This is a genomic window from Streptomyces laurentii (genome assembly GCF_040635425.1).
Classification (GTDB): domain Bacteria; phylum Actinomycetota; class Actinomycetes; order Streptomycetales; family Streptomycetaceae; genus Streptomyces; species Streptomyces laurentii.
Genome location: NZ_JBEYHT010000019.1, coordinates 57,672 through 114,459 on the forward strand (window position 1 = coordinate 57,672; position 56,788 = coordinate 114,459).

Sequence of the window (56,788 nt, forward strand, 5' to 3'; positions counted from 1 at the left end):
GAGTGATCGACCGGCTCGCGGTCGTACCGGCGTCAACCTGGTGTGAGTTATCCACAGATCGTCGTAAGTTATCCAGTGCTGTGCACAACGCTGTGGATAACTATGCGGCGGGGAGCGTCACTTCCACTGGGTGGAGACACCGAACCCGGCCGCGATGAAGCCGAAGCCCACCACGATATTCCAGTTCTTGAGCGACTCGACCGGCATGGAGCCGTCGGTGACGTAGAAGACCACGATCCACACCAGCCCGATGGCGAACATCGCCAGCATCACCGGGGCCACCCAGCTGCGGTTGGTCAGCTTGATGGACGCGGCCTGCTTCGCGGGCGGCGGCGTGTAGTCGGCCTTCTTGCGGATCCGTGACTTCGGCACGAGGGACTCTCCTGTCGATGCGCTGCGTGACCGCGCAGGGAACTGGGGCTGGCGCCGGCGGAACGTGCGGAAGCGGCGAAGCGGACCGCGGCGTCCCCCGGGCGTCCGTTAGCGTAGTGCTTCCGTGGCACCGAAGGGGATCAGGGTACGTTGAGCAATTCCGCCGACACTCCCGCCGGGCCGGGCCGAAGCCTCAGGTGGCGCCCCGTCCGGGTGCTGACGGCTGCCGTCTTCGCACTCGCCGGGCTGATCTTCGTGACCAGCTTCAACACCGCGAAGGGCACCAACCTCCGCACCGACCAGTCCCTGCTGCGGCTCTCCGACCTGATCGAGGAACGCAGCCACAAGAACGCCGGCCTCGACGAGACCGCCGCCGCCCTGCGCCGCCAGGTCGACAGCCTCGCCTCCCGCGACGACGGCTCCACCGACGCCCAGGACAAGCGGCTCGGCGCCCTGCAGGCCGCCGCCGGCACCACCGAGACCTCCGGCCCCGGCCTCACCGTCACCCTGAACGACGCCCCGCCGAACGCCCAGGCCGCCCCCGGCTATCCCGAGCCGCAGGCCAACGACCTGGTCATCCACCAGCAGGACCTCCAGGCCGTCGTGAACGCCCTCTGGCAGGGCGGCGCCCAGGGCATCAAGGTCATGGACCAGCGGCTCATCTCGACCAGCGCCGTGCGCTGCGTCGGCAACACCCTGATCCTCCAGGGCCGCGTCTACTCCCCGCCCTACAAGATCACCGCCGTCGGCGACCAGGACCGCCTGAACAAGGCCCTCGCCGATTCCCCCGCGATCCAGAACTACCGGCTGTACGTGAAGGCGTACGGGCTCGGCTGGAAAGTCGACGAGCACAAGGCGATGACTCTGCCCGGCTACTCGGGCACAGTGGACCTCCACTACGCGAAGCCCGTGAGCTGACCGGGCCGGCCGCCCGAGCGACCGGCCCGTCCGCCGCCGGGCCGACCGCCCGGGAGGTCCGGTGGCGCTGCGACGGGTGATCCGCACCCTCAGCGAGCTGTGCGTCACCGTCGGCGCCCTGATCGTGCTCTTCGTCGGCTACCTCCTGTACTGGACGGGCGTCCAGGCCGGCGACGCCGTCGCCGGGCAGCTCGACACCCTCCAGCAGGAGTGGGTGGACCGTCCCGCGGACGTCGCCCCGCCCGCCGCGCCGCAGGATCCCGCTCCCGGCCCGGCTCCCGCCCCCGCGCGGTACGCCGACGGCAAGGGCCTCGCCGTCATGTACGTCCCGCGCCTCGGCCGCGACTGGGAGTGGCCGGTCCTGGAGGGCACCCGCACCGGCACCCTGAAGAAGGGCCTCGGCCACTACGCCGGCACCGCCCGCCTCGGGCAGACCGGCAACTTCTCCGTCGCCGGCCACCGCCGCACCTACGGCGACCCCTTCAAGGACTTCCCCCGGCTGCGTCCCGGCGACGCCGTCGTCCTCACCGACGGGACGACCTGGTTCACGTACCGCGTCGACCGCGCGCCCCACCGGACCGTCCCCACCGACATCGGTGTCATCGACCCCGTCCCCCGGAAATCGGGCTTCACCGGCCCCGGCCGCTATCTCACCCTCACCACCTGCGACCCCGAGTGGGGCAGCAGCCACCGGCTGGTCGTCTGGGCGCACCTGGACGCCACCCAGCCGGTCACGGCAGGCCGTCCACGGGCTTTGGCGGGCTGACCCCCGAGCGCCCCCGCGACCCGTACTCTGGTCCCCGTAACGAACGGAAGGGGCGTCGGACGTCATGTACGGATGGATCTGGCGGCATCTGCCGGGCAACGCCTGGGTGAAGGCGCTGATCTCGGTCGTGCTGGTCCTCGCGGTCGTCTACGCGCTCTTCCAGTACGTGTTCCCCTGGGCGGAGCCGCTGCTTCCGTTCAACGACGTGACGGTGGACGGTCAGTGAGCGCGCGCATTCTCGTCGTCGACAACTACGACAGCTTCGTCTTCAACCTCGTCCAGTACCTCTACCAGCTCGGTGCCGAGTGCGAGGTGCTCCGCAACGACGAGGTGGAGCTGCGGCACGCGCAGGACGGCTTCGACGGCGTGCTCCTGTCGCCCGGCCCCGGAACGCCCGAACAGGCCGGAATCTGCGTCGACATGGTGCGCCACTGCGCCGCCACCGGCGTGCCCGTCTTCGGCGTCTGCCTCGGTATGCAGTCGATGGCCGTGGCCTACGGCGGCGTGGTCGACCGCGCGCCCGAGCTGCTGCACGGCAAGACCTCCCCGGTCACCCACGAGGGCAAGGGCGTCTTCGCCGGACTGCCCTCGCCCTTCACCGCCACCCGCTATCACTCGCTGGCCGCCGAGCCCGCCGCCCTGCCGGCCGAGCTGGAGGTCACCGCGCGCACCGAGGACGGCATCATCATGGGGCTGCGTCACCGCGAACTGCCCGTCGAGGGCGTGCAGTTCCATCCCGAGTCGGTGCTCACCGAGCACGGTCACCTGATGCTCGCCAACTGGCTGGAGCGGTGCGGCGACACGGGTGCGGTGGCGCGGTCGACGGGACTCGCGCCGGTGGTGGGCAAGGCCGTCGCGTGACGGCCGGGTCGCCGTGGTTCCGGGCGACGAACCCGCCGGAGGACACGGAGCCCGATCCCGCCCCGCCGGCGTACGGGGCCCAGGCGGCCCCCTACGGGGCGGCACAGGCCCCGGAAGCCCCCCTGGGGGACCCTGACGCCTACGGCACGCCCCAGGCGCCCCAGGAGGCGTACGAGGCCCCGTACGAGCCCGCGTACCAAGGCGGGTACGAGACCGCGTACGCGACCACGCGCGCGTACGAGCCGATACCGGCCCCCGATCCCGGCCCGGCCTATGACACGCCGAGCCCGGCACCGGACCCGGCCCAGGACTACGCGTCCACGCAAGTGCTCCCGCCCGTACCGGCATATGACGGAGCCGACATGGCGCCGGCGGCCGAGCCGCCGGACGACGAGACGATGGCGCTGCGCTCCCTCGGCGAGGCCGCGGCCCCCGCCCCCGTACGACGCACCGAGCCGCTGCCGCCCCCCGGACCCGGCCGGGCCGAACGCCGTCGCGCCGCCAAGCGCAAGGGCGGCCGTGCCGCCCCCGCACCAGCCGCCCCTCAGCCCTCTCCGACGCCCGAGCGGCCGCTCTCCCGGGTGGAGGCCCGCCGGGCCGCCCGCGCCGCCAAGGACTCCTTCGGCGTCGTCCTCAGCCGCGGCGTCGGCGAACTCTTCATCACCTTCGGCGTCGTGATGCTGCTCTTCGTCACCTACCAGCTGTGGTGGACGAACATCCGGGCCGGCCAGCAGACCGACAAGGCCAAGGCGGAGATCGAGAACTCCTGGGACCAGGGCGGCGACAGCGGCGCTCCGGGCGCCTTCGAACCCGGCAAGGGCTTCGCCATCATGTACATCCCCAAGCTGGACGTGGTCGTCCCCGTCGCCGAGGGCATCAGCAAGACCGCCGTCCTCGACAAGGGCATGGTCGGCCACTACGGCGAAGGCCGTCTCAAGACCGCCATGCCCGCCGACAAACAGGGCAACTTCTCCGTCGCCGGTCACCGCAACACCCATGGCGAGCCGTTCCGTTACATCAACCAGCTCAAGCCCGGCGACCCCATCGTGGTCGAGACCCGCGACGCGTACTACACGTACAAGATGACCAGCATCCTGCCGCAGACCGCGCCGTCGAACGTCTCGGTCATCGACCCCGTGCCCAAGCAGTCCGGCTTCACCAAACCGGGCCGCTACATCACGCTGACGACGTGCACCCCCGAATTCACGAGCACGTACCGCATGATCGTGTGGGGACAGCTCGCCGACGAGCGGCCGCGCAGCAAGGGGAAGCCCGCCGCGCTCGTAGGCTGATCCCCACACCGAGACCACCACTTCGGACGGGACGACCTCGTGGCACGTGCGCGCAACCGGATCGCCGGGATCATCAGCGTCTTCGGCGAACTCCTCATCACCGCGGGTCTGATCCTCGGCCTCTTCGTCGTCTACTCCCTGTGGTGGACGAACGTCATCGCCGACCGGGCCGCCCACAAGGAAGGCGCCAAGGTCCGCGACCAGTGGGCCGCCGGGGGCACCACCGCGGGCCCCGGGGCGCTCGACATAAAGGGCGGCATCGGCTTCCTGCACGTGCCCGCCATGGACAACGGCGAGGTGCTCGTCAAGAAGGGCACCGACACCGAGGTCCTCAACGGCGGCGCCGCCGGCTACTACACCGAGCCCCTCAAGTCCGCGCTGCCGCAGGACAAGCAGGGGAACTTCACGCTCGCCGCGCACCGCGACGGGCACGGCGCGAAGTTCCACAACATCCACAAGCTGAAGAACGGCGATCCGATCGTCTTCGAATCCCGGGACACCTGGTACATCTACAAGGTCTACGACACCCTCCCGGAGACCACGAAGTACAACGTGGACGTCCTCCAGCCGGTCCCCAAGGAATCCGGCAAGACCAAGCCGGGCCGCTACATCACCCTCACGACCTGCACGCCGATGTACACCTCGGACTTCCGCTACATCGTCTGGGGCGAACTGGTCCGCACCGAGAAGGTCGACGCCAAACGCACCCCGCCGGCCGAACTCCGCTCCTGACGCCGCGTACGCGTGAGCCCCGGTATCCGTGTCGGATACCGGGGCTCACGCGTACGCGGGGCGGGGCCTACTGGCCGAACCAGCCGCCGCCCTGGGGCTTGTCCGTCTTCACCGTGACCACCTGGTTGGGCTGGCCCGGCTGACCCGCCTTCGGCTCCTGGTCCTTGATCAGCGCGTTGCCGTCGCCCGGACCGTCGACGTTGAGCTGGAAGCCGGCGGCCGCCAGGATGGCGCGCGCCGCGTCCACGGTCATGCCCGTGACCGGCGGGACGGGCGTCCCGGCCGGCTGCTGCGGGCCCTTGGAGACCTTCAGCGTGATCTGGACGTCCTTCGCCTGCGGGGTGTTGCCCGACGGAGTCATCCCGACGACGGTGCCCGCGGGCTGCTCCGAGTCGACGTCCTGCCGGCCCACGTTCGCGAACCCGAGCGTGGCCAGGTCCGCGGTCGCCTGGTTGACCTCACGGCCGACGACGTCCGGGAGCGTGGTCTGCTTCTTCTTGGACACGGTGATCGTGACCTCGGAGTTCTTCTCCGCCTTCGAGCCGCCGTCCGGGCTCTGGCGCAGCACCTTGCCCGACTCCTGCTCGGACTCCTCCGACTTCACGACGACCTTGAAGCCCTGGCCGCGCAGCCGCTCCTCGGCACGCGACTGGGACTGCTCGACGACATCGGGGACCTCGACCTGCGGGGCGCCCTCGGAGACGATGACGGAGACCGTCTCGCCGACGGCCATCTTCGCGGTCGGCGAGTACGCCGGCTCCTGGCTGCAGATCATGCCCTTCGGCTGGTCGCAGCGCTCCGAACCGCTCTGCTGCACCTTGACCTGCGAGTTCGTGGCGAGTCCGTTCGCGGCGTCCAGCGACTTGCCGACGAGCTGCGGGACCGGCACCTGGTCCGGGGTGTCCTTGGTGTCGAAGAGCGAACGGCCGATGAGGATCGCGCCGACGAGGACGAGGACCCCCGCGACGGCCAGCAGTATCGTCGAGGTGTTCGACTTCTTCTGCTGTCGGCGCCGGTCCGGGCGGTCGTCGTATCCGCCGTATCCGCCGTCGTCCCCGGGCATCGGGGCCATCATCGTGGTCGGAGCGCCCTGGGCGTCCGGGGCCTGGCGCAGCGCCGCCGTCGGCTGGTCCTCCGGCGGGTAACCGCCGTAGCCCGCGCCGTACGCCCCCGCGCCAAGGCCCGCGGCCGCCGCGACCGGCCGGCCGTCGAGGCAGGCCTCGATGTCCGCGCGCATCTCGTCGGCGGACTGGTAGCGGTAGTCGGGGTCCTTGACCAGGGCCTTGAGGACGATGGCGTCCATCTCGGGCGTGATCTCGGCGTCGAAGTTGCTCGGCGGCTGCGGCTCCTCGCGTACGTGCTGGTACGCGACGGCCACCGGCGAGTCGCCGATGAACGGCGGCCGGACCGTCAGCAGTTCGTACAGCAGGCAGCCGGTGGAGTAGAGGTCGGAGCGGGCGTCGACCTGTTCGCCCTTGGCCTGCTCCGGGGAGAGGTACTGGGCGGTGCCGATCACCGCGGCCGTCTGCGTCATGGTCATGCCCGCGTCGCCCATGGCGCGCGCGATGCCGAAGTCCATGACCTTGACCTGGCCGGTGCGGGTCAGCATGACGTTCGCCGGCTTGATGTCACGGTGCACGATGCCGGCGCGGTGCGAGTACTCCAGCGCCTGGAGGATGCCGACGGTCATCTCGAGCGTGCGCTCGGGCAGCAGCTTGCGCCCGGAGTGCAGCAGCTCGCGGAGCGTCGACCCGTCGACGTACTCCATCACGATGTACGGGATGGAGACCCCGTCGACGTAGTCCTCGCCGGTGTCGTAGACGGCGACGATCGCCGGGTGGTTGAGGGAGGCGGCGGACTGGGCCTCGCGGCGGAACCGGGCTTGGAAGGACGGGTCACGGGCGAGGTCGACCCGCAACGTCTTCACGGCGACGGTGCGGCCGAGCCGGGTGTCGTGCGCGAGGTACACCTCGGCCATGCCACCACGGCCGAGCACCGAGCCCAGCTCGTACCGGCCGCCGAGGCGACGCGGCTCTTCCATAGGTAATCCAGCCCTCTCCGTCTGTCCCGACCGCACCCGTGTGTGGTCCGGCGGTGTGTGCTGTTCGCGCATACGCTACCGGCCGCGGGGTGGCGCTTCGCCCGTAGACGGGCACCTGATACCCGACCGGTACACGCCCCGGCCCGCTCCCCGGAGGATTCCGGAACGGAACCTTCCCAGGTCGCGGCCCGTGTCGTGGTCCGCGGTCCGGTCCGGCGGGCCGTACGCCGTAACGTCGGTCACGATCCGGGCCGGAAGGTCCGGACTTTCCGAAAGGTCCGGAAAGTCCGGAAGGCCGGAACGTCAGCTTCCGCTCTTCACGACCGCCTTCATCACGGCCTTGGCGATCGGCGCCGCCAGACCGCCACCGGTGATGTCCTCACGGTTCGTGCCTTCCGAGTCCTCGACGATCACGGCGACCGCGACCGGGGAACCCTGAGCGCTCTTGGCGTACGCGATGAACCACGCGTACGGCCGCTTGGAGTTCTGCTCGCCGTGCTGCGCCGTACCCGTCTTGCCGCCGACCTTCATCCCGGGCATCCCCAGATCGGCGTTGGTGCCGGTACCGGTGCTGACGACGTTCTCCATCATCTGCTGGATCAGCTGGGCGTTCTTCTGCGAGACCGGGCGGCTCATCTCCTCCGGCTCGGTCTTCTTGATCAGCTCGGTGCTCGGCGCGCGCAGCTCGTCCACCATGTACGGCTTCATCAGCTTGCCGTCGTTGGCGATCGCGGCCGTCACCATGGCCATCTGCAGCGGGGTGGTCGCCGTGTTGAACTGGCCGATCGACGAGAGCGCGTTACCGCCGCGGTCGGCCTTCTTGTCGTACACCGAGGCCTCGGCGCGGACCGGCATGAACTGCTGCTCGTTGAAGCCGAACTTCTCGGCCGTCTCCACCATCTTGTCCCGGCCGACATCGTCGCCGAGCTTCGCGAACACCGAGTTGCAGGAGACCCGCAGCGCCTCGTTGAGGCTGGCGTTGGCGCAGCCGTTCGCGTGGTTCACCATCGGCTTGGTGGACAGCGGGATCTTCCAGCCCTCGGGCGTGTCGGTCGCCGCGTTGATGTCGGTGATCTTGCCGCTCTCCAGCGCCGCCGCGGCCGTCACGACCTTGAAGACGGAACCGGGCGGGTAGATCTCGCGCAGCGCGCGGTTCAGCTTGGGCTTGTTCTTGTCCTGCTCCAGCGCCTGCCAGGCCTTGGCGTCCTTGTCGTGGTAGCCGGAGAAGGAACCCGGGTCGTACGACGGGGTGGAGGCGAGCGCGAGGACCTTGCCGGTCGACGGTTCGAGGGCGACGACCGCGCCCGTCTTGGAGCCGAGGCCCTTGAAGGCGGCCTTCTGCGCGGCCGCGTTCAGGGTGGTGACGACGTCGCCGCCGCGCTTCTTCTCCCCGGTGAACATCGACAGGGTGCGGTCGAAGAAGAGCCGGTCGTCGTTGCCGGTGAGGATGCCGTCCTCGATCTTCTCGATCTGGCTGGCGTCGAAGGCCTGCGAGGCGTAGCCCGTCACCGGCGCCCACATCGGGCCGTCCACGTACGTCCGCTTGAACTGGTAGTACGTGTCGCCCGAGTTGGCGGAGCCGGTGATCGGCTTGCCGTTGACGATGATGTTGCCCCGCTCGCTGGCGTACCGCTCGATCTGCACCCGCTTGTTCTTCGGGTGCGCGTTCAGCTCGTCGGCGCGGACGTACTGGAGCCAGTTGTCCCGTACGAGAAGGGCGAGGACCAGCAGGCCGCAGAAGATCGCGACCCGGCGCAGCGGCTTGTTCACGGACGGACCACCTGGGTCATCTCGGCGTCGGGGTTCGGGGCGGGGGACGGCGCGGGGCGGCGCGCGGTGTCGCTGATACGGATGAGGATGCCGATCAGCGCCCAGTTGGCGATCACGGACGAACCACCGTAGGCGAGGAACGGCATCGTCATACCGGTCAGCGGGATGAGGCCCATCACACCGCCGGCGACGACGAAGACCTGGAGGGCGAACGCGCCCGACAGACCCATCGCGAGGAGCTTGCCGAACGGGTCGCGGGCCGCGAGGGAGGTGCGGACGCCGCGCTCGATGATCAGGCCGTACAGCAGCAGGAAGACCATGACGCCGGCCAGACCGAGCTCCTCGCCGACGGTGGCGAAGATGAAGTCGGAGTTGGCGGCGAAGCCGATGAGGTCGGAATTGCCCTCGCCCAGGCCGGTGCCGAGGATGCCGCCGGAGCCGAAGGACATCAGAACCTGCGTCATCTGGTCGCAGGCATAGGCCATGTTGGACCCCTCGGGGGCCGTCTTCAGGCACTCGAACGGGTCGATCCAGGCCGCGACACGGGACTGCACGTGGCTCGCCGTCGAGCCGACGGCCACGGCGCCCGCCACGGCCATCAGCAGACCCATGACGATCCAGCTGGTCCGCTCGGTCGCCACGTACAGCATGATCACGAACATGCCGAAGAAGAGCAGCGACGTACCGAGGTCGTTCTCGAAGACCAGGATGAGAAGGCTGACCGCCCAGATCGTGAGGATCGGACCGAGGTCACGGCCACGCGGCAGGTAGAGCCCCATGAAGCGGCGGCTGGCGAGGGCGAGCGCGTCGCGCTTCACCATCAGGTAGCCGGAGAAGAAGACCGCGAGGACCAGCTTGGCGAACTCGCCGGGCTGGATGGAGAAACCGCCGACGCGGATCCAGATCTTGGCGCCGAAGACGTCCGCGCCGAGGCCCGGGACGAGTGGCAGCAGCAGCAGGACGAGCGCCGCGACCATGGAGATGTACGTGTAGCGCTGGAGGACGCGGTGGTCCTTCAGGAGCAGCAGCACGCCCACGAGCATGGCGATGCCGATGGCCGAGTACATCATCTGGTTGGGCGCGGACGGGTTGAAGGTGCCGTACGAGCGCTTCGCCAGGTCGATCAGCCGCGGCGACTGGTCGAGCCGCCAGATCAGCACCAGGCCCATGCCGTTGAGCAGCGTCGCGAGCGGCAGCAGCAGCGGGTCCGCGTACGGGGCCCACTTGCGCACCACGAGATGCGCCACGCCCGCGAGGAGAGTGAGGCCGGCTCCGTAGCCGAGCATGCCGGCCGGTACCTTGCCGTCGATCGCCAGACCGACGTTCAGGTACGCGAACACCGGGATGACGACGGCGAAGGCGAGCAGCACCAGCTCGGTGTTGCGCCGGCTCGGCGCCTCGATGGCGCCGATGGTGGTCGTGTTGGTGACAACGCTCATGGTGGTGAAAGGCCCCCTACGGGTCTGCGGGTCTGCTTACTGCTTGCCGCAGTTCGAGGCCAGCTTCTGCTCCTCCGCGGACAGGGTCGGTCCCGGGGACGGCGTGGCCGCCTTGGACTTGTCGTCGCCGGTCGGCGGCTTGGGGCTCGCGTTCTCCGCGGTGTCCGCCGCCGCCTTGCGGCGCTGCTCGGTCTTCTTGCAGGCCGACGCCTGGAGCGACAGCTCGGCGATCCGCGTCTGAGCCTTGCCGAGGGTCCCGCCCGCGATGGTCTTCTCGACCTGCTTGCGCTGGTACGCGGGCAGGTACTTGAGTTCGATCTCGGGGTGGTCGCTCTCGACCTCCGACAGCTTCACCCAGCCCAGCTCCTGGCTGATGCCCTGGTACAGCGCCACATGGTCGTCCTTCGACCCCACGTAGTACTGCGTCTGCGTCCAGCGGTATCCGCCGTACAGACCGCCGCCGACGACGGCGAGGGCGAGCACGAGGAAGAACGAGCGCGTGAACCAGGTGCGGGCGGCCGAGCGCGGCTTGACGAAGTCCTCGTCCGTGTACGAATCGAACGAGCCCTGCGGGGGCATCCCGCCGTAGCCGTGGTCGTCGCCGCTGCCGGGCGGGCCGAAGCCGCCGGCCGGGGGCTGCTGGTGCGCCGGCCGGCCGAGCCCGGAGGCGCGGCCCGCGGGCGTGTGCATGGCGCCGCCGTCGTGCAGCTGCTGCTGGTTCTCGGCGACGGCACCCACGATGACCGGGGTGTCGCTGCTGAAGTGTCCGGAGAGGGTGTCACCGGCGTCGACATCGAAGACGTCGGCGATGATCACCGTGATGTTGTCGGGGCCGCCGCCGCGCAGCGCGAGCTGGATCAGCTCCTGCACGGTCTCCTGCGGGCCGTGGTAGCCCGCGAGCGTCTCCTCGAGGGTCTGGTGCGACACGACGCCGGACAGGCCGTCGGAGCAGACCAGATACCGGTCGCCGGACCGCACCTCACGGATCGACAGATCCGGTTCGACGTGGTCGCCGGTGCCGACCGCGCGCATCAGCAGCGAACGCTGCGGGTGCGTGGTGGCCTCCTCCTCGGTGATCCGGCCCTCGTCGACGAGCCGCTGCACCCAGGTGTGGTCCTGCGTGATCTGGGTGAGCACGCCGTCGCGCAGCAGGTACGCGCGCGAGTCGCCGACGTGCACGAGACCGAGGCGCTGACCGGTCCACAGCAGGGCGGTGAGCGTGGTGCCCATGCCCTCCAGCTGGGGGTCCTCCTCGATCATCATCCGCAGCTGGTCGTGGGCGCGGACCACCGCGGTGCCGAGCGAGGTGAGGATGTCGGAGCCGGGGACGTCGTCGTCGAGCGTCACCAGCGTCGAGATCACCTCGGACGAGGCGACCTCGCCGGCGGCCTGGCCGCCCATGCCGTCGGCGATCGCGAGCAGCCGGGGACCGGCGTAACCGGAGTCCTCGTTGCCCTCGCGGATCATGCCCTTGTGCGAGCCCGCGGCGAAACGCAGTGAAAGACTCATGCCCACCTGCCCTGTCGGCGCCGCCTGGGGGTGCCGCCGGTCTCGAGCCACACTGCCCACCCTCCGGTCGGGAGTCCGTGCCCGCCCTGGCCCGCTGCCCGGGCTGCCGCGCGCACGGCGATCCGGCCCGTCGGCAGGACCCTCCGGGCGCGCTCGCTCCGCTCGCACTTATTCATGATGTCGCACTACTTCCGCAGCTCGATGACGGTCTTGCCGATGCGGATCGGCGCGCCCAGCGGAATCGGTGTGGCGGTGGTGAGACGGGTCCGGTCGAGATACGTGCCGTTCGTGGACCCGAGGTCCTCGACGATCCACTGACCGTCCCGGTCCGGATAGATCCGGGCGTGCCGGCTGGAGGCGTAGTCGTCGTCCAGCACGATCGTCGAGTCATGGGCCCGGCCCAGCGTGATGGTCTGCCCCTGGAGGGCGACCGTCGTGCCGGTGAGGGTGCCCTCGGAGACGACGAGTTTGGTCGGGGCGCCGCGGCGCTGCCGCCCGCCCCCCGCGTTCTGCTGGGCACCCCGTTGCTGCGGGGGCGCGGCCTGGCGGCCGGCCTGTTGCGGCCGTGCCTCCTGGCGGCGGGAACCGCGCTGGGTGACCCGCGTGCCGAACAGGTCGCTACGAATGACCTGGACGGCCACGATGACGAACAGCCACAGAACGGCCAGGAAACCCAGCCGCATGACCGTCAGGGTCAGCTCTGACATTGCCCCCGCTTCACCCTTCGGCTTGCCGGTAAACGATGGTGGTGCTGCCCACGACGATCCGCGAGCCGTCGCGGAGCGTAGCGTGGGTCGTGTGTTGCCCGTCCACCACGATGCCGTTGGTGGACCCGAGATCCGCGATCGTCGAGGGCGTTCCGGTCCGGATCTCGCAGTGCCGGCGGGAAACGCCGGGATCGTCGATCCTCACGTCCGCGTCGGTGCTGCGGCCGAGGACCAGGGTCGGGCGAGAAATCTGGTGCCTGGTGCCGTTGATCTCGATCCAGCGCCGCGGCTGGCCGCCGCCGCCCGTGGTGGGGGACGGCGGACGGTGCGCGGGCATGGCCGGGGCGCCGGGCGGCGGGGAAGCCGGCATCGGCGGCGCGGCGGGAGACCGGGGCGGGTAGCCGTAGCCGCCGGGCGGCTGCTGCTGGCCGGCGGGAGGCTGCTGCTGCGAGGTGCTCGACGCGAGGGTGCGGCTGCGCACCCGGTACAGCCCGGTGTCGAGGTCGCCGGCCTTCTCCAGGTGGACCTTGATCGGTCCCATGAAGGTGTAGCGCTGCTGCTTGGCGTAATCCCTGACCAGGCCGGCGAGCTCGTCGCCGAGCTGGCCCGAGTAGGGGCTGAGGCGCTCGTAGTCCGGCGCGCTCAGCTCCACGATGAAGTCGTTGGGGACGACGGTCCGCTCGCGGTTCCAGATCGTCGCGTTGTTGTCGCACTCGCGCTGGAGCGCGCCGGCGATCTCTACGGGCTGGACCTCGGACTTGAACACCTTCGCGAAGGTGCCGTTGACCAGACCTTCGAGTCGCTGCTCGAACCTCTTCATGACTCCCATGGGGCACCTCCTCCGGCGCTGTCGTCCTGGTACTGCTTACTGATCGTATCCACGCGTCGGGAAATCGGCTGGTTCCCCTTCTCTGCCCTGTGGACGAGTGTCACCTCTCTCACAGACCTTCCGCAGACTTCGCAGACTTCGGCGGGCCTTCCCCACGGATCGTAGAGGGGGCCTGCGGACAGTGTCCCGCACCGGGGCCCCGAGCAGGAGGGCTCCCCGCACGTCGGCTGTCTCACCTTTCCCCGTACGCCGTCCCCTTCCTCCCGGTCCGCCGGCGGGCCGCTGTCGCTTCTTCCCTGCTTCTCCCCGTTTCCTCCCCCGGGACGCTCGGCCTCTCTCTCCGGTTTCCCCTGATTTCCGCCAGGGGCGTCCCTGACCTCCCCCTGACTCGTCCTCGCCTCCGGCTCTGTATTGATCCGTTGCGATCGGTCGTGATCCGTGACGTGATCCGTGTCGTGTCCCGGGCCTGCGGAGGCTCCGGGAGGGGGTCCGGACAACGGATGTGAATCCACCGCCTCCGACGTGCTAATCTTCAGATGTCGCCAGGCAAACGAACCGAAAGGTGAGGGAGCCGGGAGACCACCCAATGCGCGGGTGGCGGAATAGGCAGACGCGCTGGATTCAGGTTCCAGTGCCCGAAAGGGCGTGGGGGTTCAACTCCCCCCTCGCGCACAGATGAAGCGGTCGGCATCGTGAGATGCTGACCGCTTCTCGTTTTCCCGGACGTTCTCTTCCCGGAGCCGGGATGTCGTTTTCCCGCGGCGGGGGTGGCCGGCGGAGGGAGCCGGGCAGGCTCCCTCCGGACGTGGTGTCACTCGGCGGCGGAGCCCAGGGCGAGGCCGATGCGTTCGCCGTCCCAGCCGCCGGTGGGGGTGCTCCAGATGACGTGGACGTGGAAGACGTCGCGCAGCGTGCCCACGGACCAGGTCTCGGCGGGCGGTTCGGGCAGGACCAGGAAGAGCCGGTCGGCCGGGGCGGGCAGGGTGTGGTTGATCTCGAGCAGCCGGGTCGCGCCGGCGCGCAGGTCGGCGTACGTGGCGTGGCCGGCGCCGAGCGCCTCGTACAGGAAGAGGCCGTGCGGAGTGACGCAACTGACGTCGACGATCGCGGAGTCGGAGGGCTGGAGGTCGGCCCAGAGCAGGGAGGCCTTCAGGGCGTGGCGGACCGCCTCGTGCTTCTTGAAGGTGCGGTCGGTGCCGGCCGCCGTCTCCAGCAGGCCGAGGAGGCCCGCTTCGATGGTCGGCGTGGCCGCGGTGGCGGGTGTGGCGGGTGTGGCCGTCGTGGCAGGTGCGGCCGGGGAGGTGCCCGCGGTGGTCATGTCTGCGTTGTCCTTCTGCTCGGGGGCCGCGTCGTCGGGTGTCGTCGGGTCCGCCGCGGCGGCGGTACGGGCCTGAAGGGCGCGGCGCGCGTCGGCGAGGGGCGCCGCCCAGCCGGAGGCCGCCAGGTCCGCCGCGAGGCGGCCCGCGTCGAACGTGCCGTCCTTGAGGGCGCGGTTGGCCGTCGCGGCGAGGTCGCGCAGGGCGTTCAGGTCGTCCCGGTCGGGGTCGCCGAGCAGGTGCAGGACGTCGACCCAGTCGGCCTGGTCGCGGCGCAGGACGCGGTTGGCCATGCCCTGGAGTTCGGAGAGACGGCCGCGGGCGTCGGTCACCTCGCCCGCCGGGCCGGCCCCGTCGCTGTGCGCGGTGGGTGCGGTGGGCGTGGTGGGTGCGGTGGGCGTGGTGGGCGTGGTGGGCGCGGCGAGTTCGTCGAGGACGCCGAGTGCCTCGGCGTAGCGGCCCGCCATCCGTTCCGAGACGGGTGACCGGCCGCGCTGGTCGGCGGTGAGCACGGTCTGGTTCGACTCGTTGGCGAAGACCCAGCAGTCCAGCCGCTCGCCCCGGCGTGGCGGTACGGAGCCGTGGCGGACGGTGAGGACCAGGGGCCGGTCGAGGACGGGGGACAGCGGCCTGACCTTGTAGCGGCCGCCGGGGGCCCGGTCGACGACCTCGACCCGGATGTCCGTGCCGATGCGCGGAAGCCGTCCGGTCGGGTCTTCGGCCGGGTTCTCGGCCTGGCCCTCGGGTGCGGTCGGTGTCGGGGGCTCCGGGGGCTCCGGGGGTTCCACGGGGCGGGTCAGGGCCTCGGGGAGCGGGGCGGTGTGCAGGACGGTCAGGCTCTGGGTGCTGCGGGTGAGGGCCACGTACAGCTGGCGCAGTCCGGCCGGGCCGCGGTCGGCGATGGTGGCGGGTTCGACGACCAGGACGTGGTCGTACTCCATGCCCTTGGCCTGGGCGGCGGCGAGTACGGACACGGCCTCGCGGTGCCGTTCGCCGATGCCCTCGTCCTCGTCGATCCTGCGGGTGATGGCGTCCAGCCAGTCCGAGTCGTCGGGGACGATGACGGCGACGGACCGCGGGGTGCTGCCGTCGCTGGTGCCGACCAGGCGGGACACCTGGGCGACGGTGTCGTCGAGGAGCTTCCACGGCCCGGTCTCCAGCGTCCGTACGGCGTCCTCGCCCGCTTCCCGTACGGCCTGCGGGTAGGGCAGGCCGGGCGCGACGGCGTGCGCGAGCGGGGCGACGAACTCCATGATCTCGGCGGGGACGCGGTAGCTGGTGTGGAGTTCGGCCACGCGCCAGTCGCCGTCGTCGGACAGGAGCGCTCCGGTGCGGTCCCAACTCGCCGGGAGGTGAGGCCCGGTGGCCTGCGCCAGGTCGCCGAGCACCGTCATGGAGCCGCCCACCGCGCAGCGCCGGCGCAGGGCGCGGGCCTGCATGGGGGTGAGGTCCTGGGCCTCGTCGATCACGATGTGCCCGTAACGGCGCGGGGTGTCGCCGCTGACGAGGACGCGGAGTTCTTCGAGGCAGACGCGGTCGTCGAGGGTCCACGGGTCGGCGTCGGCGCTGGCGGCACGGGGACGCAGCAGGGCGGCCTGCTCGGTGTCGTCGAGGAGGCCGTCGGCGCAGGCGCGCAGGAGGTCGGGCGAGTCGTAGAGGGTGCGCAGGGCCTCGCGGGGACCGGGGGACGGCCAGACGCGTTCGACGAGGCGCTCGACCCGGCGGTTGCGTTCCAGGTCGCGGCGGATGGTGCCGGTCTGCCCGCGCCGGGGCGCGATCTCGGCGAGTTCCTGGAGGAGGCGGTCGACGAGGAGGCCGCGGAAGCGGTCGCGGCGTTCCCGGTAGGGGCCGTCGCCGCCGTGGGCCTGGTCGAGGAGGGCGAGGACCGCGGAGCGGGGGACGCGCAGGGTGGTGCTGCCGGCGGTGACGACGACGGCGGGTTCGTCGCCCTCGAAGGCGGGCGCGACGGTGAGGTCGTCGAGGGCTTCGGGCCGGTAGTCGTGTTCGACGCGGCGGCGCAGGACGGCCGCCATGCGGTCGTCGGACTTCACGATCCGGGCCCGCGGGGAGTCCGTGCCGCGGATCTCGCCCTCCCACAGGCGGTCCAGCTGGACGGTGTTGACGTCCCGGGTGCCGAGGGTGGGCAGGACCTGGCCGACGTAGTCGAGGAACCGCTGGTGGGGCCCGATGACGAGGATGTCCTGCGCCTTGAAGTGCGCGTTGTCGACGAGCCAGGTCACGCGGTGCAGGCCGACCGCGGACTTTCCGGTGCCGGGGCCGCCCTGGACGACGAGGATGTCCGCGGGGGAGCCGGTGACCAGGTCCATCTGGTCGCGGCGGATGGTCTCGACGATGTCGCGCATCCGGCCGCTGCGGGAGCGCTGGAGTTCGCGCAGCAGGAAGTCGTCGGGCTGGAGCGGCCGTTGGCGAACGCGTACGCGCCGGGCCAGGTCGCCGGGGGTCGGTACGGGGGTGGGTTCGGGTGCGGGCGTGGGCGCCGAGGGGGCGGGCGTGCGCGGTTTCGCGTGGGCCGGGGCGGGGACGGGCGCCTCGCCGGGACTCTCCGTACGGTCGCGGGTGTCGTCGTCGGACCGGCGGGGCTCGGGTACGGACGGCATGGAGGGCATGTCCGGTACGGGCGGCAGGTCCGGCACGGAGGGGTTGGCGGGTACGGCTCGGGCTGACGCGATCTCGTCGAAGTAGCCCTCGACGAGGCGCTGGACGCAGCGCAGCCGGCGTCGCAGGACCACCTCGCCCGGGCTCTCGGGCCGGGCCTCCGTCCACTTCTTCGCGAGCGGGCTGGTCCACAGCAGGACCACCGGCTCGTGCGCGGCGTCGTGCACGCTGCGGCGGCCGACGTACCAGGGGCGGGGTTCGGCTCCGGGTTCCTCGGGCGCGTCCACGCGCGCGAAGACGAGGGATTCGTCGCCGAGTCCCCCGTAGGCGGCGGCGCGTGCCTCCTGCGCGGCCCGGTTGGCGATGCCGTCCTTGCCGCTCGCCGAGGCACCGGCCGCCGAACTCCCGCTCAGTTCGGCCAGTTTCGCGGTGTAGCAGTCGTACGCGTGGTCCACCGCCCGCTGCTCGACGGCGAGGACCTCGTCCCGTGTGGTGGCGCCCATGTACGTCGTCCTCCCTGCAGCGCCGGAGGGCGGCTGCCCCGGGCCCGTGCACGTACCCCGCTGAAACAACTATCAGAGAGCGGATGGTGACGAACAGTCAGCACAACAGTTCTCGGGAACGGAGGGGGAGGTGCGGCGGAGGGAGGTGGCGGGAGGCGGTGCGTCTACGCCTCGGGGAGGGTGGTGTCGTCCGCCGAGTTGTAGCGCAGCAGGTAGGCGGCGAACGCGGCGAGGTCCTCGGCCGGCCAGTCCTTGAGGCGCTCCTCGTAGGCGGCGAGCCGGCTGGCCTGGGTCGAGGCGAAGACCTGGCTGCCCGCCTCGGTGGGGTGGAGCACCTGGACGCGGTGGTCGTCCGGGTCGGGCCGGCGTTCGATCAGGCCGAGCTTCTCCAGGCTCGCGATCTGGCGGCTGACCGTGGACTTGTCGAGCAGGTAGTGGGTCGCGAGGTCGGTGGCGCGGCAGCCCTTCCGGTCGTCGATGTGGGCCAGGATCGTGTACGAGACCAGGGGGAGCCCCGGGTGCAGCCGGGCCGCCGTGGCCCGGGCGCGGCGGGCGAAGGCCGTGAGTTCCCGCTGGATGGTGTCGAGGGAGACGTCCCGCGCGCCGGTGCTCATGGTGGCTCCTTGGTGCCGGGGGGCGGGGTGAGCGGCCGCTCCACCCATTTGGTTGTATAGTACAACGGATATTAAGTTGTAAAAGCCAACTATAGGAGGTTCGGGTGTCCACAGGACCGACTCCCCAGGGAGCGGTGCGCCACGTCCTCGGCCATCTGCTCACCCCGTTGCTGATGTGTCTCGGCATGGGGCTCGCCTACCTCGGTGCCTTCCACGCCCCGGACCCCCACGACCTGCGCGTCGACATCGTCGGCTCCGGGCCGCAGGCCCAGGTCCTCGCCCAGACCCTCCAGGACAAGGGCGCCGGCGCGCTCGACGTACGCACCGTCCCCGACCGCGCCGCCGCCACCACCGCGCTGCGCGAGCAGTCGAGCTTCGGCGCCTACCTGCCCGCCGGGCACGGCGGCGCCCCGGAACTCCTCGTGGCCTCCGCCGGCTCCGGCACCAGCGCCACGGCCGTCGAGACGGTCTTCACGCAGGTCGCCGCCGAGCAGGGCGAACCGCTGAAGGTCACCGACGTCGCCCCGGTCTCCTCGGGCGACCCCACCGGCCAGGGCATCTTCTTCCTGCTCGTCACCCTGAGCATCGGCTCCTACGCCTCGGTCGCCGTCATCGGCGGTGCCGGAGGCGTCCTGCCCATGCGGATCAGGGCCCTGCTCGCCGCGGGCATGTCCCTCGTCGTCAGCGTCGTCGGCACCGTCCTCGCCGGGCCCGTCTTCCACCTCGTCGACCACGGGCTCGCCGGGGTGTGGGCCATGTCCTGGATGTACTGCGCGGGCATCCTGATGATCGGCATCGGACTGCACACCTACCTCAAGCGCTGGACCACGCTCGGCGTGATGGTGCTGTTCGTGATGCTGAACTTCACCAGCTCCGGCGGCATCTACCGGCCGGAGCTCCAGCCCGGCTTCTTCGGCTCCCTGCACGCCTGGTGGAACGGCGCCGGCTTCGTCGAAGGCGTCCGCGGCCACGTCTACCTCGACGGCCACGGGCTCGGCGGCAACCTCCTCGTCCTGGCCCTGTGGGCCGTCGCCGGACTCGGCCTCACCTGCGTCGCCGCCCGGACCGAGGCGCGCCGCCGGGCCGCCGCGGTCCCGGAGGCCGGGAGTGCCGTGGTGGCCTCGGGAACGGTCGCCGGAGCGACTGCCGGAGTGACCCCCGGAGTGACCTCCGAAGTGACCGCCGGGGTGACTGCCGCCTCGGCCGCCGAAGCCGCCGAGGCGGAGGAGGAGATGGAGGAGACGGTCGCCGTCTGAGGCGGCTCCGCTCGTTGTCCACAGGCGGTTATCCACAGGGGAAGACGGGGTGCGGGCACCGGCTGTACCGTCTGGACCAGTCGCCGAAGACGATCACGTCGGGGCGGCGGACGACGGGCGAACGACGGGGGAGGACGTCCCATGGGCGACACCATGACGGCGGTACCGACAACGGTGCCGGGGCCGCGCGCGCAGACCCGCACGACGGGTGACGGCGGGCCGGTCCGCGTCCCGCACGTCCCGGGGTTCGCCCGGCGCGTCGAGGGCGCGGCCGGCACCGCGGCCGGTGCCTCCGCCAAGCAGCGGGGCAAGGCGCTGCGGGAGCGGGTCCCCCGCTCCGCGCACGCCACCCTGCTCCCCGTCGCCGGGCGCCTCGGCGCCGTCGGCGCCGTCGAGGAGTCCAGCCGGGACCGGGTGCCCGAGCTGACCCCGCTCCGCGTCGGACGCATGGCGGCCGGACCCTTCGCGTTCCTGCGCGGATCCGCCGGCCTCATGGCCCACGACCTCACCGGCTCCCCCGTCACGGGCGTCCCCGCCCAGATCTGCGGCGACGCCCACGCCGCCAACTTCGGGATCTACGGAGACGCCAGCGGGCGTCTCGTCATCGATCTCAACGACTTCGACGAGACCGTCGTCGGCCCCTGGGAATGGGACCTCAAGCGGCTCGCCACCTCCCTCGTCCTCGCCGGCCGCGAAGCCGGCGCCGACGAGGACACCTGTCGGGCCGCCGCCTTCGACACCGTCGGCGCCTACCGGCGCACCATGCGCCTGCTCGCCCGGCTCCCCGTCCACGACGCGTGGAACGCCATCGCCGACGAGGAACTCGTCTCCCACACCGACGCCCGCGATCTCGTCGGCACTCTCGAACGCGTCCAGGCCAAGGCCCGCAAGAACACCAGCGCCCGCTTCGCGGCCCGGTCCACCGAGGCCGTCGCCGAGGCGGAGGGCGGCGGCAGGCGCTTCGCCGACGCACCGCCCGTGCTGCGGCGCGTCGGCGACGCGGAGGCGGCCGCCGTCGCCACGGCCCTGGGCCCGTACCTGGAGACGCTCTCCGAGGACCGGCTGCCGCTCCTCGCCCGCTACGCCATCCACGATGTCGCGTTCCGCGTCGTCGGCACCGGCAGCGTGGGCACCCGCTCGTATGTGGTGCTGCTGCTCGACCACCGGGGCGAGCCGCTCGTCCTCCAGGTCAAGGAGGCCCGGCCGTCCGCCCTGCTGCCCCACCTGCCGGCCGTCGGCTTCACGGTGCCGGACGCCGGGCATGAGGGGCGGCGCGTGGTCCTCGGACAGAAGCGGATGCAGGTCGTCAGCGATCTGCTGCTCGGCTGGACGACGGTCCAGGGCCGCGACTTCCAGGTACGGCAGTTCCGCAACCGCAAGGGCAGCGTGGACCCGAACGCCCTGACCGCCGACCAGTTCGACGACTACGGCCGCATGACCGGTGCCCTGCTGGCCCGTGCCCACGCCCACAGCGCGGACCCGCGCCTGATAGCCGGCTACTGCGGCAAGAACGAGGAACTCGACGACGCCGTCGCGTCCTTCGCCGTCACCTACGCGGACCGGACCACCGCGGACCACGCCGACATGCTGGCGGCCATACGGACCGGCCGCATAGCCGCCGAGACCGGAGTCTGACGACGGCCGACGGGCGCCCCGGGCGCCCCGGACGGGCCTGCCGACGATGGTCGCGCGACCGTTCCGGCGCGCGGTCGGGCGGTGGTCGCGCGACCGGTCGGGCGGGTGGTGTGCGGTGCCTGACGCCCACGGACGCTGCGCCGCGCCTGCCACCCGGCTGGCCTCTGCCGCAGACGGCTCGGCAGGGGTGTCCGGCGACGGCGCTCCGCGCGCGGTGGCACGGCGGGGACGTTCCGTGCCGCGGTCCCGTGCTGTCGTCCCGCGTGGCGGTCCGGCACCGGGCGAACGAGCTTCACGAAAAATCGGGGGGAGGGGGAGGGAGGGGAGGGGGGAGGGCCCCCGAAAAGGGCCGTAGGGTGGTCCGGACGAGCCGGATCGAGAACGTGGGCAGGCGTGGACGTGAGCGTGGACCAGGGCGTGAGTGGCGAGTCCGACGAGCGGCCCGAGGCACGGCTGGAGAAGGCCGTACGGGTGGCCGAGCAGGCCCTGATCGAGTTCGAGATCGCGGTCGAGACCTTCCGGGTCGAGGTGGAGAACTTCTCCCGGCTGCACCACCAGCGGCTCGGCCCCGTGTACGCGCGCCTCGACGAGCTGGACGCCCGGATCGCCGAGGCCACGGCGGCCCGCACCGGGGACCCGGAGGACCTGCGGCGGGCGCAGGAGGCGCGCGCCGCCGCGGCGCCGCTGCCCGGCGTCGAGGAACTCCTCCACGAGTGGATCGACTCCGAGGGCCTGTCCGAGGAAGCCGCCGCGATGCTCACCGACCGCCCGGTGCAGCCCCCGAAGCGGGTCCGGCCGTCCGACGAGGTCCGCAAGCTGTACCGCGACCTGGTGCGGCAGGCCCACCCGGACCTCGCGAGGGACGAGACCGAGCGCCGCCGGCGCGAGGAGTTCGTCACCCGCGTCAACGCGGCCTACGCGCGCGGCGACGAGAACCAGCTGCGCGCCCTGACCGAGGAGTGGGCGGCCGGCCCCGTGCCGGAGATGCGGCTCAGCGAGAGCGAGGAGCTGTACGCGCGCCTCGAGTGGCTGTCCGAGCGCAAGGAGATGCTGTCGCGGGTGGCGCGCGAGCTGGAGGAAAGCGGCATCGGCGCCATGCTGCGGATGGCGCCCGACGACCCGGACCGGCTCCTCGAAGAGATCGCCGAGCAGCTGCGGGCCCAGGTCGCCGAGCGCGAGGCGGAGCTCGCCGGGCTCGTGCAGTAGGTTCGTGACCAGTGCGCCCGTGAGCGGCGCGACGTTGCCGAGGGAAGGCCTGGACCATGAATTTCGCCCCGCTGCCGTCGGTCGACGCGGCCTCCGTTCCGGCCGACGCCCTCGTGCTGGACGTCCGTGAGGACGACGAGTGGGCGGCCGGTCACGTCGAGGGCGCGCTGCACGTGCCGATGAGCGACTTCGTGGCCCGCTTCGACGTGGTGAGCAAGGCGGTGGGCGACGGCCGCAGGGCGTACGTGGTGTGCCGGTCCGGCCGCCGGTCCGCGCAGGTCACGCAGTACCTGGTCGGCCAGGGCATCGACGCCGTGAACGTGGACGGCGGCATGCAGGCCTGGGACGGTGCCGGGCGCCCGATGGTGACGGACGGCGGCAGCCCCGCACAGGTGCTGTAGCGGCTTTCGGCCCTTCGTGGGCCGGTCAGGCGAAGGGGTGGGCGGCCAGGAGGTCGCCCAGTTCCTCCTCGTGCCGTGCGGCCGGGCCGAGGGACAGTTCGAGGTACTTGGCCCAGGCGTGGTAGCGGTGCAGCACGTAGTCGGTGTCGGCGCCGAAGCCGCCGTGCAGGTGCTGGGCGGTCTGGACGACGCGGCGCACCCCTTCCGCCGCCCAGATCTTGGCGACGGCGATGTCCGCGGCGGCGGGCAGCGCGGTGGTGGCGCCGGACGCCAGCCGCCAGGCGGCCTGCCAGAGGGTGACGTCCATGGCGCGCAGATCGATGTAGCGGTCGGCTGTCTGGACGGCGACGGCCTGGAACGTGGCCACGGGATGCCCGAACTGCTCGCGTCGGCCCGTGTATTCGCTGGTCATCGCGAGGACCTGTTCGCCGAGTCCGAGGGCGAGGGCGCAGGTTCCGGTGGCGAGGAGGCCGTGCAGCCAGGACCAGGCGCCGTCGGTGTCGATGACGTCGTCGGGGCCGAGCCGGACATCGGTGAGGCGGAGGTCGGCGAGCAGTTCGCCGTGGGTGCCGTACTGGTCGGCCAGGGTGAGTCCGGTGTGGTCGCCGGGCACCAGGGCGACGACGGTACGGCCGTCTGGGGTGTGCGCGGGGACGGCGATGCGGTCCGCCCGGTGGGCCCAGGGAACGGCGCTGGTGTGCCCGTCGAGCGTCCAGCCGGTGGTGTCGCGGCGGGCGGTGACGGCGAGTGGTGCCGGGTCGTGGCCGGTACGGCCGTGGGCGGCGGCGGTGAGGACGAGTTCGCCGCGCGCGACGCGGGGCAGCAGGTCGGCGGCGGTCGCGGCCGGGCCGTACCGCTGGAGGGTGAGGGCGACCGCGCCGGTCTCCAGCAGGGGGACGCGGGCGAGCGCCCGCGCGGATGCGCGCAGCACGATGCAGAGCGCGATGGGGTCGAGGCCCGAGCCGCCGTGGGCGGGGTCGACGACGAGGCCCAGCAGGTCGGTGGCGGCGAGGTGGGCCCACAGGGCACGGTCGAGGTCGTCGGCGACGGCGCCCGGTGTGAGAGCGGGGCTGGGTACGGCGTCGGGGGCGATGTCGGCGAAGACGGCCTGGGCCGTTTCGGCGGCGGCCTGTTGTTCTTCGGTGAAGGTGAAGTCCACTGTCCTGCCCTTCCCTTGGCTGCCCCGGCTCGGGATCCGGCTGATCCGACGGAATCGGATCTGACGGATCGTCAAGATAGGGCAGCCGCAGGCGGAAGGGAATGGGCGGGCAGGCGCGGCGGTGGTCGGCCGGCGGCCGGTCAGCGGTCGAAGTCGAGCTCGACGTCCGGGGTGGCGGGGTGGGACTGGCAGGCCAGGACGTAGCCGGCCTCGGTCTCCTCGGGCTCCAGGGCGAAGTTGCGGTCCATCCGTACCTCGCCGGAGACGAGGAAGGCGCGGCAGGTGCCGCAGACGCCGCCCTTGCAGGCGTACGGGGCGTCCGCCCGAGCGCGCAGCACCGTTTCGAGCAGCGTTTCGCCTTGCTGGACGGGCCAGTTGCCGGACCGGCCGTGCAGGGTGGCGGTCAGCGTGGCGTCGGCGGGGGCGTTCGCCGCGGGGGCCGGGGCGGGGGCCGAGCCGTCGTCGACGTGGAAGATCTCCTGGTGGACCCGGGAGCGGTCGACGCCGAGGTCGCGCAGGGCCTGCTCGGCGCTCTGGACGAGGCCGAACGGGCCGCACAGGAACCAGCCGTCGATCGCGTCGACGGGCAGCAACGCGGGCAGCAGGTCGGTGAGCCGTGCGTGGTCGAGCCGTCCGGAGGGGAGCCCGGCCTGCTGTTCCTCGCGGGAGAGCGCGGTGACGAGCTGGAAGCGGTCGGGGAAGCGGTCCTTCAGCTCCGCGACCTCGTCCAGGAACATCGTGGAGGCCGCGGTGCGGTCGCTGCGGACGAGGCAGAAGCGGGCCTCGGGTTCGCGGGCGAGCAGGGTGGCGGCCATCGAGAGCACCGGGGTGATGCCGCTGCCGCCGACCACGGCCGCGAAGTGTCCGGGGCGCGGGGCGAGGACGAAGCGGCCGGTGGGTTCCATGACGTCGACGGTGTCGCCGACGGTGAGTTCCTTGAGCGCGTACGTGGAGAACTCGCCGCCGTCGACCAGCCGGATGCCGACCTTCAGGGCCGGGGGCTCGCCGTCGGCGGGGGCCGGGGCGCAGATCGAGTAGGTACGCCGGATCTCCTCGCCGTGCTGTCCGGAGCGGCGCAGGGCGAGGTGCTGTCCGGGGGTGTGGCGGTAGGCGTCGCTCAGCTCGGGCGGGACGGTGAAGGTCACGGCCACGGAGTCGTCGGTGAGCTGCTCGATCTCGCTCACCCGGAGCGGATGGAATCCGGCCCGTCCGGTGCTGGGGGTCGGCATCTACAACTCCTTGAAGTGGTCGAACGGTTCACGGCAGGCGGCGCAGCGGCGCAGCGCCTTGCACGCGGTGGAGGAGAAGCGGCTGAGGAGTTCGGTGTCGGTGGAGCCGCAGTGGGGGCAGCGGATGGCGAGGGTGAGCGGGACGGGTCCGCCGGCCGGGCCCTGGGGCCGGGGCGGGGCGATGCCGAACTCGGCGAGTTTGCGGCGGCCTTCCTCGCTGATGTCGTCCGTGGACCAGGCGGGGGTGAGGACGGTGACGACGGAAACCTCGGGTATGCCGTGCTCGTGGAGGGCGTGCTCGATGTCGGCGGACATCGCCTCGACGGCCGGGCAGCCGGTGTACGTCGGGGTGAGGTCGACCTGGACCCGGCCGGGGCCCTTGAGGTGCACGCCGCGCACGACGCCGAGGTCGGCGAGGGTGAGGACGGGCAGCTCGGGGTCGGGGACGGCGCCGGCGATCCGGGCCAGCTCCGCTTCGAGTGCGGTCGGGGCGATGGCGGGGTCGTGGGCGGTGGTCACCAGGACGCTCCGGGGTGACTGCGGTGCAGGTGCTGCATTTCGGCGAGCAGGCGGCCGAACGGTTCGGTGTGCAGTCCCTGGCGGCCGGCGCCCGCGCTCCAGGCGCCGGTGCGGGCGCCGGTGGGCACGGTGAGCGTGGCCCGTTCGAGGACGGCGCCGACCGAGTCGAGCCAGGCGCGCTCCATCGCCTCGGTGTCGAGGGCGAGGCCGTCGAGCGGCTGGAACAGCTCGCCCGTGTAGCGCCACAGGGCGTCGCAGGCCCGCTGCATCCGGTGGTGGCTCTCGTCGGTGCCGTCGCCGAGGCGCAGGGTCCAGTGTTCGGCGTGGTCCTGGTGGTAGGCCACTTCCTTGACGGCCTTGGCGGCGAGTCCGGCGAAGGGGCTGTCGCCCGCGGCCAGTTCGGCGTAGAGCAGCCGCTGGTAGGTGGAGAAGTACAGCTGCCGGGCGATGGTGTGGGCGAAGTCGCCGTTGGGCTGCTCGACGAGCTGGCAGTTGCGGAAGGCGCGCTCCTCGCGGAGGTAGGCCAGTTCGTCCTCGTCGCCGACGAGGGAGAGCAGGACGCGGGCCTGGCCGAGGAGGTCGAGCGCGATGTTGGCGAGGGCGACCTCCTCTTCGAGGACGGGGGCGTTGCCCGCCCATTCGCCCAGGCGCTGGGCGAGGACGAGGGCGTCGTCGCCGAGGGGGAGCGCGGCGGCCGGGACGGAGGGCGCGTCGGTGGTGGTGGCGAGTCCGGGACTGGTCACAGGTGCTTCACCCCGTCCGGGATCTCGTAGAAGGTGGGGTGCCGGTAGGCCTTGTCGGCGGCGGGCTCGAAGAAGGGGTCCTTCTCGTCCGGGGAGGAGGCGGTGACGGCGCTGGAGGGGACGACCCAGATCGACACGCCTTCGCTGCGGCGGGTGTAGAGGTCGCGGGCGTTGCGCAGGGCCATCTCCGCGTCGGGCGCGTGGAGGCTGCCGGCGTGGGTGTGGGACAGTCCGCGGCGCGAGCGCACGAACACCTCCCACAGCGGCCATCCGTCGGTGGTCATGCCCGTGCCTCCCCGTTCTCGTGCGCGTTCGTGTGCTGCTGGTGCTTGCCGGCGTACGCCGCGGCGGCGTCTCTGACCCACGCGCCGTCCTCGTGGGCCTGGCGCCGCGTGGTCAGCCGCTGGTCGTTGCAGGGCCCGTTGCCCTTGAGGACGTCCCAGAACTCGTCCCAGTCGATGGGGCCGAAGTCGTAGTGCCCGCGCTCCTCGTTCCACTTCAGGTCGGGGTCGGGGAGGGTGAGGCCGAGGGACTCGGCCTGCGGGGCGGCGATGTCGACGAAACGCTGCCGCAGCTCGTCGTTGGAGTGCCGCTTGATCTTCCAGGCCATGGCCTGCGCGGAGTGGGTGGACGCGTCGTCCGCCGGACCGAACATCATCAGGGAGGGCCACCACCAGCGGTCCACCGCGTCCTGGGCCATGGCGTGCTGGGCCTCGGTGCCGCGGGAGAGGGCGAGCAGCGCCTCGTATCCCTGGCGCTGGTGGAAGGACTCCTCCTTGCAGACCCGGACCATCGCGCGGGCGTACGGCCCGTAGGAGCAGCGGCACAGGGGGACCTGGTTGGTGATCGCGGCGCCGTCCACGAGCCAGCCGATGGCGCCGACGTCGGCCCAGGTCAGCGTCGGGTAGTTGAAGATCGACGAGTACTTCTGGCGGCCGGAGTGGAGCTTGTCGAGCAGCTCGTCGCGGCTGGTGCCGAGGGTCTCGGCGGCGCTGTACAGATACAGGCCGTGTCCGGCCTCGTCCTGCACCTTGGCCATGAGGATCGCCTTGCGCCGCAGGGAGGGCGCGCGGGTGATCCAGTTGGCCTCCGGCTGCATGCCGATGATCTCGGAGTGGGCGTGCTGGGCGATCTGGCGGATCAGACCCGTGCGATACGCGTCGGGCATCCAGTCGCGCGGCTCGATGCGCTCGTCGGTGGCGATGGCGGCGTCGAACACCGCCTCCAAGGCGGCCTGGGGCACCTCTGCCCCCTCCGTCGCCGTCGTCTCTGCCGTACCTGCGGTCATCGGACCCCCTACCGACCGATCGTTCGGTTGAATGACTTCAATGGTCGTTCGGGGGCCCGTATGGTGTCAACCTCTGTGGATAACTCCTTGGGCCGAGTGGGGAACGGGGCGCGATGGGCGCGTACGACAACGACGCTGACGACGCTGCGGCTGCCGGGAAAGCGGCGGCGGACACGGAATCGGGCCCGCCCGGTCCGGACGGTGTGCCCGAGCAGACGACCGCCGCCGCTCAGGCGCCGCCCAAGCCACCGGAGCCGCCCGTACTCCCACCGCCCGCGCCTGCTCCCGCTTCCGAGCAGGCCGCTCCGGCCGGACGCCGGGGCCCCGGGATCGCCGGGCTCTCGACGCGGTACCAGGTCGTCGCCGCCGTCGCCCTCGCCGTTGTCGGCGTCTTCGGCTGCGTCCACCTCGCGATGGTCTTCCTGCACGTCGCGCCCTTGAACACGCTCACCAAGCAGCACGGGACGGCCGTGGACGACTGGATCTACCCCGAGCTGGAACAGAACTGGAAGCTCTTCGCTCCCAACCCGCTCCAGCAGAACATCGCCGTCGAGGCCCGCGCCCAGATCCGCGGCGCGGACGGCACCCGCCGCACCACCGGCTGGATCGGCCTCACCGCCCAAGACACCGAGCGGATCCGCGGCAACATCGTCCCCAGCCACACCGAGCAGAACGAACTGCGCCGTGCCTGGGAGTTCTTCCTCAACTTCCACACCGAGGACCAGCTCCCGAACGGCCTGCGCGGCGAGCTGTCCGAGGGCTATCTGCGACGGATCGTGATCTCCCGCCTCGACGAGCGGGAACTCGGCGGCACCGTCCAGAAGATCCAGGTGCGCTCGGTGACCCGGGCCGTCCCCGCCCCCGCGTGGAGCACCGAGAAGATCGACACCCGCCCCGTCCACCGCACCTACCGATGGTGGTCGATCACCGACGCCGACCGGCCCGCCTTCGCCGCCGAAGCCGGGGCGGAAGCCGGCACCGGCACCGGAACCTCCACCGCCCGGACGGAGACCGCCGCCCGATGAGCCACCCGTCCGCTCCCCCGTCCCCCGCCCCCGCGCCCGCGCCCCGCCGGTCCGCCGACCGCCGTCTCGCCGCCGCCGTCCAGAAGGTCACCGCGCACGCCCTCGGCCCGTACCAGACGGCGGTCATCCGGATCGGCTTCTCCCTCACCTGGCTGCTGTTCCTGTTGCGCGAATGGCCGCACCGCCAGGAGCTGTACGGACCCGACAGCCCCTGGTCCTGGGAGATGGGCCGGCGGCTGATCGCCGAGAACCACTCCTTCACCGCGCTCATGTGGTCCGACGGCCGGCTCTGGTTCGAGATCGTCTACGGCCTCGCCGTGCTCTCCGCCGTCCTGCTGCTGCTCGGCTGGCACACCCGCGCCGTCTCGGTGCTCTTCATGGCCGGGGTGCTGTCCCTGCAGAACCGCTCCATCTTCATGGGCGACGGCGGCGACAACGTCGTCCACCTCATGGCGCTCTACCTGGTCTTCACCCGCTGCGGACAGGTCTGGTCGCTCGACGCCCGGCGCGCCGCCCGCACGCGCGCGCGTGCGGCAGCGGAAGGTCTGCCCGAGGAGAGCGTGGGCGGCGGCCCCGTCGGCCCGCTGCTGTGGATCGTGCTCGGCGGCTTCCTGATGGCCGCCACCTGGTTCTCCGACGTCAGCGGCGAGGGCTGGCTGCTGCTCCTGCTCTGGGTGCTGTGGCTGGGCCAGGCACTGTGGTGGCTGGTGGGCCGGTACGCGCCCGGCGAGCCGCGCACCCTGCTCGACGTGATCGCCAACCTGGCCCACAACGCCACCCTCGTCGTGATCATGGCGGAGGTCTGTCTGATCTACGCCACGGCCGGCTGGTACAAGGTCCAGGGCTCGCGCTGGCAGGACGGCACCGCGCTCTACTACCCGCTCCAGCTCGACTACTTCTCCCCCTGGCCCGCCCTCTCCGACCTGATGGGGAGCAGCGGGACGCTGGTGCTCCTGGTGAGCTACGGCACCGTGATCGTCCAGGTCGCCTTCCCGTTCACGCTCTTCCACCGCAGGATCAAGAACGTGCTCCTGGCCATGATGATGCTGGAGCACGCCGGCATCGCCCTGCTGCTCGGGCTGCCGTTCTTCTCGCTCGCGATGATCACCGCGGACGCGGTCTTCCTGCCCACGGTCTTCCTGGTGTGGCTGGGCGGCCGGGTCGCGTGGGGCCGGGACCGGCTGCTGCGGCGCCCGCCTGCCGCGGCGGATGGCGGCGACCCGGGAGACCCGGGACACGCGGACGCGCCGGGCGTCCGGCTGCCGGGGCAGAGCCGTACGGATGAGGGGACCGGACCCGGCCCCCGTACCCTCGTCGGGTGAGCACCACCGAAGAACAGCCGATCCAGTACGACGAGGGCTTCGGCCCCGAGATCGGCGTCGGCCCGCATCCGCGGCCGTGGCCCGAGGGCGAGCGCTACGACCCCGAGCTGCTGGCCGGGGGCGACCGGCGCAACGTCGTCGACCCGTACCGCTACTGGACGCGCGAGGCGATCGTCGAGGACCTGGACACCCGCCGCCACGACTTCCACGTGGCGGTGGAGAACTGGGGCCACGACTTCAACATCGGTTCCGTGGTGCGCACCGCCAACGCCTTCCTGGCGAAGGAGGTGCACATCGTGGGCCGCCGCCGCTGGAACCGGCGCGGGGCGATGGTCACCGACCGCTACCAGCATGTGCGCCACCACGCGGACACGGCGGAGCTGACCGCCTGGGCGGCCGCCGAGGACCTGCCGATCATCGGCATCGACAACCTGCCCGGCGCGGTGCCGCTGGAGCGGACCGTGCTGCCGCGCCGCTGTGTGCTGCTGTTCGGGCAGGAGGGCCCCGGGCTCACCGAGGAGGCCCGCGCGCACGCGTCGATGACCTGCTCGATCGCCCAGTTCGGCTCGACCCGATCGATCAACGCGGGCGCCGCCGCGGCCGTCGCCATGCACGCGTGGGTGCAGCGCTACGCCGACATCCCGGAAGGCCCCGCCGGAGCGTAGCGCCCGCGTACAGGCCCGGAAACGGCGTCGTGCCCCCGGGGAGGCCGGGGGCACGACAGAGGAGCGTCCGGGAAACGTCAGGCCTGGCGGCGGACCTCCACCACCCGGAAGCGGTTGGACACGAAGGCGCCGTCGCACAGCGCCGCGTTCGCCGCCGGGTTGCCGCCCGAGCCGTGGAAGTCGGAGAACGCGGCCGTCTGGTTCACGAAGACCCCGCCCGTCAGGTTGAGCGAGAGCTGTGCCGACTCCTCCAGGCAGACCTCCTCGACGGCCCGCTCGGTCTCGGCCGAGGTGGTGTACGCGCCGACCGTCATCGCGCCCTTCTCGCGGACCGTGCGGCGCAGCAGCTCCAGCGCGTCGGCGGTCGAGTCGACCGAGACGGCGAAGGAGACCGGGCCGAAGCACTCGGAGAAGTACGCCGCCTCGCTGTCCGGCTTGGAGCCGTCCAGCTTCACGATGACCGGCGTGCGCACGACGGCGTCCGGGAAGTCGGGGTTGGCCACCTCGCGGGAGGCCAGCGCCACCTCGCCGAGGCCCGCGGCCGCCTCCAGGCGCGCCTTCACGTCGGGGTTGACGAGGGCGCCGAGCAGCCCGTTCGCCCGGGCGTCGTCGCCGAGCAGACCGCTCACGGCGGCCGCGACGTCGGCGACCACCTCGTCGTAGGACTTCGGGCCCTGGTCGGTGGTGATGCCGTCGCGGGGGATCAGCAGGTTCTGCGGGGTGGTGCACATCTGGCCGCTGTACAGGGACAGCGAGAAGGCCAGGTTGCCGAGCATGCCCTTGTAGTCGTCGGTGGAGTCGACGACGACCGTGTTGACGCCGGCCTTCTCCGTGTAGACCTGCGCCTGGCGGGCGTGGGCCTCCAGCCAGTCGCCGAAGGCGGTCGAGCCGGTGTAGTCGATGATCCGGACCTCGGGGCGGACGGCCAGGGTCTTGGCGATGCCCTCGCCGGGACGCTCGACGGCCAGCGCCACCAGGTTGGGGTCGAAGCCGGCCTCGGCGAGCACCTCGCGGGCGATCTTGACAGTGAGGGCCAGCGGGAGCACCGCGCGCGGGTGCGGCTTGACCAGCACCGGGTTGCCGGTGGCGAGGGAGGCGAACAGGCCCGGGTAGCCGTTCCAGGTCGGGAAGGTGTTGCAGCCGATGACGAGGCCGATGCCGCGGCCGACCGCCGTGAACTCCTTGCTGAGCTCCAGCGGGTCGCGCTTGCCCTGCGGCTTGGACCAGGCGGCGCGGCCGGCCGGGGTGCGGGTCTGCTCCTCGTACGCGTACGCCACGGCCTCCAGGCCGCGGTCCTGCGCGTGCGGGCCGCCGGCCTGGAACGCCATCATGAACGCCTGGCCGCTGGTGTGCATGACGGCGTGGGCGAACTCGTGCGTGCGGGCCGAGATCCGGGCGAGGATCTCCAGGGACACCAGGGCACGGGTCTCGGGGCCGGCGTCGCGCCACGCGGCCATGCCGGCGCGCATCGCGGGGAGCAGCACGTCGAGGTCGGCGTGCGGGTACTCGACGCCGAGCTCCGGGCCGTACGGCGAGGTCTCGGCACCGGTCCAGCCGTCGGTGCCGGGCTGGTCGAGCTCGAAGCGCTTGCCGAGCAGGCCCTGGTAGGCGGCGAGGCCGGCGGCGGCGTCCAGCGAGCCGTTCTCCCCGTAGGCCTTGGGGTGCTCCGGGTGCGGTGACCAGTAGGCGCGGGTGCGGATGGTGGCGAGGGCCTGATCGAGAGTGGACCGGTGCTTCTCGGCCAGAACGTCGGTGGTCAGCTGAGTGGTGGCCATGAATGGACCAACTCCTCGTCGAGCTGGGCAGGGAGACGCGTACGGAGTTAGAGTAACCGAACGATCGGTCGGGACAAGGGGGTCCGTCGATCCTGTGGAAAACCCATCGGGGAGGATCACTCCTATGAGCGCCAACACGACGGTCCAGGGGAGCGACGCGGCGCCGGCCGACGGAGCCGGACCTCTCGCCCCGGACACCGGCCCGCGCGTGGACTCCGGCGCCGCGCCGGGCCTTTCACCTGGCAGTACGGTCGCCGTGGTCGGTACGGGCACCATGGGCCAGGGCATCGCCCAGGTCGCCCTGACCGCCGGTCATTCCGTACGTCTGTACGACAGTGCGCCCGGTCGGGCGGAGGAGGCCGTGGCCGCCGTCGCCGGCCGGCTGGAGCGGCTGGTCGCCAAGGGCCGGCTCGGCGCGGCGGAGCGCGACGCGGCACTCGACCGGCTGCACCCGGCCGCCGAACTCGCCGGTCTCGCGGACGCCGCCCTGGTCGTCGAGGCGATCGTCGAACGGCTCGACGTCAAGCAGGGGCTCTTCGCGGACCTGGAGAAGGTCGTCGGCGACGACACGGTGCTCGCCACCAACACCTCCTCCCTCTCCGTCACCGCCATCGCGGGCGGCCTGCGCCGCCCCAGCCGGTTCGTCGGCCTGCATTTCTTCAACCCGGCCCCGCTGCTGCCGCTCGTCGAGGTCGTCAGCGGCCACGCCACCGACCCGGACACCGCCACGCGCGCGTACGAGACGATGCGAGGCTGGGGCAAGACGCCGGTGCGCTGCGCGGACACCCCGGGCTTCATCGTGAACCGGATCGCCCGCCCCTTCTACGCCGAGGCGCTGCGCGTCTTCGAGGAGGGCGGCGCCGACCCGGCCACGATCGACGCGGCGCTGCGCGAGTCCGGCGGCTTCAAGATGGGTCCCTTCGAGCTGACCGACCTCATCGGCCAGGACGTCAACGAGGCCGTGACCCGCTCGGTGTGGGAATCCTTCTTCCAGGACCCCAAGTTCACGCCCTCGCTCGCGCAGCGGCGGCTCGTCGAGTCGGGCCGGCTCGGCCGCAAGTCGGGGCACGGCTGGTTCCCGTACGCGGAGGGCGCCGAGCGCCCCGAGCCGCACACCGCGCCGCCCGCCGAGGCGCCCGCGCGGGTCACGGTGCGAGGGTCGCTCGGACCCGCCGAGCCGCTGGTGGAGCTGTTCGAGGCCGCCGGGATCACGGTGCGGCGCACCACCGGGGACGGGTACGTCGAACTGCCCGGAGGGGCCAGGCTCGGCCTCGCGGACGGCGAGACGTCCTTCGAGTACCGCAAGGACGACGTCGTCTCCTTCGACCTGGCGCTCGACTACGCGGCGGCGAGCCGGATCGTCCTGTCGGCCCGCGAGGGGATGGATCCCGACATCCTCGCGGAGGCCGTGGGGCTCTTCCAGGCACTGGGCAAGAAGGTCTCCGTGATCGGCGACGTGCCGGGCATGATCGTGGCCCGTACGGTCGCGATGCTCGCCGACCTCGCCGCCGACGCCGTGGACCGGCGGGTCGCCACCGCCGAGGACGTGGACACGGCGATGCGACTGGGCGTCAACTACCCGGCGGGCCCACTGGAGTGGGCGGCGCGCATCGGGCACAGGCGCGTATGCGACCTGCTCGGCGCGCTGCACGACCGTTACCCGACCGGACGCTACGCGCCCTCGCTCGCCCTCGCGCGGCGGGGCTTCGACGAGGGTGCGGAGGAGCAGTCATGACCACCGCGCGACGCGACACGTACACCCCCGAGACGCTGCTCTCGGTCGCCGTCCAGGTCTTCAACGAGCGTGGCTACGACGGCACGTCCATGGAGCACCTGTCCAAGGCGGCGGGCATCTCCAAGTCGTCGATCTACCACCATGTGTCCGGCAAGGAGGAGCTGCTGCGGCGGGCCGTCAGCCGGGCGCTCGACGGGCTGTTCGCCGTCCTCGCCGAGCCGGCCGCGGGCCGGGGCCGGGCCGTCGAGCGGGTCGAGTACGTGACCCGGCGCACCGTCGAGGTGCTGATAGACGAACTGCCGTACGTGACGCTGCTGCTGCGCGTGCGGGGCAACACCACGACCGAGCGGTGGGCGATGGAGCGGCGCCGCGAGTTCGACCACCGGGTGGCCGAGCTGCTGAAGGCGGCGGCCGCCGACGGTGACCTGCGCGCGGACGTGGACATCCGGCTCGCCACCCGGCTGCTCTTCGGGATGATCAACTCGCTGGTGGAGTGGTACCGGCCGCACCACGACTCCCCGGCGGAGCGGGACCAGCTGGCGGACACCGTCGTACGGATGGCCTTCGACGGGCTGAGGACCGCCCGCTGAGCCACATGACCGGCAGCCCCTTCTCGTAGCCCCGACAGCCCGCCCGGATCCGTTCCGGGCGGGCTGTCGTGCGCCGGGGCGGGGCTCAGTCGCCGTGGCCGGGGTCCGGGTCCAGGTCGGTCTCCTCGAAGACCAGCAGGGTGCGGGTCGACAGGACCTCGGGCATGGACTGGAGCCGGGTGAGCACCAGCTCGCGCAGGGTCCGGTTGTCCGGGGTGTGCACCAGCAGCAGGACGTCGAAGTCGCCGCTGACCAGCGCGATGTGCGCGGCGCCCGGCAGGGCCTGGAGCTGTTCGCGGACGGTCCGCCACGAGTTCTGGACGATCTTGAGGGTGATGTAGGCGGAGGCGCCGTGCCCCGCCCGCTCGTAGTCGACGCGGGCGCCGAAGCCGCGGATCACGCCGTCGTCGATGAGCCGGTTGATGCGCGCGTACGCGTTGGCGCGTGAGACGTGCACCCGCTCGGCGACGGAGCGGACCGAGGCGCGGCCGTCGGCCTGGAGCAGCCGCAGGATCGCGCGGTCGATGGTGTCCAGCGGGCGGGCCGGGCCCGGCGGGGTGACCATGACGGCAGGACCGGACGGAGCCCCCGAGGGAACGCCGGGCGCGGGCCCGGAGGGAGCGGTGGTCGCGGGCCCGGGAGGAGCGGTGGACGGAGTTCCTGACGAGGTCCCTGTGCCGGTGCCGGATCCCGCGCCGGCCGGCGCGGGGAGGGCGGTGTCGGGGGATGTGTTCAGGCGTGTGTCATCCGTACCCCGTATGGCCCCGGCCATTTGTTCATCCGCCATGTCCCCCCGCCTCTCTCCCGTGGACGCCCTGCACCCATCCCAGGCTGTGGAGAACCGTTTGTCCACAGGCTGGAGGTGCCTGTAGCCAAAATGCCTCCACGACCGAACAATCGGTAGGTGAGGCGCGCCACATCGCGCGCCGCCCGCCCTCGGGTCTTATGCCCGCTCCCACGAGGAGGTGGACTCGTTGCAACAGCGCAGTTCGACAGTCCAAGAGCCCCCCGGTGCCGCCCGTGACTACCGGCTCACCCCGCCCCCGGCCTGGCAGCCCCGTACCGACCCCGCCCCGCTGCTGCCGGACGCGGAGCCGGTCCGCGTGCTCGGCACGGACGCGGTGGCCGACGCGGACCCCGCGCTGCTGCGCCGCCTCTACGCCGAGCTGATCCGCGGCCGCCGGTACAACGCGCAGGCCACCGCCCTGACCAAGCAGGGCCGGCTCGCCGTCTACCCCTCCACCACCGGCCAGGAGGCGTGCGAGGTCGCCGCCGCGCTGGCCCTGGAGGAGCGGGACTGGCTCTTCCCCTCGTACCGCGACACGCTCGCCGCCGTCGCCCGCGGCCTCGACCCCGTCGAGGCCCTGACCCTGCTGCGCGGCGACTGGCACACCGGCTACGACCCGCACGAGCACCGCATAGCGCCGCTCAGCACCCCGCTCGCCACCCAGCTCCCGCACGCCGTGGGCCTCGCCCACGCCGCCCGGCTGAAGGGCGACGACGTCGTCGCGCTCGCCATGGTCGGCGACGGCGGCACCAGCGAGGGCGACTTCCACGAGGCGCTGAACTTCGCCGCCGTCTGGCAGGCCCCCGTGGTCTTCCTCGTCCAGAACAACGGCTTCGCGATCTCCGTCCCGCTCGCCAAGCAGACCGCCGCCCCGTCCCTCGCCCACAAGGCCGTCGGATACGGGATGCCGGGCCGGCTCGTCGACGGCAACGACGCGGTCGCCGTCCACCAGGTGCTCACCGAGGCCGTCACCCGCGCCCGGCGCGGCGGCGGGCCCACCCTCGTCGAGGCCGTCACCTACCGGATCGACGCCCACACCAACGCCGACGACGCGACCCGCTACCGCGGCGACGCCGAGGTCGAGACGTGGCGGGCGCACGACCCGATCGTGATCCTGGAGCGCGAGCTGACCGAGCGCGGAATCCTCGACGAGGACGGCCGCCGCGCGGCCGCCGAGGACGCCGAGGAGATGGCGGCGCGGCTGCGCGAGCGGATGAACGCCGACCCCGTCCTGGACCCGATGGACCTGTTCGCCCATGTGTACGCCGAGAAGACCGCGCAGCTGCGCGAGCAGGCGGCACAGCTGCGGGCGGAGCTCGACGCCGAGAGCGAGGCGTGATGACCACGCACACGACCGCACGGCCGGCCGCGAAGGCCGCGGCCAAGCCGGCCACCATGGCGCAGGCCCTCCAGCGGGCCATGCGCGACGCCATGGCCGAGGACCCCACGGTCCACGTCATGGGCGAGGACGTCGGCACCCTCGGCGGCGTCTTCCGGGTCACCGACGGGCTCGCGAAGGAGTTCGGCGAGGACCGCTGCACCGACACGCCGCTGGCCGAGGCGGGCATCCTCGGCGCGGCCGTCGGCATGGCCATGTACGGGCTGCGGCCGGTCGTGGAGATGCAGTTCGACGCGTTCGCCTACCCGGCGTTCGAGCAGCTCGTCAGCCATGTCTCGCGGATGCGCAACCGCACCCGCGGCACCATGCCGATGCCGCTCGTCGTCCGTATCCCCTACGGGGGCGGGATCGGCGGCGTCGAGCATCACAGCGACTCCTCCGAGATCTACTACATGGCCACCCCGGGCCTGCACGTCGTCACCCCGGCGACCGTCGAGGACGCCTATGGGCTGCTGCGGGCCGCCATCGCCTCCGACGACCCGGTGGTCTTCCTGGAGCCCAAGCGGCTGTACTGGTCGAAGTCCGACTGGTCGCCCGAGGCGCCGGCCGCCGTCGAGCCGATCGGCAAGGCCGTGGTGCGCCGTCCCGGCACCAGTGCCACCCTCGTCACCTACGGGCCGTCCCTGCCGGTGTGCCTGGAGGCCGCCGAGGCCGCCGCGGCCGAGGGCTGGGACCTGGAGGTCGTCGACCTGCGCTCGCTCGTGCCCTTCGACGAGGAGACGGTGTGCGCGTCCGTGCGGCGCACCGGCCGGGCCGTCGTCGTGCACGAGTCGACCGGATTCGCCGGTCCGGGCGCCGAGATCGCCGCCCGGATCACCGAGCGCTGCTTCCACCACCTGGAGGCGCCGGTGCTGCGCGTGGCCGGCTTCGACATCCCGTATCCGCCGCCGATGCTGGAGCGGCACCACCTGCCGGGCGTGGACCGGATCCTGGACGCGGTCGCGCGGCTCCAGTGGGAGGCGCAGAGCTGATGGCGCAGGTCCTGGAGTTCAAGCTGCCCGACCTCGGCGAGGGCCTCACCGAGGCCGAGATCGTGCGCTGGCTGGTCGACGTCGGCGACGTCGTCGTCATCGACCAGCCGGTCGTCGAGGTCGAGACGGCCAAGGCGATGGTGGAGGTGCCCTGCCCGTACGGGGGCGTCGTCACCGCCCGCTTCGGCGAGGAGGGGACCGAACTGCCGGTCGGCGCACCGCTGCTGACCGTCGCCGTCGGCGGTGCGGCGGAGCCCGAGCCGGTGAAGACGACCGCCCCCGCGACCGCCTCCGTGTCCGCCTCCGTGTCCGCGGAGGCCGCGGCCTCCGCCGTGTCTTCTGAGTACTCGGGCAATGTGCTCGTCGGCTACGGCACCACCGGGCCCGCCGCCCGGCGCCGCCGGGTCCGCCGCGAGAACCCGGCCGCCGCGACGGTCACCCTGCCGGCGCCCGCGCCGGTCGCCCCCGCCGTTCCGGTGGCGCCGAAGGGCCCCGTGGCCGTCATCTCGCCGCTGGTGCGCAAGCTCGCCCGGGACCGGGGACTCGACCTGCGCGAGGTGCGCGGCACCGGCCCCGAGGGGCTGATCCTGCGGTCCGACGTGGAGACGGCACTCGCCGTACGGGAGCGGCCCGCCCCGGCCGTCACCGCCCCCGCCCCGGCCACCCCGGCCGCCCCGGCGGTCGCCGCGGGGGAGCGGATCCCGCTGCGCGGGGTGCGCGGTGCCGTCGCCGACAAGCTGACGCGCAGCCGTACCGAGATCCCGGACGCCACCTGCTGGGTGGACGCCGACGCGACCGAGCTGATGACCGCGCGGGCGCGGATGAACGCGGCGGGCGGACCGAAGATCTCCGTCCTCGCGCTGCTCGCCAAGATCTGCGTCCACGCGCTGAGCCGTTTCCCCGAGCTCAACGCCACCGTCGACACGGCCGCGCGGGAGATCGTCCGGCTGCCGTCCGTGCACCTCGGGTTCGCGGCCCAGACCGAGCGCGGTCTGGTCGTGCCCGTGGTGAAGGACGCGGGCGGGCGCAGCGCCGAGTCGCTGTCCGCCGAGTTCGCCCGGCTGACCGAGGTGGCCCGGCAGGGGTCGCTGACCCCGGCGGACCTGACCGGCGGCACGTTCACGCTCAACAACTACGGGGTGTTCGGGGTCGACGGCTCCACGCCGATCATCAACCACCCCGAGGCGGCCATGCTCGGCGTCGGCCGGATCATTCCCAAGCCGTGGGTGTACGAGGGCGAGCTGGCGGTACGCCAGGTGGTGCAGCTCTCGCTCACCTTCGACCACCGGGTCTGCGACGGCGGCACGGCCGGCGGCTTCCTCCGCTACGTCGCGGACTGCGTCGAGAACCCGGCGGTGCTGCTGCGCACACTCTGACCGCCACAAGGACTCCGCCGGGAGCTCACACCAGCCGGGGCACGGGGCCCCATGGTGCCTGGCGGCCTTGTCCGGGGCCCAACCTCACGCCGGGCCCCGGACCGTTCAAGGGGGCGCGCATACTGCTGGGGTGACGACCGCATATGACGCCGTCGTGTTGGCCGGGGGCTCCGCCCGGCGGCTCGGCGGGGTCGACAAGCCAGCCGTACGGGTCGGGGGACGTCCCCTGCTCGACCGGGTCCTCGCGGGCTGCCGCGACGCCGGACGCACCGTCGTCGTCGCCGCGCCCCGCGCCACCTCCCGCCCCGTCGCGTGGGCCCGGGAGGATCCACCCGGCGGCGGCCCCGTCGCCGCGCTCGACGCCGGCCTGCGCCGCCTCGCGTCCCTCCCCACCGACGGTGCTCCCCCCGCTCCCCTCGCGCTCGTCCTCTCCGCCGATCTGCCGTTCTTCGACGCCGACACCGCGCGCCGGCTGGCCGGGGCACTGGACGCGGCACCGGACGCCGAGGCGGCCCTCGGGGTCGACACCGACGGGCGGCACCAGCCGCTGGTCGCGGCCTACCGGACCGAACCGCTGCGGCGAGCCCTCACCCGGGCCGCCGCGGAGCACGGCGGCACCCTGGACGGTCTTCCGCTGCGCAGGGTGACCGAGGCCCTGCGCGTCGTGCCCGTCCCGCCCGCTCCGGGGCACTCCGGACCGTTCGACGCGTCCTTCGACTGTGACACCTGGGGGGACGTCGCGACGGCCCGCACACGCATCAGGGAGCATGGGCACGTGCTGAACGAATGGATCACCGCAGTCAAGGACGAACTGGGCATCGACCTGGACGTCGACACGGCCGTGCTGCTCGACCTCGCCCGCGACGCCGCGCACGGTGTCGCGCGTCCGGCGGCGCCGCTGACCACCTTCCTGGTCGGCTACGCGGCGGGGCGGGCCGAAGGTGGCCCCGAGGCCGTCGCGGAGGCGGCCCGCAAGGCCGCCGCGCTCGCCCAGCGCTGGGCCGCCGAGCAGGACGACGCCGGATGACCAGCGACGAACGCGGGTCCGACGACGGCATGGACGAGGCCCTCGCGCTCGTCGGCCGCCGTCCCCGGCCGGCCGGCCCGGCCGGTCAGGACCCCGCGAGCGGCCCCGCCGTCCCGCCCCCGCAGACGTCCCCGGGCCACCGGCACGGCACCGCGTGGCCCGAGGCCCGGGCCGCCGCCGCGCGGGCCGGGACGACCGCGGCCGCGACCCGCCGCCCCGTGCCCGTACCGCTCGGGCAGGCCCTCGGCCGGGTCCTGGCCGAGCCGTTGCGCGCGCTCACCGACCTGCCCTCCTTCGACACCTCCGCGATGGACGGCTGGGCGGTCGCCGGTCCCGGCCCCTGGCGCACCGCCCCCGAGGGTCCCGAGGGTTCGGTCCTCGCCGGCCACGCCACCACCGCCGAACTCGCCGACGGCCACGCCGTCCGGATCGCGACCGGCGCCCGGGTGCCGGCCGGGGCGACCGCCGTCGTCCGCGCCGAGCACTCCCGTACCGACGCGGCCGGTCAGCTGCACGCCCGGCGCGAGGTCGTCCAGGGCCAGGACATCCGGCCCCGGGGCCAGGAGTGCCGGTCCGGCGACCGGCTGATGCCCGCCGGCAGCCTGGTGACCCCCGCCGTCCTCGGTCTCGCCGCCGCGGCCGGCTACGACGAGCTGACCACGTATCCGCGCCCCCGCGTGGAGGTCCTGGTCCTCGGCGACGAGCTGCTGACCTCCGGACTCCCCCACGAGGGCCTGATCCGCGACGCGCTCGGCCCGCTGCTCGACCCCTGGCTGCGCGCGCTCGGCGCCGACGTTCTCGGCGTCCGCCGGATCGGCGACGACGCCGAGGAGCTGTACCGGGCGGTCACCGGCTCCGCCGCCGACGTGGTGGTCACCACCGGCGGCACCGCGTCCGGGCCCGTCGACCACGTCCACCCGGTCCTGGCCAAGGCCGGCGCCACCCTGCTCGTCGACGGTGTCCGGGTCCGCCCCGGCCACCCCATGCTGCTCGCCGCGCTCGGTGATCCGGCGGACCGGTACCTCGTCGGTCTGCCCGGCAATCCGCTCGCCGCCGTCTCCGGGCTGCTCACGCTCGCCGAGCCGCTGCTGCGTGCCCTCGCCGGCCACCCCGCCGCGGGCTCGGAGCCGTTCAGCGTCCCCGTACGCGACGGGATCCAGGGTCATCCGCAGGACACCCGGCTGGTCCCCGTCCTCGACCGCGACGGCGCGGCCGTGCCGCTGCGCTACTCCGGGCCCGCGATGCTCCGCGGCATCGCCACCGCCGACGGCATGGCCGTGGTCCCGCCCGGCGGGGCCCGGCCCGGGCAGGCGCTCGATGTACTCGACCTTCCCTGGACGGCCCCGGCCACGGGCCAAGGAGTGTGTTTCACGTGAAACTGCCCAGCCGCGACATCATGGCCCGGCAGGCGGACGAGAAGACCGCCCCGAGGGTCAAGCTGCCCCGGCGGGAGGTCGAACGGCCGCTGCGCCAGGTCGCCAAGCGTCTGCTGATGGCCATAGGCGTGCTGTTCGTGACGATCCTCATCGTCTACGCCGACCGCGGGGGCTACCACGACAACGCCGACGAGTCGCTCGACTTCCTCGACGCCGCCTACTACGCGACCGTCACCCTCTCCACCACCGGGTACGGCGACATCGTCCCGTACAGCGATTCCGCGCGCCTCGCGAACATCCTGCTGGTCACGCCGCTGCGCGTGCTGTTCCTGATCATCCTGGTCGGCACCACTCTCGAGGTCCTCACGGAGCGGACCCGGGAGGAGTTCCGGCTCCACCGCTGGAGGGCCACCTTGCGTGACCACACCGTCATCGTCGGATTCGGGACCAAGGGGCGCTCGGCGATCCAGACGCTGTGCGCGACCGGGCTGCGCAAGGACCACATCGTCATCGTCGACCCGTCCAGCAAGGTCATCGAGGCGGCCAACGCCGACGGGTTCGTGGGCGTCATCGGCGACGCGACCCGCAGCGACGTGCTGCTCCGCGCCGAGGTGCAGAAGGCCCGTCAGATCGTCATCGCCACCCAGCGCGACGACACCGCCGTGCTGGTCACCCTGACGGCCCGCCAGCTCAACAAGGGCGCGAAGATCGTCGCCGCGGTCCGCGAGGAGGAGAACGCGCCGCTGCTGCGCCAGTCCGGCGCCGACGCCGTGATCACCAGCGCGAGCGCCGCCGGCCGGCTCCTCGGCCTCTCCGTCCTCAGCCCCAGCGCGGGCACGGTGATGGAGGACCTCATCCAGCAGGGTTCCGGACTCGACCTCGTCGAGCGGCCGGTGACCAAGGCCGAGGCCGGCAAGAGCGTCCGGGAGACCAAGGACCTGGTGGTGAGCGTGCTGCGCGGCCACCGGCTGCTCGGGTACGACGACCCCGCCGCCAGCCCGCTCCAGCTGACCGACCGGGTCATCACGATCGTGCGCGCCGCGCCCGTCACCCCGCTCACCACGCCCGACCAGGACTGACGGCGGGCCCAAGGCACAAGACGGACATCGGGCGCGGGCCGGGACTCTCCGGCCCGCCCCCGACGTCCGGCCCGCCCCGACGTACGTCCCGGGAGTAGCCTCGCCGCCATGCATGCGATCACGATTCCCCAACCCGGCGGGCCCGAGGCGTTGGTCTGGGCCGAGGTCCCCGATCCCGTCCCCGCCGAGGGCGAGGTCCTCGTCGAGGTGGTGGCGAGCGCCGTCAACCGAGCCGATCTGCTCCAGCGTCAGGGCTTCTACGATCCGCCGCCGGGCAGCTCCCCGTACCCCGGTCTGGAGTGCTCCGGCCGGATCGCCGCGCTCGGCCCCGGCGTCTCGGGGTGGGCAGTCGGCGACGAGGTGTGCGCGCTGCTCGTCGGCGGCGGATACGCCCAGAAGGTCGCCGTCCCGGCCGGGCAGCTGCTGCCCCGTCCGGCCAACGTCGACCTGGTGACGGCCGCGGCGCTGCCCGAGGTCGCCTGCACGGTGTGGTCGAACATCTTCATGCTGGCCCACCTCCGGCCGGGCGAGACGCTGCTCGTGCACGGCGGCGCGAGCGGCATCGGCACCATGGCGATCCAGCTGGCCAAGGCGGTCGGCGCCCGGGTCGCGGTCACCGCCGGCAGTCAGGAGAAGCTGGCCCGCTGCGCCGAACTGGGCGCCGACATCCTCATCGACTACCGCGAGCAGGACTTCGTCGAGGAACTGCGCGAGGCGACGGACGGGGCGGGCGCGGACGTCATCCTGGACATCGTCGGCGCCAAGTACCTGGACCGGAACGTCAAGGCCCTCGCCGTCAACGGCCGGCTGGTCGTCATCGGCCTCCAGGGCGGCGCCAAGGGCGAGTTGAACCTGGGTGCCCTGATGGCCAAGCGCGCCGCCGTCCTGGCGACCACGCTGCGCGCCCGCCCGCTGGACGAGAAGGCGGCCGTCGTCGCCGCCGTCCGCGAGCACGTGTGGCCGCTGGTCGAGGCGGGCACGGTCGGCCCGGTCGTGGACCGCACCCTGCCGATGGCGGACGCGGCGGAGGGCCACCGCGCCGTCGAGGCCAGCGCCCACATCGGCAAGGTGCTGCTGTTGGCCCAGGCCTGACGAGCCCGTCCTGCCCTCGTCAGGCTCGGCGAGGGCAGGCCGAGGGCCTGACGAGGCACAACGAAAGGGGCCCGGCCCCCGCGGCATGTTCACCGCGGGGACCGGGCCCCTTCCCGTACGGCACAGGCCCACCGGAAACCGATGAACCCCGAGCCGTCCTACAGATACGGGCCGGAACCGACCGCCCGGCCGTGCGTCGGCCCGCCCGGGCCCTCGTCGTCGTGCGGCGCGCCCGGCGGCAGTGCCCGGCGCATCTGCTCCAGCTGGGCGCGGGCCGCCATCTGCTGGGCGAACAGCGCCGTCTGGATGCCGTGGAACAGCCCTTCCAGCCAGCCCACCAACTGGGCCTGCGCGATCCGCAGTTCCGCGTCGGACGGAATGGCCTCGTCGGTGAAGGGCAGCGACAGCCGCTCCAGTTCCTCCACCAGTTCCGGGGCGAGCCCGTCCTCCAGCTCCTTGACCGAGCTGGCGTGGATCTCCTTGAGCCGGACGCGGCTGGCCTCGTCGAGAGGTGCCGCCCTGACCTCTTCCAGCAGCTGCTTGATCATGCTGCCGATGCGCATGACCTTCGCGGGCTGCTCGACCATGTCCGTCACCGGCACCTCACGGGATTCGTCGTCACCTGGCGTGCCGCCGAGCGCCATCCCGTCCTGGCCCACGACGAGGACCTGGGGGCTCTCCTGCGACCTGTCATTCCTCGGCATCTCCATGCCGCCCATTCTCTCGCACCCATGCGTCACCACACGGTGTGCCCCGTAAGGAGAGTGATCCGCCCTCCTTACGGGGCACGGCCGGCATGGTTTCGGCGCGGTGCGTCAGTGCACGGCGCGGCGGGCCAGCGCACCCCGGGAGCGGGTCACCAGGGCCGCGAGCAGGGCCGCGCCGAGCGGCACGAGCACCAGGAGCGCACCGAGGGTCTCCCATGGGATGACGATGGCCAGGTCCGGCGGGCTGTCCTGCATGGTGCCCCAGCCCCGGTCGAGGCTTTCCTCGTAGTACGTCCGCTGCTGGCGTTCCTCGGCGAGCCGGAGGCCGATCGCGGGCAGCACACCCGAGACCGAGCCGAGCACCACGCCCATGGCGGCGACGACACCGCACTGGAAACCGCTCAGCGTGCGGCGGACGCGCGGCGGGGCGCCGACGGCGGCCAGCGTCTTCAGGTCGGCTTCCGCGTCGGCCTGGGAGAGACCGGTGGCGATGCCCGCGGCACCGATGGTGACCAGGCCGGCGAACAGGGTCAGCGCGAGCAGCACGATGCCGTACCGGCTGACGTAACCGCGCTCCAGCGTGTAGTCGACCGTGTCGCCGAGCTTGGCCAGCTCGGCGTCGAGCTTCTGCTGCTGCTCGCCGCTGGGCAGCCGGTCGGTGGTGAAGTACGCGCCGAGCGGGGCGGTGCCCATCCCGGCGGCCTTGACGGCCTCGGGGCTGATCAGACCGCGGACGCCGTACGCGTTCGGGGAGCCGGGAACCTCGTAGGCGGTGAAGGTCTTCACCTCGCCCGGGTACTCCTTGCGCAGCTCGGCGGCGCGCGCGGCGGCCTTGTTGTCGGTGATGAGCTTGACGCTCACCGTGCCGACGTCACCGGCCTTCGCGACGCCCTTCGCGCCGGTGGCCGCGGCGGCGTTCGCGCTCTTCCCGTCCTTGGCGCCCTTGGCGTCCTTCACGACCAGCGTCGGGTCGAAGCTGACGTACTTCCCCTCCGCCAGCGCCCGCGCGGCCCCCGGGTCGGTGATCCCGAGCACCTTCAGGAGCGAGGCGTCGGCGACCAGCAGCCCGCCCTCGACGGGCACGGAGCCGCCCCGGTCCTGCGTGTCACAGCGCCAGTCCTTGGCGAGTTCACGCCGCTGCGCCCTGGAGAACTTGGCGGCGGGGTCGGAGTCGTCGTCGTTCGACGACATCCACAGGGGGCACTGGTTGGCGGGCGGGACGATCACCTCGTACGAGCCGCAGCCCTCCTCCTCCCCCCAGGGGGAGCAGCCGAGCCGGCCGACGTTGACGCGCGAGACGTCGCTGCGGACGTCGATGGGCAGGTTGCGGTCGATGGCCTCGACCGCGGTGGCCGCGTCCCGGCCGCCCTCGTCCATGACGAACACGGAGACGGCGCCGTACGGCAGGTCGGGCTTGTACGTGGCCTGGTTGTCGGCGTCCTGGCTCGTCGCGTACGTGGCGACGGCGACGGTGCCCGCGACGGCGGCCAGCACGGCGGCCACGGCCGGCGCCGTACGGCCCCGGTTGCGGACGGCGTCGCGCAGCGCGAGTCGCGGCGAGAGCGGCAGCCAGCGGCCGGTGCGGCCGAAGAGACCGACGAGGGCGGGGGTCATCGCGACGATGCCCAGCTCGGCGAGGGCCGAGCCGCCCGCGACGATGATGCTCTGGTCGCTGGCGATCGCGCCGTAGATGGCGAGCGTGCCGCCGAGGAGCAGGGCGGCGAGGCCGACGAGGGGCAGCACCCGGCTGCCGCGGCGCACGCCGCGGCGGCCGGTGAGCGAGGCCAGGACGGTCTGCCGGGAGGCGGTGACGGCGGGCACGATCGCGGAGAGCAGGCCGGTCAGGACGGCGATTCCGGCGATCGCGAGCAGTTCGAGCGGCCGGATGGTGAAGCTGCCGAACCGCTGCCCCATGTACTGCTCCAGGAGCGGCCGGAGGGTGAAGGTCAGGGCCAGCGCGAGGACGGTGCCGGCGATCGCCGCGGCGACGCCGATGACGAGGCCGCCGCTGAGCACGATGGCCCGGATGTGGCTGCGGGCGCCGCCGTTGGCGCCGACCAGGCCGAGCTGGCGGCGGGAGCGGCGGGCGCCGACCGCGAAGGCGGGGCCGGCGAGCAGGCAGATCTCCAGCATCGCCAGGCCGACGATGGTGAAGACGGGCACCAGTTCGGCCGCCCTGAGGGAGGCGTTGGCCCGGTAGTCGTAATAGTTGGGGCTCTGGAACAGCGGGACTTCGGAGTCCGGCGGCGGGTTCAGGGCCACGTCGCGCGCGACGACCTTCACGCCCTTGGTGTTGATCTTCTGGACCATGTCCCACGTGAAACCGCCGGCCTTCTTGACCAGGTAGGTGGTGGTGGGATCGGACGCCGAGAGGCCGGCCTTCCCCAGGGCCTCGCCGTACGGCTTGAGGAAGGCGCCGGGCAGGGCGTTGATCTGCGTGGACTTGAGGTCGCTGGGCAGTTCGTACGAGCCGGTGATCCGGTACTCGCGGTCGAAGCCGCGCGCGGTGAGGGTGGAGCCGACGGTGAGCCCGCTGCTCTCCAGGAACCCGCTGGTCGCGGCGACCTCGTCCGTCTTCTCGGGGAAGCGGCCGTCGAGCAGCGTCATGATGCCGGCGGCCATCGGGTCGGCGGCCTTCAGCTCCCGGACCTCGGTCGTGAGCAGCCCGTACGTGGTGGTCAGCTTGGCCGGGCCGGAGCTGTCGGTGAGGACGGTGGCGCCGGCCGGAAGGGTCTTGCTCACATCCGTCGGGCCGTTGGGCCAGGGCTTGTTCCCTTTGGTGAAGTCCTCGACGGTGTCGCTCTGGTCGCCCTGCGGATCCTGGAGGATCGGCAGGCCCTCGACGTTCGCGTCCTCGAAACGGGCGTCGGCGGCGCCGATGGTGCGCCGGAGTTCCTGCGCGCGGGTGAGTTCGGAGCTGCGGAACGTCAGGTCGAAGGCGCTCACTCCGAGGATCGGCAGCGCGATCATCGAGAGGACGAGAAGGCTGCGGCCCTTGGACCGCCAGGCGTCGCGGCGGGCGATGCGGATCGCGGCACGCCAGGAGTGGAACCAGGTCCTCACGGGTGCGTCGTCCCGCCTGCCAGGAGCGAGTCGGCCTCGCTGCGTACGGTCTGGTCGACGACGGAGCCGTCCCGCAGGAACACGACCCGGTCGGCCCAGGCGGCGAACCGCGGCTCGTGGGTGACCAGGATGCCGGCCGCGCCGGCGTCGCAGCGCGCGCGCAGCAGGGCGAGCACGGACTCGCCGGTCTCGGAGTCGAGCGCGCCGGTGGGCTCGTCGGACAGGACGAGGCGGCGGTCGCCGACCAGGGCGCGGGCGATGGCGATCCGCTGCTGCTGACCGCCGGACATCTCGTCGGGGAAGCGGTCGGCGAGGTGGCCGAGTTCCATCTCCTCGAGTGCGGCGAGGGCTTCGACGCGGGCCTTGCGGGCGGAGACGCCGTCGAGCTCGCGGGGCAGGGCGACGTTCTCGGCGGCGGTGAGCGCCGGTATGAGGTTGTAGTCCTGGAAGACGTAGCCGATGCTGCGGCGGCGCAGCGCGGCGAGCCGCTTGGGGCCCGCGGTGGTGATGTCGGTGCCCTCGATGATCACGTGGCCGGAGGTGGGCTTGTCCAGGCCGCCGGCGATGGTCAGCAGCGTGGACTTGCCGGAGCCGGACGGGCCCATGACGGCGACGAGTTCGCCGGGGTGAAGGTCGAGGTCGACGCCGCGCAGGGCGTGCACCTCGGTGGCGCCCGAGCCGTGGACGCGGGTCAGGTTCTGCAGGCGCAGCACGGGCTCGTGCCGCTGGGGTACGGACATGGGAAATCCCCCTCGGGGTACGCCTGCGGGACGGCCGGGTGGAGCGACGGCCGCCGACGGTGCCGGGCGCACGGTCTGGATGGGTCGGGTGGTGCGGTGTGGTTCGGGGTGGTGCGGTGGTGCCGATGGTCTGAAGCGGTCCTGTGCCGTACGGGGGTCGTACGGACGCCCTGGGGAGGTCTCTCGGACGTCGTACGGGCGCGGGGCGCGCGGGCGCGGCTCCGCGTACGGCCGGGGTGGTGCGGGGTGGAGCTCAGCGCCGCCGGGCGGAGCCGGTCCGGAACCGGGGCCGGGCGGCGGGCTCCGGGGGTGTCGCGGGAGGTTCCGCGGTCACGGCCGCCGAGAGGCGGATGAGGCGGGACTCGCAGTGGTCGAGCCAGCGGGTCTCGGCCTCGGTCTGGAAGATCAGCTGCTCCAGGACGAGCAGCCAGGCGACGTCGTCACGGGCCTGTGCCCCGTTCTTCTCGACGGCGGTGATCGCCTGTGCCTTGAGGCGGGTGTAGTCCTGCATGGCCTGCACGGTGTGCCGGCGCTGGGACTGGATGACGTCGCGGATGTCGACCCCGGGCATCCCGACCGCCATGGCGAGCTTGATGGACAGCTCGTCACGGGCCGGGCTGGTCCGGTCCACGGGCTTCTCGAACCAGGTGCGCAGTTCGGCGTGGCCCGCCTCGGTGATGGCGTAGAGCGCGTGACCGCCCTCGTCCTCGCCGTCCTGCACGACCATGCCGTCCCGCTCCAGGCGGTTGAGGGTCGTGTACACCTGGCCCACGTTGAGCGGCCAGGTGGAGCCCGTGCGGGACTCGAACTCCGTACGGAGCTGCGAGCCGTAGCGGGGGCCGTGTTCGAGGAGGGCGAGCAGCCCGTGGCGGATCGACATACTCAGTATGTATACCGAGTATGTCGTCCTTGCCAAGTCGGCTCAGGGCGGATCCGGCGGGTCCGACTCAAGGGGGACCCGCGGCGGGAACGACGAGGCGGGGCGGGCTCAGCGGCGCCGCATCCGCAGCCCGAGGAAGCCGATGCCGAGCCCGACCAGGGCCAGCCCGATGCCCAGCGTGAGTACGGGAATCCGGCGTTCCGACAGGTCGGGGGCGGCCTCGGTGCGGCGGTGCGGAGTGGCGGCCGGCGGCTCCGCGCGCGAGGGTTCGGCGGCCGGGGCGTCCGTCTCAGGTGCCGCTCCGGTGTCCTCGGCGGGCCCCGAATCGGCCTCTTCGGGGGCCTTCCGGGGCGCCTCCGGCTCCGGTTCTGTTGCCGTTTCGGTACGAGCGGGGGCCGGGGAAGGGACCGGGACGGGCGACTCGGGGGCGCCCCGGCCGGGGCGCGGGCGGCCCTCGCCCGCGGAGTTGCCGGCCAGGGCGGGAGTCGGGCTGGGGGCGGGAGCGTCGGAGGGGCCGTCCGCGGTACGGTCCGCCTCCTCCGTATGTTCTGTCTCCTCCGCACGGTCCCCGCGGCCCGGCATATGCGCGAATGAGGTGCCCGGCGTGACCTCCCGCCGGTCCCTCGACTCAACCGACCCACTCGACTCACCCGACTCGTCGGCCGGTTGGGCAAATGCCGCGACTGTCGTGACCACCGGCACCACGAACTGCGTCGCGCCCGTCACCAGGCAGCAGGCGAGGACGGGCGCGAACGTGCGCGCGCGGGGGCGTGGTGGTCCTGGAGCCACGGAGGAGCCCCTCCCGTCCGGAGTCGCCGAGTCGGTGGACTCAGCGTCACATGACGGGAGGAAGCGGGCACCCGGTGCGGGTCCGGCCGGGGCCCCGCCCCTGCGGAACCCCACCCGGAGTTCCGCGGGCCGTTACTGCGCCGGGTTGCCCGTGGACACCTCGAGCGTGAACTGGGCGTCGTCCTCGGCGATCTCCGTGCCCTGACGCGGGTACTGGGTGATGACCGTGCCCTGCCCGTAGGTGTTCTCGTCGAAGGACGTCTCCGCTTTGACCTTCCACCCGGCGGCCTGGAGGCAGTCCTTCACCGACTGGATGTTCTTGTAGGTGAGGTCCGGGACCACGAACTTGTCCGGGTCCGAGCTCGACTCGCTCGGCTCGGTGCACTTCTTGGTGCTGATGGTCTTGGTGAGGTCCGGTCCCCGGTGGCCGGGCGCGCTGCTCGCGCTCTGGCTCGGGTCGGCGGCCGGCGGGTCCGCCGGGTCCCGGTTGACGAGCGAGATGCCCGTGATCACACCGGCGACGACCAGCAGGCCGATCACCCCGAGCGCGAGCTTGTTCGTCCGGTTCCCGCCGCCCGCCGGACCGGCGTTCTGCTGCATCGGGTACGGCGCGGGCGCGGGAGCCGGCGGCGGTGCCTGGTAGACGGGCGCGGGGGCCGGGGTCCGGTACGCCGGGGCCGGCGCCGGGCCGGGCTGCGGGTAGCCGTACGGCGCGGGTCCGGGCGCCGGGGTCGGCACCCCGTACGGGCCGGGCTGCGGGGTGTGCGGCATCGGCGCCGGGTACGGCGTCTGCACCCCGTGCGCGGCCTGCGGCGCGGTCTGGCCGACCGGCGGGAAGACCGCCGAGCCGACGCCCGCGCCGCTGCTGACCGGGCCGCCCGCGACGATCACCGGCGCGCCGGTCTGCCCGGCGCCGAGCACCCGCAGGCACTCGTCGCGCATGGCGGAGGCGCTGGGGAAACGCTCGTTCGGGTTCTTCTTCAGGGCGCGGGACACCAGCGCGTCCATCGCCGGGCTCACCGAACGGTTGACCGTGGAGGGCGCGACCGGCTCCTCCTGGACGTGCGCGTAGGCGATGGCGAGCGGCGAGTCGGCGTCGAACGGCAGCCGGCCCGTCAGCAGCTGGAACAGCATGATGCCGACCGAGTAGAGGTCGGAGCGGGCGTCCACGGCGCGGCCCAGGGCCTGCTCGGGGGAGAGGTACTGGGGGGTGCCGACGACCATGCCGGTCTGGGTCATCGAGGTGACGCCGGACTGCATGGCGCGGGCGATGCCGAAGTCCATGACCTTGACGACGCCGCGCTTGGTCATCATCACGTTGCCCGGCTTGATGTCCCGGTGCACCAGGCCCATCTCGTGACTGGTGTCCAGCGCCGCGAGCACGTCGGCGGTGACCTTCAGCGCCTTGTCGGCGGGCATCGCCCCGAACTGCCGGACGTCCGCGGCGAGTACGGAGCCGAGCGGCTGCCCCTCCACGTACTCCATGACGATGTACGGCATGAGGGCGCCGTCGAGGGCGTCCTCGCCGGTGTCGAAGACCGAGACGATGTTGGTGTGCGACAGCTTCGCGACCGCCTGCGCCTCCCGGCGGAAACGTTCGCGGAAGGACTGCTCGCGGCCGAGTTCGGTGTGCAGGGTCTTGATCGCGACCTGGCGGTCGAGGGCGCTGTCGTACGCCAGATACACCGACGCCATGCCGCCTTCGCCGAGCAGGTCGCGCAGCTGATAACGGCCACCCGCGACCGAACCGCCCGCATAGCGGCCCTGTGCGCCGTCCTGGCTCATCTGTGCTTCCCCCTACGCGCGCGTGGCGGCGCTGATCCGGATTTTCCTGGCCAAGTCTGCCCGAGGCCGGTGTCACGTCAAGCTCGGCACCGGCTCCGTGCCGGGTCGGTGCCGGTTCGATACGGGTTCGGTGCCTGTTCCGTTCTCGTACCGTGACACTGCGTGCGGCGGCAACCGGCGAAGGGTGACGGTGCGGTTCGGGGCCGCACGGGCCCGGTGGCGAGCGGACGCCACCGGATTTGCACAGGCGTACGTTCCCCTAGTTGGATGGCCGGTCCATCGCGGACCGTGATGTCGTGCGGAGCCTGTAGCGTGACGACTGGACACGGCACGACAGACGACCGACGGCGAGGACTGATGGCATCCGAATCCGGATCAGGCGGCGGTGTGCCGGACGCGGCGGCCGAGTCCTGGGGCGTCGGCGGCGTCGTCGGCGACGGCCGTTACCGGCTGACCCACCGGCTGGGCCGTGGTGGCATGGCCGAGGTGTTCGCGGCTGAAGACGTCCGGCTCGGGCGCACGGTCGCCGTGAAGCTGCTGCGCGCCGACCTCGCCGAGGATCCCGTCTCCAAGGCCCGCTTCACGCGCGAGGCGCAGTCGGTCGCGGGTCTCAACCACCATGCGATCGTGGCCGTGTACGACTCGGGCGAGGACGTCGTCGGCGACCAGTCCGTCCCGTACATCGTCATGGAACTGGTCGAGGGCCGCACCATCCGCGACCTGCTGATCAGCGCCGAGGCGCCCGGTCCCGAGCAGGCCCTGATCATCGTCTCCGGTGTCCTGGAGGCGCTGGCCTACTCCCACCAGCACGGCATCGTGCACCGGGACATCAAGCCGGCCAACGTCATCATCACCAACTCCGGCGCCGTCAAGGTCATGGACTTCGGCATCGCCCGCGCCCTGCACGGCGCGCAGTCGACGATGACGCAGACCGGCATGGTCATGGGCACGCCGCAGTACCTCTCCCCGGAGCAGGCGCTCGGCAAGGCCGTCGACCACCGCTCCGACCTGTACGCGACGGGCTGTCTGCTCTACGAACTGCTCGCGCTGCGGCCCCCGTTCACCGGCGAGACGCCGCTGTCGGTGGTCTACCAGCACGTCCAGGACACCCCGATCCCGCCGTCCGAGGTGGCCCCCGGGTCGCCGCCGGAGCTGGACGGCCTCGCCATGCGCGCGCTCGCCAAGGACCCGGACGACCGGTTCCAGAGCGCCGAGGAGATGCGCGGCCTGGTCCAGTACGGCATCCAGATGCTCCAGGACATGGGCAGTCACACGGGGCAGTGGAGCACCGGCCCGGTCATGGCCCACGAGACCGCGCACACCCCGGTCGGCGGCGTCGCCGCGACGACGGCGATGGCGCACCCGCCGCACTACGAGACCGCGCAGGGTCCGATCCTGCCGCCGATGAACCGGGACGACGGTGCGGCCGGCGGGTACGTGCCGGCCGACGGCTACGGTCACCAGGGCGGACGCCCGGGAGGCGGGCGCGGCAAGCTGGCGCTGTTCGTGGCGCTCGCGCTGATCGCGATCATCGCGGGTGTCGCGTACGCGATGCAGCCCGACAAGCCGGCCGACGACGGCAACACCAAGCCGCCGGCCAGCAGCGAGAAGCCGAGTCCGGGCAAGGACGACCCGTCGACCGAGCCCTCGGACGAGCCGTCGACCGATTCGGGCACCACCGGTGACTCCTCGTCGAACGGCGGTCAGGGGTCCTGGCAGAAGCCGACCTACCGGCCGTCGCACCGCCCGACGACCGCGCCGCCGGCCACCCAGGAGCCGACCGCGCCGCCGACGACCTCGACGGACGGTGGCACGGGCGCGAGCGAGGGCACCAGCGAGGGGACCTCGGAGGGCACCGGCGACGGCGGCCCGACCGGCTCCTCGTCGGGCTCGTCCTCCGGTACGGGCACCTCGACGGGCACTTCGTCCGGTACGGGGACGTCCACGGGCACGTCGTCCGGTACGGGTACCTCGACGGGCACTACGTCCGGTACGGGTACCTCGACGGGCGCCTCGGCCGGAGCGGGCGGCGCGGGCGGCACCCCCTCGTAAGCAGCCGATCAGCTAGTCCGTGAACGCGTCGCGCACCGCCGGGTACGCGCGCGTCCACCACACCACCAGGGCCGACACCGCCGGAAACAGCGGGTCGGCCCTTCGGTCGTCCAGCTGGTAGCGCCAGCGCAGGGTCCAGAAGTCGTTCAGGCGCTCCCACCACACCCGGTCGACCGCCGTGGCCAGTTCGGCGCCGTCCGCGCCCGTCGCGCGCCGGTACGCCCTGGCATATGCCCGTACTTTGTCGAGCGCCAGCTCCCCCGTGGGCCGGACGAAGAAGATCGCGGCGGCCCGGACGGCCTCCTCGGCGCGCGGGCGGACGTCCAGCCGGTCCCAGTCGACGATCGCGGCGGGTTCGGCGCCCCGGTAGAGCAGGTTGAGGGGATGGAAGTCGCCGTGCACCCAGCCGGTCGCGGCGGGGGCCGGCGGGCGGCGGTGGGCGTGCGCGGCGAGCAGCACCCGCCGCTCGCGGAGCCGGTGTTCGGCCAGTTCGTCGAAGCTGTCGCGGGCGGGGCGGCTCCGGACGAGCCGGAGCAGGTCGTCGATCAGCAGGAACGTGTCCTCGGGCCGCGCGCTCTCGTGCCCGGCCCCGGTCTCCGGCGTGTGGCCGGAACCTGCCGTCCGCCGGGCCGGGACGGGGGCGCCCATGACCCGTTCCAGGCCGGTGTGGACACGTCCGAGGAGAGCGCCGAGGCGCCGTGACCCGGCGGTGCACAGCTGGGCGCCGTCGCGGTGCCGGCCGTCGATCCAGGGGTGCAGGGCATAGCAGTGGCCGCCGATGACGGCGACCGTACGGCCGGCGGCGTCGGGCAGCGGCGGCGCGACCGGCAGCCCGAGGGCGTGCAGCCGCTCGGTGGCCCGGTGCTGGCGGGCGATGGTGTCCCGGTCGGCGGTGGGGGCGTCGAGGTGCTGCTTGAGGAAGTAGTGGCCGCGGGTGGTGGCCAGCCGGTAGCCGCGGTTGAGCAGGCCCTGGGCGACGGGTTCGCAGGACAGCGGCTCGCCCGCGTCCGCGTAACGGCGCAGCAGGGCGCCGACGGGCGGGGCCGGGGCGGCGGCCACGGGGGTGGCCGGAGGTACAGATGAGCGCGGCACTCCGCAGATGTTAGATCACGCTACGTGGTGGAGCTGTCGCTCGGCGGGATCGGCGGTCGCGGAGGGGTCGGATCCGGCCGCCGTGTGCGGGTAGTCGATCGTGTGCAGGGTGACGAACTGCGGGTCGATGCGCAGGTAGACCGGGTCGTAGGGCTCGCCGTCCACGGTGTCCGGCGTCGTGCCGAAAGCCGCCAGTTGTTCGGCCGTCGGCTCGACGGTCCGCGCGGTGCCGGTGAACTGGACGGACCACAGCTCCTCGGGGCCGGCGCTGAGGTTGTCCGCCCCGTACGCGACGACGCTGCCGTTGCACGCCCGGTGGTAGCCGAGTCCCCGGTGCATGCGGATGAGGACACAGCCCTCGGTCACGATGTGGCGCGCGGGCGCGACGAACGGCATCGCCCGCATGCTCGTGGCCACTCTTCCGTAGGACACACGACGCAGCAGCTCGATGGCGCGGATCTCCTCGGCGGACATGGGGTCGGTGGACATGGGGTCCACTGTCCGTCACCAGCATCGTGTCGGGAAAGGGGCCCCTGCCCCGGATGGACGGGGACATAGGTCCCGAAAACCGGGCCCGATGCCCCCGAGCGCGCCCTTCCGGACGAACCCGGCCGGGACCCGGCCGGGACCCGGCGGTGGATCAGCGGCGGGTCAGCGGCGCTCGGCCTGCATGCGGGCGACGAAGGCGGCGGCCTGCGAGCGGCGCTCCATGCCCAGCTTCGACAGCAGGCTGGAGACGTAGTTCTTGATGGTCTTCTCCGCGAGGTGGAGCCGCTCGCCGATGGCCCGGTTGGTCAGGCCCTCGCCGATCAGGTCCAGGATCTTGCGCTCCTGCTCGGTCAGGTTGGCGAGCCGGTCGTCGCGCTTGGGACTGTTGCCGTCCCGCAGCCGCTCCAGGACGCGCGCGGTGGCCACCGGGTCGAGCAGCGACTTGCCGGCGGCGACGTCGCGGACCGCGTTCAGGAGCTCGTTGCCGCGGATGGCCTTGAGCACGTACCCCGAGGCACCTGCCATGATCGCGTCGAAGAGCGCCTCGTCGTCCGCGTACGAGGTGAGCATCAGGCAGTTGATCTCGTCGTCCTGGGAGCGCACCTCGCGGCACACCTCGACGCCGCTGCCGTCCGGCAGCCGGACGTCGAGAACCGCCACGTCGGGGCGGGTCGCGGGAATCCTCACCAGGGCGTCCGCGGCCGTGCCGGCCTCGCCGACGACCTCGATGTCGTCCTCCACGGAGAGCAGCTCGTGGACGCCGCGCCGGACGACTTCGTGGTCATCCAGCAGAAAAACCCTGATTTTTCCTTCTTCGCGCACGGAGTCAGTCTCACATATTCACTCTTCCCGTGCCCGGGGTGCCCGGGATAACGTGCCGGTTGTTCCGACGACGGCGTCGGGCCGTTGTCCAGTGCGCTGACCAGCGAAGAGTCCCGAATTTCTCGATTTACTTGGAAATCCAAGCAAAATCGCAGGTCAACGAGGGTTTCGCGGAATTGTTGCGTGATGGGTAACGTGCCTATGACGGCGTTCGCCGGGGCACCTGTCACGCCCGACCCCGGCCACCGTCGCACCCACCCCGTGCGAAGGGAACGGATGAGGCGGAGAGCCTCCCCCTACCTTTGATAGGGGGGACCCCAGGCCCTTACCGGCGAACCCGGGGGCCGGACCGACGGAGGAGCACGCACGTGACCGTGGAGAGCACTGCCGCGCGCAAGGCGACGCGCAGCAGCGGCACCAAGCGCACCG

General features: G+C 72.5%; 49 protein-coding genes and 1 tRNA gene (1 of these 50 running past the window's edge). 25 read left to right on the forward strand and 25 right to left on the reverse strand.

The features are described 5' to 3' along the window. Positions 1–117: 117 nt before the first annotated feature. The gene (gene crgA / locus ABZ693_RS14885) at positions 118–372 is read right to left on the reverse strand and encodes a cell division protein CrgA (RefSeq protein ID WP_359876464.1); all 255 of its coding nucleotides are present in this window, start codon (positions 370–372) and stop codon (positions 118–120) included. A 150-nt stretch (positions 373–522) separates the two neighbouring features. On the opposite strand from crgA, the gene ABZ693_RS14890 reads away from it, so the two are divergent. From ABZ693_RS14890 to ABZ693_RS14915, 6 genes are all read left to right on the forward strand, one after another. After that, entirely contained in the window at positions 523–1,290 is a 768-nt protein-coding gene (locus ABZ693_RS14890) for a DUF881 domain-containing protein (protein ID WP_359876466.1), read from the forward strand. Positions 1,291–1,351: 61 nt separating this feature from the next. Then, positions 1,352–2,056, forward strand: coding sequence for a class E sortase (locus ABZ693_RS14895; protein WP_359876468.1), 705 nt, complete (start codon positions 1,352–1,354; stop codon positions 2,054–2,056). Positions 2,057–2,120: 64 nt separating this feature from the next. Then, entirely contained in the window at positions 2,121–2,282 is a 162-nt protein-coding gene (locus ABZ693_RS14900) for a hypothetical protein (RefSeq protein WP_169092881.1), read from the forward strand. Continuing rightward, entirely contained in the window at positions 2,279–2,917 is a 639-nt protein-coding gene (locus ABZ693_RS14905) for an aminodeoxychorismate/anthranilate synthase component II (protein WP_359876470.1), read from the forward strand. The genes ABZ693_RS14900 and ABZ693_RS14905 overlap by 4 nt, the downstream gene beginning before the upstream one ends. Then, positions 2,914–4,209: a class E sortase gene (locus tag ABZ693_RS14910; RefSeq protein WP_359876472.1), complete on the forward strand. Its 1,296-nt coding sequence runs from the start codon at positions 2,914–2,916 to the stop codon at positions 4,207–4,209. Before ABZ693_RS14905 ends, ABZ693_RS14910 begins: the two co-directional genes overlap by 4 nt. A gap of 39 nt (positions 4,210–4,248) precedes the next feature. Next, complete coding sequence (locus ABZ693_RS14915; protein ID WP_359876474.1) at positions 4,249–4,941, forward strand: class E sortase; 693 nt, start codon at positions 4,249–4,251, stop codon at positions 4,939–4,941. Positions 4,942–5,008: 67 nt separating this feature from the next. On the opposite strand, the gene pknB is transcribed toward ABZ693_RS14915, so the two are convergent. From pknB to ABZ693_RS14945, 6 genes are all read right to left on the reverse strand, one after another. Further along, positions 5,009–6,982 (reverse strand): Stk1 family PASTA domain-containing Ser/Thr kinase, encoded by a 1,974-nt coding sequence (pknB, locus tag ABZ693_RS14920; protein WP_359876476.1) that lies wholly within the window; start codon positions 6,980–6,982, stop codon positions 5,009–5,011. A 303-nt stretch (positions 6,983–7,285) separates the two neighbouring features. Continuing rightward, complete coding sequence (locus tag ABZ693_RS14925) at positions 7,286–8,752, reverse strand: peptidoglycan D,D-transpeptidase FtsI family protein (RefSeq protein ID WP_359876478.1); 1,467 nt, start codon at positions 8,750–8,752, stop codon at positions 7,286–7,288. After that, positions 8,749–10,191, reverse strand: a complete 1,443-nt coding sequence (locus ABZ693_RS14930; RefSeq protein ID WP_359876480.1) for an FtsW/RodA/SpoVE family cell cycle protein — start codon at positions 10,189–10,191, stop codon at positions 8,749–8,751. The genes ABZ693_RS14925 and ABZ693_RS14930 overlap by 4 nt, the downstream gene beginning before the upstream one ends. A 36-nt stretch (positions 10,192–10,227) precedes the next feature. Next, positions 10,228–11,700: a PP2C family protein-serine/threonine phosphatase gene (locus ABZ693_RS14935; protein WP_359876482.1), complete on the reverse strand. Its 1,473-nt coding sequence runs from the start codon at positions 11,698–11,700 to the stop codon at positions 10,228–10,230. Between the two features lie 185 nt (positions 11,701–11,885). After that, positions 11,886–12,407 (reverse strand): FHA domain-containing protein FhaB/FipA, encoded by a 522-nt coding sequence (locus ABZ693_RS14940; RefSeq protein ID WP_359876484.1) that lies wholly within the window; start codon positions 12,405–12,407, stop codon positions 11,886–11,888. Positions 12,408–12,417: 10 nt separating this feature from the next. After that, positions 12,418–13,236, reverse strand: coding sequence for an FHA domain-containing protein (locus ABZ693_RS14945; protein WP_359876486.1), 819 nt, complete (start codon positions 13,234–13,236; stop codon positions 12,418–12,420). 588 nt (positions 13,237–13,824) lie between these two features. Between ABZ693_RS14945 and ABZ693_RS14950 the strand changes: the two genes are divergently transcribed. Further along, positions 13,825–13,908: transfer RNA gene (locus ABZ693_RS14950), tRNA-Leu, on the forward strand. 139 nt (positions 13,909–14,047) lie between these two features. Here the strand turns inward: ABZ693_RS14950 and ABZ693_RS14955 are convergent. After that, the gene (locus ABZ693_RS14955; protein ID WP_359876488.1) at positions 14,048–17,671 is read right to left on the reverse strand and encodes an AAA family ATPase; all 3,624 of its coding nucleotides are present in this window, start codon (positions 17,669–17,671) and stop codon (positions 14,048–14,050) included. 164 nt (positions 17,672–17,835) lie between these two features. Then, positions 17,836–18,285 (reverse strand): MarR family winged helix-turn-helix transcriptional regulator, encoded by a 450-nt coding sequence (locus ABZ693_RS14960; RefSeq protein WP_359876490.1) that lies wholly within the window; start codon positions 18,283–18,285, stop codon positions 17,836–17,838. Between the two features lie 104 nt (positions 18,286–18,389). Here ABZ693_RS14960 and ABZ693_RS14965 point away from each other — a divergent pair, with 104 nt between their 5' ends. From ABZ693_RS14965 to ABZ693_RS14980, 4 genes are all read left to right on the forward strand, one after another. Then, complete coding sequence (locus tag ABZ693_RS14965; RefSeq protein ID WP_359876492.1) at positions 18,390–19,541, forward strand: ABC-2 transporter permease; 1,152 nt, start codon at positions 18,390–18,392, stop codon at positions 19,539–19,541. Between the two features lie 153 nt (positions 19,542–19,694). Next, positions 19,695–21,176: a DUF2252 domain-containing protein gene (locus tag ABZ693_RS14970; RefSeq protein ID WP_359876549.1), complete on the forward strand. Its 1,482-nt coding sequence runs from the start codon at positions 19,695–19,697 to the stop codon at positions 21,174–21,176. Positions 21,177–21,569: 393 nt separating this feature from the next. Continuing rightward, positions 21,570–22,382, forward strand: coding sequence for a hypothetical protein (locus ABZ693_RS14975; RefSeq protein ID WP_359876494.1), 813 nt, complete (start codon positions 21,570–21,572; stop codon positions 22,380–22,382). 56 nt (positions 22,383–22,438) lie between these two features. Further along, on the forward strand, positions 22,439–22,783 hold the full coding sequence (locus ABZ693_RS14980) for a rhodanese-like domain-containing protein (RefSeq protein WP_359876496.1): 345 nt from the start codon (positions 22,439–22,441) through the stop codon (positions 22,781–22,783). A gap of 25 nt (positions 22,784–22,808) precedes the next feature. Here ABZ693_RS14980 and ABZ693_RS14985 read toward each other — a convergent pair whose 3' ends face one another. The 6 genes from ABZ693_RS14985 to paaA all read right to left on the reverse strand — a co-directional run bounded on the left by ABZ693_RS14985 (position 22,809) and on the right by paaA (position 27,721). After that, positions 22,809–23,942, reverse strand: a complete 1,134-nt coding sequence (locus ABZ693_RS14985) for an acyl-CoA dehydrogenase family protein (protein ID WP_359876498.1) — start codon at positions 23,940–23,942, stop codon at positions 22,809–22,811. Between the two features lie 140 nt (positions 23,943–24,082). Beyond that, positions 24,083–25,171, reverse strand: a complete 1,089-nt coding sequence (locus ABZ693_RS14990; RefSeq protein WP_359876500.1) for a 2Fe-2S iron-sulfur cluster-binding protein — start codon at positions 25,169–25,171, stop codon at positions 24,083–24,085. After that, entirely contained in the window at positions 25,172–25,666 is a 495-nt protein-coding gene (gene paaD / locus ABZ693_RS14995; RefSeq protein ID WP_359876550.1) for a 1,2-phenylacetyl-CoA epoxidase subunit PaaD, read from the reverse strand. A gap of 20 nt (positions 25,667–25,686) precedes the next feature. Then, positions 25,687–26,433, reverse strand: a complete 747-nt coding sequence (gene paaC / locus ABZ693_RS15000) for a 1,2-phenylacetyl-CoA epoxidase subunit PaaC (protein WP_359876502.1) — start codon at positions 26,431–26,433, stop codon at positions 25,687–25,689. Further along, on the reverse strand, positions 26,430–26,717 hold the full coding sequence (paaB, locus tag ABZ693_RS15005; protein WP_359876504.1) for a 1,2-phenylacetyl-CoA epoxidase subunit PaaB: 288 nt from the start codon (positions 26,715–26,717) through the stop codon (positions 26,430–26,432). Before paaB ends, paaC begins: the two co-directional genes overlap by 4 nt. After that, positions 26,714–27,721, reverse strand: coding sequence for a 1,2-phenylacetyl-CoA epoxidase subunit PaaA (paaA, locus tag ABZ693_RS15010; protein ID WP_359876506.1), 1,008 nt, complete (start codon positions 27,719–27,721; stop codon positions 26,714–26,716). The genes paaB and paaA overlap by 4 nt, the downstream gene beginning before the upstream one ends. A gap of 203 nt (positions 27,722–27,924) precedes the next feature. On the opposite strand from paaA, the gene ABZ693_RS15015 reads away from it, so the two are divergent. Genes ABZ693_RS15015 through ABZ693_RS15025 form a run of 3 tightly spaced genes read left to right on the forward strand, consistent with a single transcriptional unit; the run spans position 27,925 to position 30,733 of the window. Further along, the gene (locus ABZ693_RS15015) at positions 27,925–28,746 is read left to right on the forward strand and encodes a DUF5819 family protein (protein WP_359876508.1); all 822 of its coding nucleotides are present in this window, start codon (positions 27,925–27,927) and stop codon (positions 28,744–28,746) included. Next, the gene (locus tag ABZ693_RS15020) at positions 28,743–30,068 is read left to right on the forward strand and encodes an HTTM domain-containing protein (RefSeq protein WP_359876510.1); all 1,326 of its coding nucleotides are present in this window, start codon (positions 28,743–28,745) and stop codon (positions 30,066–30,068) included. Before ABZ693_RS15015 ends, ABZ693_RS15020 begins: the two co-directional genes overlap by 4 nt. Further along, positions 30,065–30,733: a TrmH family RNA methyltransferase gene (locus ABZ693_RS15025; RefSeq protein ID WP_359876512.1), complete on the forward strand. Its 669-nt coding sequence runs from the start codon at positions 30,065–30,067 to the stop codon at positions 30,731–30,733. The genes ABZ693_RS15020 and ABZ693_RS15025 overlap by 4 nt, the downstream gene beginning before the upstream one ends. Positions 30,734–30,810: 77 nt before the next feature. Here ABZ693_RS15025 and paaN read toward each other — a convergent pair whose 3' ends face one another. After that, complete coding sequence (paaN, locus tag ABZ693_RS15030) at positions 30,811–32,508, reverse strand: phenylacetic acid degradation protein PaaN (protein ID WP_359876514.1); 1,698 nt, start codon at positions 32,506–32,508, stop codon at positions 30,811–30,813. A gap of 124 nt (positions 32,509–32,632) precedes the next feature. On the opposite strand from paaN, the gene ABZ693_RS15035 reads away from it, so the two are divergent. Continuing rightward, complete coding sequence (locus ABZ693_RS15035; protein WP_359876516.1) at positions 32,633–34,243, forward strand: 3-hydroxyacyl-CoA dehydrogenase; 1,611 nt, start codon at positions 32,633–32,635, stop codon at positions 34,241–34,243. Further along, a complete protein-coding gene (locus ABZ693_RS15040; RefSeq protein ID WP_359876518.1) occupies positions 34,240–34,833 on the forward strand; it encodes a TetR/AcrR family transcriptional regulator in 594 nt (197 codons plus the stop codon). Before ABZ693_RS15035 ends, ABZ693_RS15040 begins: the two co-directional genes overlap by 4 nt. A gap of 85 nt (positions 34,834–34,918) precedes the next feature. Here ABZ693_RS15040 and ABZ693_RS15045 read toward each other — a convergent pair whose 3' ends face one another. Continuing rightward, positions 34,919–35,398, reverse strand: coding sequence for an Lrp/AsnC family transcriptional regulator (locus ABZ693_RS15045; protein ID WP_359876520.1), 480 nt, complete (start codon positions 35,396–35,398; stop codon positions 34,919–34,921). Positions 35,399–35,798: 400 nt separating this feature from the next. Here ABZ693_RS15045 and pdhA (ABZ693_RS15050) point away from each other — a divergent pair, with 400 nt between their 5' ends. The 7 genes from pdhA (ABZ693_RS15050) (at position 35,799) to ABZ693_RS15080 (ending at position 43,940) form a co-directional block, all read left to right on the forward strand. Next, the gene (pdhA, locus tag ABZ693_RS15050; protein WP_359876522.1) at positions 35,799–36,959 is read left to right on the forward strand and encodes a pyruvate dehydrogenase (acetyl-transferring) E1 component subunit alpha; all 1,161 of its coding nucleotides are present in this window, start codon (positions 35,799–35,801) and stop codon (positions 36,957–36,959) included. Beyond that, positions 36,959–37,990 carry an alpha-ketoacid dehydrogenase subunit beta gene (locus ABZ693_RS15055; protein ID WP_359876524.1) on the forward strand — a complete coding sequence of 344 codons (1,032 nt, stop codon included), beginning with the start codon at positions 36,959–36,961 and terminating at the stop codon, positions 37,988–37,990. Before pdhA (ABZ693_RS15050) ends, ABZ693_RS15055 begins: the two co-directional genes overlap by 1 nt. Next, on the forward strand, positions 37,990–39,366 hold the full coding sequence (locus ABZ693_RS15060; protein ID WP_359876526.1) for a dihydrolipoamide acetyltransferase family protein: 1,377 nt from the start codon (positions 37,990–37,992) through the stop codon (positions 39,364–39,366). The genes ABZ693_RS15055 and ABZ693_RS15060 overlap by 1 nt, the downstream gene beginning before the upstream one ends. 130 nt (positions 39,367–39,496) lie before the next feature. Continuing rightward, a complete protein-coding gene (locus ABZ693_RS15065) occupies positions 39,497–40,393 on the forward strand; it encodes a DUF6457 domain-containing protein (RefSeq protein WP_359876528.1) in 897 nt (298 codons plus the stop codon). After that, positions 40,390–41,769, forward strand: coding sequence for a molybdopterin molybdotransferase MoeA (locus tag ABZ693_RS15070; protein WP_359876529.1), 1,380 nt, complete (start codon positions 40,390–40,392; stop codon positions 41,767–41,769). The genes ABZ693_RS15065 and ABZ693_RS15070 overlap by 4 nt, the downstream gene beginning before the upstream one ends. A gap of 20 nt (positions 41,770–41,789) precedes the next feature. Beyond that, entirely contained in the window at positions 41,790–42,848 is a 1,059-nt protein-coding gene (locus ABZ693_RS15075; RefSeq protein ID WP_359876551.1) for a potassium channel family protein, read from the forward strand. Between the two features lie 108 nt (positions 42,849–42,956). Next, positions 42,957–43,940 (forward strand): NAD(P)H-quinone oxidoreductase, encoded by a 984-nt coding sequence (locus ABZ693_RS15080; protein WP_359876531.1) that lies wholly within the window; start codon positions 42,957–42,959, stop codon positions 43,938–43,940. 158 nt (positions 43,941–44,098) lie between these two features. On the opposite strand, the gene ABZ693_RS15085 is transcribed toward ABZ693_RS15080, so the two are convergent. The 5 genes from ABZ693_RS15085 to ABZ693_RS15105 form a co-directional block, all read right to left on the reverse strand. After that, positions 44,099–44,650, reverse strand: a complete 552-nt coding sequence (locus ABZ693_RS15085; protein WP_359876533.1) for a bacterial proteasome activator family protein — start codon at positions 44,648–44,650, stop codon at positions 44,099–44,101. A 105-nt stretch (positions 44,651–44,755) separates the two neighbouring features. Next, complete coding sequence (locus ABZ693_RS15090) at positions 44,756–47,710, reverse strand: ABC transporter permease (protein ID WP_359876535.1); 2,955 nt, start codon at positions 47,708–47,710, stop codon at positions 44,756–44,758. Then, positions 47,707–48,450 (reverse strand): ABC transporter ATP-binding protein, encoded by a 744-nt coding sequence (locus ABZ693_RS15095; protein WP_359876537.1) that lies wholly within the window; start codon positions 48,448–48,450, stop codon positions 47,707–47,709. Before ABZ693_RS15095 ends, ABZ693_RS15090 begins: the two co-directional genes overlap by 4 nt. Positions 48,451–48,703: 253 nt before the next feature. Continuing rightward, positions 48,704–49,330, reverse strand: coding sequence for a PadR family transcriptional regulator (locus tag ABZ693_RS15100; protein ID WP_359876539.1), 627 nt, complete (start codon positions 49,328–49,330; stop codon positions 48,704–48,706). A gap of 921 nt (positions 49,331–50,251) precedes the next feature. Further along, positions 50,252–51,904, reverse strand: coding sequence for a protein kinase domain-containing protein (locus ABZ693_RS15105; protein ID WP_359876541.1), 1,653 nt, complete (start codon positions 51,902–51,904; stop codon positions 50,252–50,254). A gap of 357 nt (positions 51,905–52,261) precedes the next feature. On the opposite strand from ABZ693_RS15105, the gene ABZ693_RS15110 reads away from it, so the two are divergent. Then, positions 52,262–53,956 (forward strand): protein kinase domain-containing protein, encoded by a 1,695-nt coding sequence (locus tag ABZ693_RS15110; protein WP_359876543.1) that lies wholly within the window; start codon positions 52,262–52,264, stop codon positions 53,954–53,956. A 12-nt stretch (positions 53,957–53,968) separates the two neighbouring features. Here ABZ693_RS15110 and ABZ693_RS15115 read toward each other — a convergent pair whose 3' ends face one another. The 3 genes from ABZ693_RS15115 to ABZ693_RS15125 form a co-directional block, all read right to left on the reverse strand. Further along, the gene (locus tag ABZ693_RS15115; protein ID WP_359876545.1) at positions 53,969–55,048 is read right to left on the reverse strand and encodes a phosphotransferase; all 1,080 of its coding nucleotides are present in this window, start codon (positions 55,046–55,048) and stop codon (positions 53,969–53,971) included. Positions 55,049–55,063: 15 nt separating this feature from the next. Continuing rightward, on the reverse strand, positions 55,064–55,522 hold the full coding sequence (locus ABZ693_RS15120; RefSeq protein ID WP_359876553.1) for a pyridoxamine 5'-phosphate oxidase family protein: 459 nt from the start codon (positions 55,520–55,522) through the stop codon (positions 55,064–55,066). A gap of 177 nt (positions 55,523–55,699) precedes the next feature. Further along, positions 55,700–56,359 carry a response regulator gene (locus ABZ693_RS15125; protein WP_359876546.1) on the reverse strand — a complete coding sequence of 220 codons (660 nt, stop codon included), beginning with the start codon at positions 56,357–56,359 and terminating at the stop codon, positions 55,700–55,702. A 368-nt stretch (positions 56,360–56,727) separates the two neighbouring features. Between ABZ693_RS15125 and pdhA (ABZ693_RS15130) the strand changes: the two genes are divergently transcribed. Next, on the forward strand, positions 56,728–56,788 hold the 5' end (the start) of the coding sequence (gene pdhA / locus ABZ693_RS15130) for a pyruvate dehydrogenase (acetyl-transferring) E1 component subunit alpha (protein WP_359876547.1). It continues 1,211 nt past the right edge of the window; 61 of the gene's 1,272 nt are visible here — the first part of the coding sequence; the start codon lies at positions 56,728–56,730; its stop codon lies off the right edge, out of view.

Excerpts from the sequence above, each read along its gene's own strand:
- ABZ693_RS14900 (WP_169092881.1), top strand. The coding sequence starts at position 2,121 with ATGTACGGATGGATCTGGCGGCATCTGCCGGGCAACGCCTGGGTGAAG.
- pknB (WP_359876476.1), bottom strand. The coding sequence starts at position 6,982 with ATGGAAGAGCCGCGTCGCCTCGGCGGCCGGTACGAGCTGGGCTCGGTG.
- ABZ693_RS14930 (WP_359876480.1), bottom strand. The coding sequence starts at position 10,191 with ATGAGCGTTGTCACCAACACGACCACCATCGGCGCCATCGAGGCGCCG.
- ABZ693_RS14935 (WP_359876482.1), bottom strand. The coding sequence starts at position 11,700 with ATGAGTCTTTCACTGCGTTTCGCCGCGGGCTCGCACAAGGGCATGATC.
- ABZ693_RS14940 (WP_359876484.1), bottom strand. The coding sequence starts at position 12,407 with ATGTCAGAGCTGACCCTGACGGTCATGCGGCTGGGTTTCCTGGCCGTT.
- ABZ693_RS14945 (WP_359876486.1), bottom strand. The coding sequence starts at position 13,236 with ATGGGAGTCATGAAGAGGTTCGAGCAGCGACTCGAAGGTCTGGTCAAC.
- ABZ693_RS14955 (WP_359876488.1), bottom strand. The coding sequence starts at position 17,671 with ATGGGCGCCACCACACGGGACGAGGTCCTCGCCGTCGAGCAGCGGGCG.
- ABZ693_RS14960 (WP_359876490.1), bottom strand. The coding sequence starts at position 18,285 with ATGAGCACCGGCGCGCGGGACGTCTCCCTCGACACCATCCAGCGGGAA.
- ABZ693_RS14970 (WP_359876549.1), top strand. The coding sequence starts at position 19,695 with ATGACGGCGGTACCGACAACGGTGCCGGGGCCGCGCGCGCAGACCCGC.
- ABZ693_RS14980 (WP_359876496.1), top strand. The coding sequence starts at position 22,439 with ATGAATTTCGCCCCGCTGCCGTCGGTCGACGCGGCCTCCGTTCCGGCC.
- ABZ693_RS14990 (WP_359876500.1), bottom strand. The coding sequence starts at position 25,171 with ATGCCGACCCCCAGCACCGGACGGGCCGGATTCCATCCGCTCCGGGTG.
- paaB (WP_359876504.1), bottom strand. The coding sequence starts at position 26,717 with ATGACCACCGACGGATGGCCGCTGTGGGAGGTGTTCGTGCGCTCGCGC.
- paaA (WP_359876506.1), bottom strand. The coding sequence starts at position 27,721 with ATGACCGCAGGTACGGCAGAGACGACGGCGACGGAGGGGGCAGAGGTG.
- ABZ693_RS15020 (WP_359876510.1), top strand. The coding sequence starts at position 28,743 with ATGAGCCACCCGTCCGCTCCCCCGTCCCCCGCCCCCGCGCCCGCGCCC.
- paaN (WP_359876514.1), bottom strand. The coding sequence starts at position 32,508 with ATGGCCACCACTCAGCTGACCACCGACGTTCTGGCCGAGAAGCACCGG.
- ABZ693_RS15035 (WP_359876516.1), top strand. The coding sequence starts at position 32,633 with ATGAGCGCCAACACGACGGTCCAGGGGAGCGACGCGGCGCCGGCCGAC.
- ABZ693_RS15040 (WP_359876518.1), top strand. The coding sequence starts at position 34,240 with ATGACCACCGCGCGACGCGACACGTACACCCCCGAGACGCTGCTCTCG.
- ABZ693_RS15045 (WP_359876520.1), bottom strand. The coding sequence starts at position 35,398 with ATGGTCACCCCGCCGGGCCCGGCCCGCCCGCTGGACACCATCGACCGC.
- ABZ693_RS15055 (WP_359876524.1), top strand. The coding sequence starts at position 36,959 with ATGACCACGCACACGACCGCACGGCCGGCCGCGAAGGCCGCGGCCAAG.
- ABZ693_RS15060 (WP_359876526.1), top strand. The coding sequence starts at position 37,990 with ATGGCGCAGGTCCTGGAGTTCAAGCTGCCCGACCTCGGCGAGGGCCTC.
- ABZ693_RS15070 (WP_359876529.1), top strand. The coding sequence starts at position 40,390 with ATGACCAGCGACGAACGCGGGTCCGACGACGGCATGGACGAGGCCCTC.
- ABZ693_RS15075 (WP_359876551.1), top strand. The coding sequence starts at position 41,790 with ATGGCCCGGCAGGCGGACGAGAAGACCGCCCCGAGGGTCAAGCTGCCC.
- ABZ693_RS15080 (WP_359876531.1), top strand. The coding sequence starts at position 42,957 with ATGCATGCGATCACGATTCCCCAACCCGGCGGGCCCGAGGCGTTGGTC.
- ABZ693_RS15085 (WP_359876533.1), bottom strand. The coding sequence starts at position 44,650 with ATGGAGATGCCGAGGAATGACAGGTCGCAGGAGAGCCCCCAGGTCCTC.
- ABZ693_RS15095 (WP_359876537.1), bottom strand. The coding sequence starts at position 48,450 with ATGTCCGTACCCCAGCGGCACGAGCCCGTGCTGCGCCTGCAGAACCTG.
- ABZ693_RS15100 (WP_359876539.1), bottom strand. The coding sequence starts at position 49,330 with ATGTCGATCCGCCACGGGCTGCTCGCCCTCCTCGAACACGGCCCCCGC.
- ABZ693_RS15105 (WP_359876541.1), bottom strand. The coding sequence starts at position 51,904 with ATGAGCCAGGACGGCGCACAGGGCCGCTATGCGGGCGGTTCGGTCGCG.
- ABZ693_RS15110 (WP_359876543.1), top strand. The coding sequence starts at position 52,262 with ATGGCATCCGAATCCGGATCAGGCGGCGGTGTGCCGGACGCGGCGGCC.
- ABZ693_RS15120 (WP_359876553.1), bottom strand. The coding sequence starts at position 55,522 with ATGTCCGCCGAGGAGATCCGCGCCATCGAGCTGCTGCGTCGTGTGTCC.